General features: G+C 58.7%; 45 protein-coding genes and 1 riboswitch (1 of these 46 running past the window's edge). Of the genes, 27 read left to right on the forward strand and 18 right to left on the reverse strand.

What is annotated here, in order from left to right; translation table 11 throughout:
• Positions 1 to 7 precede the first annotated feature (7 nt).
• The 3 genes from AB5Z02_RS12625 to AB5Z02_RS12635 all read right to left on the reverse strand — a co-directional run bounded on the left by AB5Z02_RS12625 (position 8) and on the right by AB5Z02_RS12635 (position 3,312).
• On the reverse strand, positions 8 to 2,467 hold the full coding sequence (locus AB5Z02_RS12625) for a hypothetical protein (RefSeq protein WP_368216092.1): 2,460 nt from the start codon (positions 2,465 to 2,467) through the stop codon (positions 8 to 10).
• Positions 2,468 to 2,868: 401 nt separating this feature from the next.
• Positions 2,869 to 3,084 (reverse strand): hypothetical protein, encoded by a 216-nt coding sequence (locus AB5Z02_RS12630; RefSeq protein WP_368216093.1) that lies wholly within the window; start codon positions 3,082 to 3,084, stop codon positions 2,869 to 2,871.
• A 63-nt stretch (positions 3,085 to 3,147) separates the two neighbouring features.
• The gene (locus AB5Z02_RS12635; protein ID WP_368216094.1) at positions 3,148 to 3,312 is read right to left on the reverse strand and encodes a hypothetical protein; all 165 of its coding nucleotides are present in this window, start codon (positions 3,310 to 3,312) and stop codon (positions 3,148 to 3,150) included.
• A 659-nt stretch (positions 3,313 to 3,971) separates the two neighbouring features.
• On the opposite strand from AB5Z02_RS12635, the gene AB5Z02_RS12640 reads away from it, so the two are divergent.
• Complete coding sequence (locus AB5Z02_RS12640) at positions 3,972 to 5,144, forward strand: hypothetical protein (protein ID WP_368216095.1); 1,173 nt, start codon at positions 3,972 to 3,974, stop codon at positions 5,142 to 5,144.
• Positions 5,145 to 5,948: 804 nt separating this feature from the next.
• Here AB5Z02_RS12640 and AB5Z02_RS12645 read toward each other — a convergent pair.
• Positions 5,949 to 7,022: an HNH endonuclease gene (locus tag AB5Z02_RS12645; RefSeq protein ID WP_368216096.1), complete on the reverse strand. Its 1,074-nt coding sequence runs from the start codon at positions 7,020 to 7,022 to the stop codon at positions 5,949 to 5,951.
• 38 nt (positions 7,023 to 7,060) lie between these two features.
• Entirely contained in the window at positions 7,061 to 7,633 is a 573-nt protein-coding gene (locus AB5Z02_RS12650) for a class I SAM-dependent methyltransferase (protein WP_368216097.1), read from the reverse strand.
• Between the two features lie 260 nt (positions 7,634 to 7,893).
• Between AB5Z02_RS12650 and AB5Z02_RS12655 the strand changes: the two genes are divergently transcribed.
• The 9 genes from AB5Z02_RS12655 (at position 7,894) to AB5Z02_RS12695 (ending at position 23,058) form a co-directional block, all read left to right on the forward strand.
• A complete protein-coding gene (locus tag AB5Z02_RS12655; RefSeq protein ID WP_368216098.1) occupies positions 7,894 to 13,092 on the forward strand; it encodes a RecQ family ATP-dependent DNA helicase in 5,199 nt (1,732 codons plus the stop codon).
• Between the two features lie 170 nt (positions 13,093 to 13,262).
• Positions 13,263 to 13,748: a YqhA family protein gene (locus tag AB5Z02_RS12660; RefSeq protein ID WP_005333692.1), complete on the forward strand. Its 486-nt coding sequence runs from the start codon at positions 13,263 to 13,265 to the stop codon at positions 13,746 to 13,748.
• 128 nt (positions 13,749 to 13,876) lie between these two features.
• A complete protein-coding gene (locus AB5Z02_RS12665; protein ID WP_005361249.1) occupies positions 13,877 to 14,326 on the forward strand; it encodes a hypothetical protein in 450 nt (149 codons plus the stop codon).
• Between the two features lie 4 nt (positions 14,327 to 14,330).
• Positions 14,331 to 17,336 carry a YncE family protein gene (locus tag AB5Z02_RS12670; protein ID WP_368216099.1) on the forward strand — a complete coding sequence of 1,002 codons (3,006 nt, stop codon included), beginning with the start codon at positions 14,331 to 14,333 and terminating at the stop codon, positions 17,334 to 17,336.
• Positions 17,336 to 18,175 carry an FTR1 family protein gene (locus AB5Z02_RS12675; protein ID WP_139739908.1) on the forward strand — a complete coding sequence of 280 codons (840 nt, stop codon included), beginning with the start codon at positions 17,336 to 17,338 and terminating at the stop codon, positions 18,173 to 18,175. The genes AB5Z02_RS12670 and AB5Z02_RS12675 overlap by 1 nt, the downstream gene beginning before the upstream one ends.
• A gap of 102 nt (positions 18,176 to 18,277) precedes the next feature.
• Positions 18,278 to 19,702 (forward strand): NAD(P)/FAD-dependent oxidoreductase, encoded by a 1,425-nt coding sequence (locus AB5Z02_RS12680; RefSeq protein ID WP_368216100.1) that lies wholly within the window; start codon positions 18,278 to 18,280, stop codon positions 19,700 to 19,702.
• Between the two features lie 47 nt (positions 19,703 to 19,749).
• Entirely contained in the window at positions 19,750 to 20,310 is a 561-nt protein-coding gene (locus AB5Z02_RS12685; protein WP_231721529.1) for a hypothetical protein, read from the forward strand.
• Between the two features lie 200 nt (positions 20,311 to 20,510).
• A complete protein-coding gene (locus tag AB5Z02_RS12690; protein ID WP_368216321.1) occupies positions 20,511 to 21,776 on the forward strand; it encodes a hypothetical protein in 1,266 nt (421 codons plus the stop codon).
• Positions 21,777 to 21,846: 70 nt separating this feature from the next.
• The gene (locus AB5Z02_RS12695; RefSeq protein WP_005352704.1) at positions 21,847 to 23,058 is read left to right on the forward strand and encodes a Bcr/CflA family multidrug efflux MFS transporter; all 1,212 of its coding nucleotides are present in this window, start codon (positions 21,847 to 21,849) and stop codon (positions 23,056 to 23,058) included.
• 76 nt (positions 23,059 to 23,134) lie between these two features.
• Here the strand turns inward: AB5Z02_RS12695 and nhaD are convergent, their stop codons facing one another.
• Together nhaD and AB5Z02_RS12705 are read right to left on the reverse strand one after the other, a co-directional pair.
• On the reverse strand, positions 23,135 to 24,559 hold the full coding sequence (gene nhaD / locus AB5Z02_RS12700; protein WP_368216101.1) for a sodium:proton antiporter NhaD: 1,425 nt from the start codon (positions 24,557 to 24,559) through the stop codon (positions 23,135 to 23,137).
• Between the two features lie 107 nt (positions 24,560 to 24,666).
• The gene (locus AB5Z02_RS12705; protein ID WP_368216102.1) at positions 24,667 to 25,134 is read right to left on the reverse strand and encodes a DUF4357 domain-containing protein; all 468 of its coding nucleotides are present in this window, start codon (positions 25,132 to 25,134) and stop codon (positions 24,667 to 24,669) included.
• A 197-nt stretch (positions 25,135 to 25,331) separates the two neighbouring features.
• On the opposite strand from AB5Z02_RS12705, the gene AB5Z02_RS12710 reads away from it, so the two are divergent.
• The 6 genes from AB5Z02_RS12710 to dgt all read left to right on the forward strand — a co-directional run bounded on the left by AB5Z02_RS12710 (position 25,332) and on the right by dgt (position 33,251).
• Positions 25,332 to 26,012, forward strand: coding sequence for an ABC transporter ATP-binding protein (locus AB5Z02_RS12710; protein WP_124929689.1), 681 nt, complete (start codon positions 25,332 to 25,334; stop codon positions 26,010 to 26,012).
• A 30-nt stretch (positions 26,013 to 26,042) separates the two neighbouring features.
• Positions 26,043 to 28,466, forward strand: a complete 2,424-nt coding sequence (locus AB5Z02_RS12715; RefSeq protein WP_368216103.1) for an FtsX-like permease family protein — start codon at positions 26,043 to 26,045, stop codon at positions 28,464 to 28,466.
• Between the two features lie 173 nt (positions 28,467 to 28,639).
• On the forward strand, positions 28,640 to 29,680 hold the full coding sequence (locus tag AB5Z02_RS12720) for a lipocalin-like domain-containing protein (RefSeq protein ID WP_368216323.1): 1,041 nt from the start codon (positions 28,640 to 28,642) through the stop codon (positions 29,678 to 29,680).
• Between the two features lie 248 nt (positions 29,681 to 29,928).
• Positions 29,929 to 30,411, forward strand: a complete 483-nt coding sequence (locus AB5Z02_RS12725) for an MgtC/SapB family protein (protein ID WP_170872271.1) — start codon at positions 29,929 to 29,931, stop codon at positions 30,409 to 30,411.
• Between the two features lie 589 nt (positions 30,412 to 31,000).
• Positions 31,001 to 31,729, forward strand: a complete 729-nt coding sequence (locus AB5Z02_RS12730) for a hypothetical protein (protein WP_368216104.1) — start codon at positions 31,001 to 31,003, stop codon at positions 31,727 to 31,729.
• A gap of 67 nt (positions 31,730 to 31,796) precedes the next feature.
• Positions 31,797 to 33,251, forward strand: coding sequence for a dGTPase (dgt, locus tag AB5Z02_RS12735; protein WP_368216105.1), 1,455 nt, complete (start codon positions 31,797 to 31,799; stop codon positions 33,249 to 33,251).
• 185 nt (positions 33,252 to 33,436) lie between these two features.
• Here the strand turns inward: dgt and AB5Z02_RS12740 are convergent, their stop codons facing one another.
• On the reverse strand, positions 33,437 to 34,228 hold the full coding sequence (locus AB5Z02_RS12740; protein ID WP_181221961.1) for an alpha/beta fold hydrolase: 792 nt from the start codon (positions 34,226 to 34,228) through the stop codon (positions 33,437 to 33,439).
• A 118-nt stretch (positions 34,229 to 34,346) separates the two neighbouring features.
• Between AB5Z02_RS12740 and AB5Z02_RS12745 the strand changes: the two genes are divergently transcribed.
• From AB5Z02_RS12745 to AB5Z02_RS12755, 3 genes are read left to right on the forward strand one after another with little or no spacing between them, the layout of a single operon-like run.
• Positions 34,347 to 34,730, forward strand: a complete 384-nt coding sequence (locus AB5Z02_RS12745) for an MmcQ/YjbR family DNA-binding protein (protein WP_005333730.1) — start codon at positions 34,347 to 34,349, stop codon at positions 34,728 to 34,730.
• Positions 34,727 to 35,215, forward strand: coding sequence for a GNAT family N-acetyltransferase (locus AB5Z02_RS12750; protein WP_368216106.1), 489 nt, complete (start codon positions 34,727 to 34,729; stop codon positions 35,213 to 35,215). Before AB5Z02_RS12745 ends, AB5Z02_RS12750 begins: the two co-directional genes overlap by 4 nt.
• 57 nt (positions 35,216 to 35,272) lie before the next feature.
• Complete coding sequence (locus AB5Z02_RS12755) at positions 35,273 to 35,608, forward strand: DUF3802 family protein (RefSeq protein ID WP_005333735.1); 336 nt, start codon at positions 35,273 to 35,275, stop codon at positions 35,606 to 35,608.
• A 261-nt stretch (positions 35,609 to 35,869) separates the two neighbouring features.
• On the opposite strand, the gene msrA is transcribed toward AB5Z02_RS12755, so the two are convergent.
• Positions 35,870 to 36,502 carry a peptide-methionine (S)-S-oxide reductase MsrA gene (gene msrA, locus AB5Z02_RS12760; protein WP_005352745.1) on the reverse strand — a complete coding sequence of 211 codons (633 nt, stop codon included), beginning with the start codon at positions 36,500 to 36,502 and terminating at the stop codon, positions 35,870 to 35,872.
• Between the two features lie 268 nt (positions 36,503 to 36,770).
• On the opposite strand from msrA, the gene argA reads away from it, so the two are divergent.
• Together argA and lysC are read left to right on the forward strand one after the other, a co-directional pair.
• A complete protein-coding gene (argA, locus tag AB5Z02_RS12765) occupies positions 36,771 to 38,099 on the forward strand; it encodes an amino-acid N-acetyltransferase (RefSeq protein WP_005345063.1) in 1,329 nt (442 codons plus the stop codon).
• Between the two features lie 107 nt (positions 38,100 to 38,206).
• Positions 38,207 to 38,430: riboswitch (Lysine riboswitch) on the forward strand.
• A 90-nt stretch (positions 38,431 to 38,520) separates the two neighbouring features.
• A complete protein-coding gene (gene lysC, locus AB5Z02_RS12770; RefSeq protein WP_368216107.1) occupies positions 38,521 to 39,873 on the forward strand; it encodes a lysine-sensitive aspartokinase 3 in 1,353 nt (450 codons plus the stop codon).
• Positions 39,874 to 39,955: 82 nt separating this feature from the next.
• Here the strand turns inward: lysC and AB5Z02_RS12775 are convergent, their stop codons facing one another.
• On the reverse strand, positions 39,956 to 41,041 hold the full coding sequence (locus AB5Z02_RS12775; RefSeq protein WP_368216108.1) for a hypothetical protein: 1,086 nt from the start codon (positions 41,039 to 41,041) through the stop codon (positions 39,956 to 39,958).
• 255 nt (positions 41,042 to 41,296) lie between these two features.
• Here AB5Z02_RS12775 and AB5Z02_RS12780 point away from each other — a divergent pair, with 255 nt between their 5' ends.
• Positions 41,297 to 43,552: an LTA synthase family protein gene (locus AB5Z02_RS12780; RefSeq protein WP_368216109.1), complete on the forward strand. Its 2,256-nt coding sequence runs from the start codon at positions 41,297 to 41,299 to the stop codon at positions 43,550 to 43,552.
• A 64-nt stretch (positions 43,553 to 43,616) separates the two neighbouring features.
• On the opposite strand, the gene AB5Z02_RS12785 is transcribed toward AB5Z02_RS12780, so the two are convergent.
• On the reverse strand, positions 43,617 to 44,633 hold the full coding sequence (locus tag AB5Z02_RS12785) for a S66 peptidase family protein (RefSeq protein WP_368216110.1): 1,017 nt from the start codon (positions 44,631 to 44,633) through the stop codon (positions 43,617 to 43,619).
• 265 nt (positions 44,634 to 44,898) lie between these two features.
• Here AB5Z02_RS12785 and AB5Z02_RS12790 point away from each other — a divergent pair, with 265 nt between their 5' ends.
• From AB5Z02_RS12790 to cysG, 5 genes are all read left to right on the forward strand, one after another.
• Positions 44,899 to 45,741 (forward strand): patatin family protein, encoded by an 843-nt coding sequence (locus tag AB5Z02_RS12790; protein WP_005333746.1) that lies wholly within the window; start codon positions 44,899 to 44,901, stop codon positions 45,739 to 45,741.
• Positions 45,742 to 45,941: 200 nt separating this feature from the next.
• Entirely contained in the window at positions 45,942 to 47,000 is a 1,059-nt protein-coding gene (asrA, locus tag AB5Z02_RS12795) for an anaerobic sulfite reductase subunit AsrA (protein WP_368216111.1), read from the forward strand.
• A 1-nt stretch (position 47,001) separates the two neighbouring features.
• Positions 47,002 to 47,841 carry an anaerobic sulfite reductase subunit AsrB gene (gene asrB / locus AB5Z02_RS12800; RefSeq protein WP_139746646.1) on the forward strand — a complete coding sequence of 280 codons (840 nt, stop codon included), beginning with the start codon at positions 47,002 to 47,004 and terminating at the stop codon, positions 47,839 to 47,841.
• An 11-nt stretch (positions 47,842 to 47,852) separates the two neighbouring features.
• Positions 47,853 to 48,863, forward strand: a complete 1,011-nt coding sequence (gene asrC, locus AB5Z02_RS12805) for a sulfite reductase subunit C (protein ID WP_368216112.1) — start codon at positions 47,853 to 47,855, stop codon at positions 48,861 to 48,863.
• A gap of 197 nt (positions 48,864 to 49,060) precedes the next feature.
• On the forward strand, positions 49,061 to 50,452 hold the full coding sequence (gene cysG / locus AB5Z02_RS12810; protein ID WP_368216113.1) for a siroheme synthase CysG: 1,392 nt from the start codon (positions 49,061 to 49,063) through the stop codon (positions 50,450 to 50,452).
• A 100-nt stretch (positions 50,453 to 50,552) separates the two neighbouring features.
• Here cysG and AB5Z02_RS12815 read toward each other — a convergent pair whose 3' ends face one another.
• The 7 genes from AB5Z02_RS12815 to AB5Z02_RS12845 all read right to left on the reverse strand — a co-directional run.
• The gene (locus AB5Z02_RS12815) at positions 50,553 to 51,155 is read right to left on the reverse strand and encodes a hypothetical protein (protein ID WP_368216114.1); all 603 of its coding nucleotides are present in this window, start codon (positions 51,153 to 51,155) and stop codon (positions 50,553 to 50,555) included.
• 251 nt (positions 51,156 to 51,406) lie between these two features.
• Positions 51,407 to 51,724, reverse strand: coding sequence for a heavy metal-binding domain-containing protein (locus AB5Z02_RS12820; protein WP_005333757.1), 318 nt, complete (start codon positions 51,722 to 51,724; stop codon positions 51,407 to 51,409).
• A 171-nt stretch (positions 51,725 to 51,895) separates the two neighbouring features.
• Positions 51,896 to 52,696: a cell division protein DedD gene (gene dedD / locus AB5Z02_RS12825; protein ID WP_279489274.1), complete on the reverse strand. Its 801-nt coding sequence runs from the start codon at positions 52,694 to 52,696 to the stop codon at positions 51,896 to 51,898.
• A gap of 74 nt (positions 52,697 to 52,770) precedes the next feature.
• The gene (gene folC / locus AB5Z02_RS12830) at positions 52,771 to 54,030 is read right to left on the reverse strand and encodes a bifunctional tetrahydrofolate synthase/dihydrofolate synthase (RefSeq protein WP_368216115.1); all 1,260 of its coding nucleotides are present in this window, start codon (positions 54,028 to 54,030) and stop codon (positions 52,771 to 52,773) included.
• 2 nt (positions 54,031 to 54,032) lie between these two features.
• Positions 54,033 to 54,896 carry an acetyl-CoA carboxylase, carboxyltransferase subunit beta gene (gene accD / locus AB5Z02_RS12835; RefSeq protein ID WP_005333765.1) on the reverse strand — a complete coding sequence of 288 codons (864 nt, stop codon included), beginning with the start codon at positions 54,894 to 54,896 and terminating at the stop codon, positions 54,033 to 54,035.
• Between the two features lie 119 nt (positions 54,897 to 55,015).
• Positions 55,016 to 55,825 carry a tRNA pseudouridine(38-40) synthase TruA gene (truA, locus tag AB5Z02_RS12840; protein ID WP_040066446.1) on the reverse strand — a complete coding sequence of 270 codons (810 nt, stop codon included), beginning with the start codon at positions 55,823 to 55,825 and terminating at the stop codon, positions 55,016 to 55,018.
• Positions 55,826 to 56,025: 200 nt separating this feature from the next.
• Positions 56,026 to 57,671, reverse strand: partial view of a FimV/HubP family polar landmark protein gene (locus AB5Z02_RS12845; RefSeq protein WP_368216116.1) — the 3' portion only. The gene runs 559 nt beyond the window's last position; only the last 1,646 of its 2,205 coding nucleotides appear in the window; the start codon falls outside the window, past its right edge — the gene reads right to left on this strand; its stop codon occupies positions 56,026 to 56,028.

Here is a 57,671-nt window from a genome sequence, read left to right on the forward strand (position 1 = left end):
CTGCTTATCAGAACTTCAGCTCGTAGCTCAGTTGCACACTGCCATCCACGCCCTGATTGCCATATTCAGCCTGGCTAGCCTTCACATTCAGCCCTACGGTGCCAGCCTGCTCCAGCTCATAGCCAACACCCACTGCCGCGTAAGGACGCATATCATTGCGCTCAAGCTCGGCACTCACCGCAAACTCCTGCATCCCTTCACCCAAGCTGAATATGTCGCTTCTGCCCTTGAGCGTCACCGGGTTCACATCCAGGTCCATCTCGACCCCTGTATCCAGTTTCAGGGTCACTCCCTTCGCCAGTGCGGTCTCGCCTTTCACACCCACCTTGCCCACTGTGCTCTTGTCTTTCACCTTGTCGTGCTCGACATCAAACACCAGTCGCTCACCACCTTCACGGTAACCGTCTCGGCTGGTGATAAAGTGGGTCACTTCGGCATGAGGCGTCACCTTCCAGTCTGCCACCTCTACGCCATAGCCCAGGTAACCCCGCACAGCCACGCTCTTCACATCAGCCTTGCCTTTACCGTGTTGCACATTGGCAAGACCATCACCACGCACAAACTCACCACGCTGTTCGCCGTAGCCCAGCGACACGCCGGCTTGCACTCCGGTCTCGTCTGCCCCTTGCGAGAAGTGCAGGTAGCTACCTACGCCCACACCGCTGTCGAGCTCCGCACCACCGCGCTCAGTCAGCAACTGGTTATCCAGTGATGAGCCAAACATCGAGGCGGTCACCCCGGCGGTGAGTTGGTCGGTGAGGCCGTAGCCATACGCCAGCGACAGTTGCGGTGCAACCTGATAATCCAGCTCTGTCGGGGCGTCAGTCACCTTGCTCAGTTCGCCCGCCACACGCAGGCACTGCTGACCTTCGGCACCGCTGACACAGGCGTTGTCCAGCTGACGGCCCAGTGAGCGCTGCTGGGCGCGGAAGGCCTGTTCGGTCTGGGCGGCCAGAATCGGCATCGAGTCAAACAGATAGCCCAAATCCTGCATTACACCACCGCTACCCTCGCGACCCGGATCAGGTTGAGGCTCGGGCTGATTGGCCACTTCTCCACCCGGCTCGACTGGCGGAACAAGGGGGACAACCGGATCAGTGGAGGGATCGACCGGCTCAGTCGGTGTATCGATTGGATCAGTGGGTGGGTCAACCGGATCGATCGGCGGTGTCACCGGCTTAAAGGCGCGCCAGATAAACACTCGATCACCGGATGCTCCGCCGTATCCCGACCAGCCTAAAACGACAGAACCATCATAGTTGGCCTTGTAGGCACGGGAATTTGCGGTGCCGAGAGTCCCGAGGTCAGTCATTCGTGCATCACCTTCGCGATGAATGAATGCGTGAGACCTTCCAGCGACATCAATGGCGGCCTCACCAACCACCACCTTGCCATCGCCAGACACCCCGCGAGCAAAAGAGGAGCCGCTAGCGGCGTTATCACTGCGCAAGTTGCCAAGGGGGGTTAGCTGGCTATCCCCTTTATTGTGACGAAACGCTTGGTTAACGTTCATATCATTTTGAGCAACGCCTACCACCACTCGACCATCGGCCGAGACGGCAGATGCATAAGAAGCACCGAGGTTATCACTGCGCAGTGAGCCCAAGCGGACTATCCCCTCCTCGTGGGAGTGGCGAAACGCACTCTTTTCATTGGAGTTAAGTCCATAATCAGCCTGCCCTACCACCACCTTGCCATCAGCGGAAACATTCGTTGCCTCAGACTGTCCCGCATTGCCTGCCATAAAGGTGCCCAGGTCGGTCATCTGTGCGCTCGATTGCTGATAGCGATAGGCCCTTTTCTGGCCACTATCCGTCTCTGCGGAACCGACGATCACCCCACCATCTTCGCTCATGGCCAGGACCATGGAGCTGCCCAATTTGTTACTGCGCAGTGAACCGAGATCGGTCATCCGGCGAGTCGCTTGGTCATAACGAAATGCGCGGTGGGCCCCATCATCGGTAGCGGCATATCCAGCGATCACCTTGCCATCAGACGAGACCGCCATCGCTTGGGAACCACCTGAGTTGTTGCTGCGCAGAGTGCCAAGATCGGTAAGCCGGGCATCCCCTTCACCAAAACGAAAAGCCCGCCATTCGCCACTATCAGATTGTGCACTTCCAACCACAGTGTTACCGTCAGCAGAAACAGCATAAGCATATGATTGACCGCTGTTATTACTGCGTAGGGTGCCGAGATCCTGCAAGATGCCAGTGCGGGCGTCAAAGCGAAACGCCCGCTTATCATCAAGCGCGTTTGAAGACCACCCTACCACCACATTACCATCTGCAGAAAAATTGCTTGTGGTATCCCAGATGACGGTATATGGGATATTAGTGCTCAGATAACCAATGTTGCTCATCTCACCATTGGCAACCTCGATAGCCCGCGCCTGCTGGCTGGCCAGCGAAACACCGATGGCCAACGCCAAGGTGCTTAATGTCATCACAGCATTTGCTTTGTTCATAACTAACCTCTTGCAACCGGTATGCGCTATGCACACCCGTTATCACTAAAACCAGACCACCACTTGGTGGACCGACAACAAAATAGCGCCGCTGCGCATCACGATAACTTCGCTAAGCGGTCTGCATGTGTTGCATTGATATGGCGTGAACTGCCATGACTACCGAGATTGCCTGACCAAGTAATGGCTGGATGTTGTTCCCAAACGCTCTCGGGTCTCTCATCCATGAAAGGGGGTATCAAATACATCTGAGGCTATTTTTTCATCACCACCACCAGCCGTATGTAGGGCTATTCCCACTAGTGCGTAGTCATATTCCCTTTGCTATATCCCAATAAAAAAGCCGGTCTCTCTCGAGGCCGGCTTTGATATTTACTCTCGGGTTTTACTTCTTGCGCTGCTTACCAGAACTTCAGCTCGTAGCTCAGTTGCACATCGCCACGCAAGCGCCATGGGTGATCAAGGTTCTCGCGAATACGCGCCTTGGTATTGCCGCGAAACAGCATGAAGCGCAGCTGGATCATGTTCATCTGGGCCGAGGCACTGGTGGCATTGCCCATCTGCTGTACGTCAATGATCGGCTCCTTGGGGCACAGCTCGGTGGTGAAGTTGCGCATAAGATATTCGTAAGCATCATCCAACAAACCCACTGACAGATCAGCCTACTCGAAGATGACCACCTACTTGGAGAGGTAGTCGCTCATCTCCTTGCTCTTGCCGAGTTTGTCCTCGTCGTTGAAGTCGGCAATAGTGATCACCCCTTGCAGATCATTGGCAGTCGCCAGCGCAATGATGATGGTGTTGCTTCCCTTGCCTATCTGCTTGCTGTCCTTGAGTGCCACCATGTCACTCCTTCCGGTACATGACGTAAGGGTTGCCCCTGGTCTTATCGGAGACGTATTTCACACACAGTAGTGCCCGCATATTGTCCTGGTACTGGGAAGCATCAATGCCGCAGCTCAGCCAGCCCAGAGGGAGGAGTAGAGTTCGTTCTTCTTGATCGCCATGAGTCAGGTATTCCGATAGGAGTCAGTTTGCGCCAAGGGCGCATGGAACGATGTGAATGGGTGACGCAGCAATGTTGGCACCACAAAAAATTGACAAGAAGTTTAACCAGTTGAGCTCGGTGAGGCCATGCGATACATCACGACTGCCCCCTGAACTTGGCTATTTGCTTTAAAAGACACCACTCCCCCAGAAATGGACACTAGTGATACATGACTGGCCTGACATCAGTTGCCAGAACGTCGATGGCTTTCAGCTGGTATCGGGGCTGAAGACTACCCATTATGGGAGGTTATGATCCTCCTAACACTCCCCTGTGAGCCCCAAAAAATGGATTTGCGAAAATCATACCGTCTGTTGTAGGGTATTCTTGCTTCGCCAGCATGACCTTCGCACGAGTCGAAACAGGCCTGATGATTCTTAACCTTCTCGTAGTTGATATCATGACCTTGGATGGTTAAACGTGCGGCATGAAAACCCAAGGTTCGAGGATGCAACTATGAACCTAACGAATCTCGCTCGTGAAGCACGCAGTGCTCTGCAACTCTTTTCTGGTACCACCACCACTCATCAACAAACGCTGGAGTTGCTAGCTGCAGCTCTGGGTTTTGGCTCGTATGCCGCGCTGACGCACAGGTCGATCGTGCTGGTTGATGCCGACGTTCAGGAGACACCCATGTCTACCAATATCGAGCGTGTCCAGGAGCGAGCCAAAGACATTCTTGGCCAAGAGATACCAGCCCACATTATCGTTGACATCATGCGCCAGCATCGAGTCCATGTGCTGACCCTCCTCGAAGAAGATGAGGTCAACAAAGACGAAAATCCACCTTATAGACCGTCTTATATACCGGCTTATGCTCTGCACCAATTAGCACGCTTGGCCCCCCTCATCGACCACCCCAATGGGGAAAATTACGAGGTCGTTGACAGTCTGGTCAAGCAGGTCAGACGCATAGCTGAGAGAGAGCACATCCCCGCTCTTCTCGTGGCCTTGTCTGACCATTTGTCTATCCCGTTACAAGAACCCGAAGCATACCTGGATTTTGCTACGCTGGAACGTCGTGATGAGGCTTACCGGTTGTACCTTGGTGGTGCTGAGCTGCACGGCGAACAGCTGCAAATTGCAAAGTCCGAGGCGTACGCTAGATGGCGAAAAGGCATGCGCATAGATTTGCTGCTCGATGCCATTGCACTTGACGATGAAGATGCCGAAGATTTACTGGCAGATTGGATTAGGCACGACGATCAAGGCGTAAACCTCAAGTACATCAGTGGTAGGAATCTTGCGTTGGTTGCACCAATGCTGATGGAGTCCAGCTACCATGATGACGCAGTTCAGGCATGGCTGGCTGCCACCAAACATAACGGTATCAAGCACAGGCTTGTATCATCCTGTTACCAACACGATCTCCTGTATAAAGCTACCGTGAATACCTACTTCTCTCGCTTGTTTTCAGATAATAGGTGGCGCAGTTGCGAGCCGAAGATTGAGCATAAATACCACGACTATCTGCTCCTACAATGCGATACAGAAGAACAGGCGTCGTACCTCTTTCCCGATTGGAATAATCGGCAAGGACGTTCCGCTCTCAGAGCCTTGAGTCCAGCACTCGATGAACAGGCCAAGCTTGATGCAAAAAGAATCTTTGATGCCTACCATGCTCGCTGACAAATTATGGTAATAGGCAGTTGAGTCTGTAAAGACTCACCTTCCCATCTGCATCACAATAAACGGCCAGCTTGACCATCGTTTGAAGGCCAAGCTGGCTTCGTCAACTCCAGCCTCAATACAGTCAGCACTCCAGCTCGTTTGCTTACCTGATTTGCTCGATAGCTGGTCAGGATGCCACGCCGCCCTAACATCCGGTTAGTTTTCATCATCTACCCCCCCTCCATTGTCAGCAAAGCTGGCCGCCCCTGTTTGCCCAGAGCGCCTCCAAGGCCCATAGCGCAATCTATGAACAAAAGGGGCAATGACGCCCCCATATCACTTGGCCAGCAAGCGTTCAGGAGGGCTGAACTGCGCAAGAGCTGGGGGTAAGAGATGGCATACAACAAGGACCATTTGTCACCACATGACACTCTGACGGCCTCTCATTCGCGACCAGTGTCACTCGCATCACGACCCCAAACGCTAACAGCTCAACCACTAAAAAGCACTACCCTTGATAATCAACAAGTTAACCAGTAATCCGCAGCGTGGCCTACACTTCGACAACGATTTACTGGAAGGCTGTGACAGAATGACACCGTGACACAAGAAAGAGCAGCCTGAAACTTGCGGGAAACCTATTTGGGAACTGATTTGATTCCTGAAAAGTACCTAAAAGGTTGGTACCAAACACAGTACCAACAGTCAATTCCATAACAACAAATACAGTTCAATTACAATGAGTTGCATTGCAATTTCAGATGATGTCGAGGAGCCACATTCTAAAGCCCAGCCTTTTGGCTGGGCTTTTTCGTATCTGCCTCAGAAGAGTCTAGAGAAGCCTAGATTACTCATCCCCACACTTGGGGCTGTCACGTCCACAAACTGGTCAATACCACGCCACAACCGAGCATGCTCACGGAGTGCTTGCTGATAGGCCCAAGTAGCGATGGCAGTAGAACGCTCGGCATCGACGCTCACCAGAGGGGTCAGCTCGTCCGTGAGGTACGCCCCGTGAGTCAGGATATTCTGCTCGTACCAAGCATCCCTGTGCTCGGGAGCGGCAAGAAAATCCCGTTTGCTCCGGTTACAGTTGGCGTGTGCCAGTACGAAGTTGTGGCCCAAATCGATTGGATAACGACGCCAGGGGATGAAATGGTCTACCTCGCCATTCCCGTGTATCGCCTTGTTACAGTAAAAACAGGTTCCCCCCTGCAAATCCCTCAAAACCTCCCCCACTCGCCCCAGCGCCTGACGGCTTGAACCAAAGAGAAAATTCTCCAGCCCCACGCTTGGGCCAATCAGTGGCTGATTCCCCTTGATGTCGCAGATAAGCTGTAACCAATGCTGTCGTGAGAGGGAGACCACCAGATCGTAAAAACGGTGGAGACAGTAGAGAATGCCGGGGTTCAGGCAGATATGATCCGCGCCCCTTTGATGAGGATAGAGATGGCACTCCTCTCGCCCACCCAATATCTGCAGACGCCACAAGGGCCCCTCAACAAGGATGCGCCGAACTCGGGCAAGAAGAGGCCGCCAGGCGTCGTGACGACGCAGTGCAGTTACCGAGCGGACCCCCTCTGCACGCAGCCGAGACAACTCCGTCAGCATGATGACCTGACGACCGCTGCTCTGTTTGAGCAAGGTAGCCGTTTCTCCCGTCGCCGAGTAGGGCAGACTGTGCTGCCAATAAAGCTCCACAAACTTGGTGGCCAGTTCGTCCAGCGTAATGGTGCGCGCCGCGGTCAGATCATGGGTCTCGGTACTGCGCTCAATCGCGATATCTGCAATCCCGTGAAGCAAGGCGCACTTGTAAGTGGCCACAAAATCGCCTTCGGTAAAGATGCGTTGCAGATAGGCAATAAAAGCGAGTTGTTGCTCAGGGGAAGCGTGCATGTTCGCCCCCAAGGATAAGACTCTGCCAACTCAAGCCGCTACGCGCCAAGGCATCCCCCTGTGGTTCTGACACATGGAGCAGTGTCATCCCCCCCCTCCAATGCAAGCAGCTCCACTTCATCGACAGCTACCGGATACATGGCTCGCTCCCGCATCTCCTGCTCCGATACAACCAGGCGAAGACTCAGCACCAGATAACCATCTGGTGAGAGCAGCTCATGAAGACGTGCCAGCGCCAAGGGACGAGACTTCGGGGGTAGATGCATCCAGACAGCACTGAGCAAAATCAGATCAAAAGTACCGGTCACGCGAGAGAGAGCCGGCATAGCATCATTGACCCACGCCACCGCAGCCTCACGGGTATGACATTGCCCCTGCGCAGCAAGTGCCCGACAGAGCTCGACAGCGACCGCCATGTTGCCCTGATGGAGCCCCGCTAAAAACGCGGCATCACGACCACTGCCGGCCCCTACATCGAGTAACCTGCGCGGTGCAGCAAGGAGCCAAGGCTCCAGCAGTGTGAGCCAGTCGCCGTGAACGGCGCGTGCAGATACCTGTTGGTAACGAGTCGCCAATTCGGTGGCATGGCACTGGTAGTAGTCGAGGGACACAATGCGTTCCGAACGGAGAAGGAAGTAAAATATTCTCACAAGATCAGTTAGTTGGCCATGGCTAGAACGACACTTTCCCAACATGAACGATTAATCGGGCAGCGGCATTTACAAAATCGGGTGTCCGCCAAAAGAACCGCGGCCAGAGGGCTCTGAATGATGCCATCATTCAACATTTCGGGTAATATTCGGCCAACTCACTGATCTCTTGGCACTTATTATCGCCATGAGAGGTCAACGCCAGATGGAGATGGCTATTAATGAACTCGACTGATGTCGTGGCCCTGTTTGGGGAAGACAAGATTCTTGCCTTTGACCTTGAGCTGACCCGGGATGAAAAACTGCGTCATCTGGGCGCCCTCCTGGCTGAACGTGAGCTCAATCTCAAAGGCCCGCAGGATCTCTCCCTCAAGGAGTTAAATGCGCTGGCACAAGGGGCGGATGTGATCCTTGGTCACAATATTCTCGATTTTGATCTCCCCTGGTTGGCCAAACAGGCTGTACGCCCTCAGTTACTTCTCGAAAAGCCGGTAATAGATACCCTCTATCTATCTCCCCTTGCCTTTCCCAAAAACCCCTATCACCGCTTGGTCAAGGATTACAAACTGGTCCGGGACACCCTCAATGATCCGGTCGCGGATGCAAGGCTCGCCTTGCAGATCTTCTCGGAACAGTTGACGGCTCTGCAAGCCTTACCCCTGCCCCAATTGCAGCTCTATCAGTATCTGTTCAGCCAGGGAGTCACGGCGCAATTCAAGACTCAGGGCCTGTCACTGGTGTTTGCCAGACTTACAGGCCGCCCGTCAGTGCGGGTCTCCGAGCTACCCACCCTTATCAAGAGCATTGCCCATGAGAAGGCTTGCCCCAATCAGCTCAACCGGGTGATTGGCGATGCCCTGCGTCAACCTATGCTGCTGTTACCGTTGGCTTACGCATGCGCCTGGTTGCCCGTGTCCGGCGGCAACTCCGTGTTGCCTCCCTGGATTTGGCGCCGCTTCCCCCAGACCGCAGAGATCATTCACACAGTTCGTGAACGTCACTGCGGTCATGCTGACTGCAGCTATTGTCAGGAGAACCACGACGCACGCCGCCATCTGCAGCGAATCTTCGAGCTCGACAACTTCCGCAACCTGCCTGATGGGACACCATTGCAGAAGACCTTGATCGAGGAGGCCATGGCTGGCGTCGCACTGCTAGGCATACTCCCTACCAGCGGCGGCAAGTCGCTCTGCTACCAGCTCCCGGCACTGGTGCGCAACCAGCGCAGTGGTGCGCTAACTGTGGTGATCTCCCCTCTGCAGGCACTGATGAAGGATCAGGTGGACAACCTTAAACACAAGGCCGGTATTGAAGGGGTTGCCGCTATCTCGGGGCTGCTGACGCTACCAGAGCGAGGCGCGATTCTTGAACAGATCCGCATGGGGGATATCGCCTTGCTCTATATCTCCCCCGAGCAGTTGCGCAACCGCACAGTCAAACAAGCAATACGACAACGTCAAATCGGTGGCTGGGTATTTGACGAAGCGCACTGCCTGTCGAAATGGGGACATGATTTTCGCCCTGACTATCTCTACTGCGCCAAGGCCATCGCCACAATTGCCAAGGAACAGCAGGTCCCCATGCCTCCTGTCTTCTGCTATACCGCGACCGCCAAACCGGATGTGATTGAGGATATTTGCGCCCAGTTTCTCGATAAACAGCCCCAACCTCTTCTCAGACTGGAAGGCGGGGTTGAACGTACCAACCTCGAATATGCCGTCGTTGAGTGTCCCGGCCTCAATAAACAGGGCCATATCCTTAACCTGCTCGAGCAGTTCTTTGGTGAGGAAAAGCCCGGATCCTGCGTTATCTACTGCGCAACGAAGCGCAGCGTGGACGAGCTGGCCGATTTCCTCGGTCAGCAACAATCCCTCCCTGTCTCGCGCTTTTACGCCCGAATGGACAGTGCACAGAAAAAAGCGACTCTCGAACAATTTATCAATGGCGAGATCCGAGTCATCTGCGCGACTAACGCCTTCGGGATGGGGATCGACAAGGATGATGTGCGTTTGGTGATCCATGCCGATATCCCCGGCTCCCTCGAAAACTATCTACAGGAAGCGGGACGAGCGGGACGCGATACAGCACAAGCTCACTGCGTACTGCTGTTTGATGAACAGGATATCGAGAAACAGTTCCAGCTCGAGGCCATGAGTGAAGTCAGCCTGCGCGATATCAAACAGATCCTGCGCGGAATAAGACTCAGGGCCAGCAAAGGAGGCAAGCAGGATAACAACTCGCCACTGGTCGCCACCAGTGCAGAGCTCATCAACCAGCCAGAGGTAGAAACCAGCTTCGCTGCCGATGACAGCAATGCGGATACCAAAGTCAAGACAGCTATTGCCTGGCTCGAACGAGCGGGCTATCTGGAACGTAGTGACAACATCACTCAGGTATTTCAGGGTCGTCCCCTGTTTGCATCCACCGAGGAGGCGATGAAAAGGGTAGAGAGTCTGAAACTGGCCCCCAAGGCCAAAGCCATATGGCAAGCGGTTATCCAGGCGCTGATGAGTGCTGCCGACGATGATGGCCTCAGTGCCGATACCATCGCCGAAGAGGCAGGCCAATACATGGCAGACAAGGGAAGTGGTGTTCAGGCCAGCGAAGTGATGCGGGTACTCACCCAGATGGCGGATGTCGGTCTTCTCTCTCAGGGGATGTTACTGACTACCTGGCTTCGCCCCAAAGGAAGAGACAATGCACGGGTGCTCTGCGGGCAAGTACACAGCATTGAAAAGGCGATGCTGGACACCTTGCGTGAAAAAGAACCCGAACCTGATACAGGGCAAGGGCTGATCTTTAACATTCGACTGGTCAATCAGGCCATCAAAGATCTGGGGCATGAGCGGTGTAACCCTGGCTTGCTGCGCAATTTGCTGACCAGCTGGGCCCAGGATGGTCGCTCGGGGGGCGAGAAAGGCTCCATTGATGTCAAATATCTCTCTCGGGATCTTTACCAACTCACCTTCAACCGAACCTGGTCCCAGATTGAGCAGACAATTGATCAACGCCATCGCGTCACAGGCGCCACCCTCGATTTTCTCTACACCCTGTTGGCAAGCAGCGAAGAGAGTGTCCAGCGTCAAGTGATGCTGTCATTTGCCCTGGAACAACTGGTCAAATACCTGCGAGAAGACATGGATGTGGCTCAGCTAATGAACAAGCGGGAGGCAAGCAGCCAGCAGGAGTGGTTGCTCAAAGGGGCAGAGCGGGCACTGCTCTACCTGCATGAGCAACACGCCATCGTGCTGCAAAATGGTCTTGCAGTGTTCCGAAGCGCCATGACCCTCACGCTGACCGCTGAGCGGCAGCAACAATATAACAAGGCAGACTATCAGCCGCTTGAGCATCACTATCGCCAGAAGGTGATTCAGATCCATGTGATGAATGAATACGCCCGCATCAGCCTGGAACACTTCAAGAAAGCCAAAAAGCTGGTGACAGACTACTTCTCCATGGAAGCTGACAAGTTCCTCGGTCACTACTTCAAAGGGCGCAACAAGATCCTGGAGCTGGCGACCAGCGAACACTCCTGGAAGCGCATCGTCGAAGATCTTCACAACCGTTCCCAGGAACAGATCGTCCAGGCACCGCCCGAGCAAAACTTGCTGGTACTGGCAGGGCCGGGGTCAGGCAAGAGCAAGGTGATTATTCACCGCTGCGCCTATCTGATGCGGGTCAAGCAGATCTCCCCATCGCGGATCATGTTGCTCTGTTACAACCATAATGCGGCGATGTCCCTGCGCCGACGCCTGACCGAGTTGCTGGGGCGTGACGGAGCACGGGTCTCGGTATTCACCTTTCACGGTCTCGCCATGAGTCTGACGGGCAATGCGGTGCAAAATCGGACATCCGACGATATCGACTTTACCACCATCATTGATGACGCAATCAAGCTGCTCCGGGGAGAGCAGAACCAGCTAGGTCTCGAATTGGAAGAGCAGCGGGAACGACTGCTGGGAGGACTGCAATTCCTGCTCGTCGACGAGTATCAGGACATTGATGAACAACAGTACCAGCTTATCGCGGCACTGGTGGGCAAAAGCGAAGAGGATGAGGAGGCCCGACTGCATCTGATGGCTGTGGGTGATGATGACCAATCGATCTACGCCTTTCGCGACGCGAACGTCAGCTTTATTCGCCGCTTCGAGCAAGACTACAACGCCCAGACTCACTTCCTGACCTGGAACTATCGTTCCACCGCCCACATCATCGAGACCTCCAACCACCTGATTGAGCACAATCAGGATCGCATGAAGCGTACACACCCCATCGAGATTGACGACAGGCGCAAGATGGAAGTGGCTGGGGGACACTGGGAGGGGATGGAGACAGCACAGGGTCCCGTCATCATCCAGCAGTGCCAGGATGCAGCCCAACAGGCAGCCGAGGTCGTGAGACATATCGCGCTTATCCGTGAGAAGACTCCCACTTGCCCGCTGGAATCTATCGCCGTGCTGGCCCGTAATGGGCTGGAGAAGGAGGAACTGGCCTGGGTACGCTCGGCACTGGCAGATGCTGATATTCCCTGTCGTTTTACTCTGGATAAAGAGAACGGTTTTCCTGTGCATCGCTGCCGTGAAATCTTGCGCTATCAGAATTGGCTACAACAGCAAGGTCATGCCCTGCTGACAGCGGAGCAACTTGCAGCCCCTCTCCCTCCACTCTCACTGGCCAACCGTTGGGAGGAGCTACTGCACGATCTGATTGCTCAGTGGCAAGCCAGCCAGGGAGAGCATGCTCTTTCTGCCCACCACTTCCTGATGTTCCTCTACGAGTATTTGAGCGAGCAAAAGCGCCAGATCCGCTTCGGTAAAGGGGTATTGTTAAGTACGGTGCATGGGGTTAAGGGGGAGGAGTATCGCCATGTGATACTTCTCGACGGCGGCTGGCAACGCGCGGCGGAGCTATCGACCAGTAACCTGGAAGAAGATCGGCGCCTCTTCTATGTGGGGATGACACGTGCTATCGAAAGGCTGGTTCTCATGGCTCGCCACGATCAACGTAATCCCCATATTCCACTGATCGCCTCCCACTGCTACGTGCAGAGACCTAACGCAACCCGACCGGACAGACAACGTCGTTTCGCCATGATGGGTATGTCGCAACTGGTGTTGGGATATGCGGGTCACAGTGATGAAGGCCAGACTATTCACAATGAACTGAGAGCGTTGAAAGTAGGCGATGCCGTACGCATTGCCCCCGACAAACAGGACAGGCTCCATGTCTATCACCGCAGTCACAAGATCGCTCGCCTCTCCCTACAGGGAGAAGAAACCTGGAAATTCGATGTGAATACAATCCGCGAAGCCAGAGTGATCGCCTTGGTAGAGCGGCGTAAAGAGCAGGAAAAGGATGAGTATCAACCCAAGATGCGCAGCGAACGTTGGGAGATCCCCATAATCGAGCTGGAGTTATGAACCAAACTGGTAGCCCCCATGCTACCGGGATAGACCTTCACGACTTGCAGCACCAGCTGTGCCAGTACTGCAGTAGGTGATAGTGAAAGCTTGGTGACTTGACGACACGTCGCTGCCAATAGCCTCAATTCAGGTCATAATCACCCAGCTTCCCTTACCTTGGAGTTTTTATGCGTCGATTCAATTTCATGCTCAATGGCAGCAGATTGATGATGTTCCCCTTCTACATTGGCATTCTCATCTGCGTGGTATTGCTGATGGTGAAGTTTGCCATGCAGCTCTATCAGCTTTCTGTAAACATTTTCGAGATCCCCTATCTGGACCTCATTACCGGCGTGCTGACCCTGGTGGACTTTATACTGGTGGCCCAGATGCTGATCCTGGTTGCTATCTGTGGCTATGTGCAATTTATCCAGACGGAAGAGCAGCGCGCCTCCCTTAGCAGCAACTGGCTTAGCAAGATCAACTTTGCCTCCCTCAAGCTCATCGTCATCAACTCGCTGGTGACTATCGCCGGAGTGGAGGTGCTCAAGGCATTTCTCGAAGATGGCATCATCAATGAAGTCGATATGAAGTGGTCCGTGGTGGTGTTTCTCGCCTTCTCGCTGGCCGCGCTCATCTATGCGGTGACCGAGCGGATGGCGGAGCATAAATAGTCGAGTTCGATCACTGTGCTTGTTCAGCCTTGATTCACCAGCAATACAATTGATAACACTTTTCATTACTCTTACTGCGTTATAAACTTGCTCCCCCCGGGCTGCCCCGCCCGGGTGCTGGAGCCTTTATGACAAGCCTTTCTCTCTCACCCCGACAGTTCTGGCAGTGGCTGGCCTACCACCATCAGGCCGCCGAGGGCACCCTCTATCTGATGTTCTTCTCCGGCCTGCTGCTGTGGGAACCGCTGACCCCGCTCTGGTCGCTGGCACGCTGGAATCTGTTTTTCCATGTGATGCTCTCGCTCACCCTGTTTCCGCTGCTGTTTGGCGCCTTCTGGCTCTCCCATCGCAGCTTGTTGAACCGCAGCAACAAACCCTTTTTACGCACCACGGGGCGGATTATCGAAGCCCTGCTGCTGATCTGTCTGGCCAGCGGCCTGCTGCTGGTGCTGCACGGCACTCCGGGCGATGCCATGGGCAACCTCGCCAGCTGGGCCCACTGGCTGAGCGCGTTGGCGTTAACTCCTCTGGTGCTGCGCCATGCCTGGCGCTGGACCATCTTGAAATGGCGCACCTGATCCCATGTTGAAGTCATCGTTCTCTGCATATTTGTCACCCCTGCTGGCCCTCCTCCTGCTGCTGGCCAGCCCCTTCGCGTTTGCCCAGCAGATGAGTTCAGGGATGCTGGCTTATGAAGAGGGAAGCGCCCCGCGCCTCGTCACCGCCAACCTGAGCGCAGGTTCCGTCACCTTGCTGGAGCGCGATAGCGGCAAGCGGCTCAAAGAGGTGCCGCTGGGGGACGATCTGCGCCAGCTTGCCCGCGCCGATGACGGCACCCTGCTGGTCACCGACTACAGCGGCGATCGCCTGCTGCTGCTGGATGATGATCTCACCCTGGAAAAGGCGATCCCCACCGGTCATCGCCCCTATGGGGTCATCTTCGATGCCAAGCGGCAGTGGTTCTGGGTCACGTTGTTCGAATCCGCTCGCCTGCAGGCCTATGACACAGCAGGCAACCTACAGCTGGATGCAAAGACCGCCGAGACTCCCCGTGGACTGGCACTGACCGACGATGATCGCCTGCTGCTCACCCACGCCATGACAGGCCAGCTGGCCATCTATGATCTCGCCAAGCTTGGCAATGGCGCCAAGGGCACCTCTCTGTCCGAGACTGCCCTGCCCAAGCCCAAACTCATTACCTTGGCCGAGACCCATAGCGACACGCCGAGCGACTCCCAGGGCTTGCCGCGCCTGCTCGACGGCATCGCCCTCTCCCCCGATGGCAGCGAAGCCTGGCTGCCCCATGTGCTGTGGAGTTTCGACCACCCCTTCCAGTTTCAGAGCACCGTCTTTCCGGCGGTCTCCATCATCGATCTGGATGAGGAGAAAGAGCGGGTCGATGAAAGAAAACAGCTCTTTTTGCAGATCAACCTGCCAAGCGTCGGCAACCGCAGCCAGATCGTCTCCAACCCGTTCGCAGCACGCTTCGCCACCGACGGCAAGCGGGTCTATCTGACCCTGGCTGGCTCGGAAGATCTGCTGGTGTTTGACCTCTCCCGCAGCGGCAAGTCCAACAACAACCGTCACCGCCGCAAGAAGTTTCAGGGGGGCGCCAAGGCGACCCAGCTCTTGCGTCACCTGCCGGGCCAGAATCCGCGGGATCTGCTGATCGACGGTGACCATATTCTGGTGCACAACGCCATGGGGCAGGATCTCACCCGCCTCAATAGCGGCGGCAGCGGCCCGTTTTCCCGAGTCACGGTCGATGTGCCCCACTTCGCCAAGCTGGTAGAGACAGATCCGCGCCCCGAGCCGCTTCAGCGCGGCGAGCGGCTGTTCAACCTAGGTAACACAGCGTCCAACTCACGCTTCCCCATGGCGGGGGACAACTGGATGAGCTGCAACTCCTGCCATCTGGACGGGTTCAACTTCACCAACCGCTATCTGATGGCGGCCCATCGCCAGAAGAGCGGCGACAACGCCATAAACGGCCACGCCAACCTCACCAACATGGTGGCGGGGGATTTTGTCGGCGAATACCTGCGCATGACCCAGCAGACCCAGGGCGGCATGGGCCATGACACCCGCGATGGGGCCGAGGTGGTTGACCCCGCCCAGCCTCAGCCCGAGGTGAAGGTGATGATGGAAGATCTGCACGCCTTCGTCACCGCCGATGGCAACCTCCCCTATCTCGCCAACTGGCTGCGACTCGATGCCCCGCGCACGGATCCCGCCAAGGCGCCGACCACTCACCCGAAGGAGTGGCTCAACTCCGCTTCCTGCCAGAACTGCCACAGCCAAGCGTTCAAGGATTGGAGCGAGAGCAACCACCGGCTGATGGGCAACTCCCACCCCTACTACAAGGTGGTACAGGCGCTGGCCCGCGAAACCGAAGGGGAAGCGTTTGGCCAATGGTGTCAGGGCTGCCATATGCCCCAGCAGGTGATGACCGGCCAGCTGGATCTGCCCAAGAGCTCCCACATGTTCGAGCAGGGTGGCGCCTCGCTGATTGCCGCCCACAAGGCGGGCGAACCTGTGGTTGAAGAAGGGACTGGCTGCGTACTCTGTCATCGCATCACCAAGGTGGAAGATGCGGGCGGCAACAGCGCCTTTACCGTGAATTTGAAAGACCGCGAGAGCTATGTGTTCGAGGATGCCGCGGGTGGCAGCCTCCAGCACTGGCTGGCCGAGCGGCAGATCAACGCCCGTCCGGCGGCCCACAAAGCCTCCTATCAAAAGGATTTCTACCGCGACGCGGCCCTGTGCAAGTCGTGCCACAACGAGTTTGCCCCGGGCACCGGCGCCAATATCGTCAACACCTGGGACGAGTGGGAGAACTCAAGCTTCGCCAAGGCCGAGGATCCTGCCAAACGGCGTACCTGCATCGACTGCCATATGAACCCGGAGCCGGGCAATGGCGGCGCGCCGGTGGCGGGTCAGTCCACCGAAAACGGCACCATGAAAGCGCGGCTCTATCGCCACAACTTTACCGGCGCCCAGCACCAGCTGGTGGGGCTGCGCAATCCCGACCTTGAACAAGAGAGTCTGGCGCTGCTGCGCTCCAGCGCTACCCTCTCCGCCCATATCGAACAGGCTGCCGATAGTCAGCAGCTGGTGGTGCGGGTCGCCAATACCGGCGCAGGCCATGCCCTGCCCACCGGCGTAGCTGATTTTCGTGAACTCTGGCTGGAGCTGACCGTCACCGACGCCAGCGGCAAGGTGGTGCTTGCCAGCGGCCAGCCGGTGGATGGTGCCGTCCCTGAAGATGCGCGACTGTTTAGAAAAGTGTTCGGCGATGCCGAGGGCAAGCCGGTAGGGCTCAAGTTCTGGCGTTACGCCAAGCTCTTGGAAGATACCCGCATTCCGGCCGATGGCTGGCGCGATGAAGCCTGGCCGCTGCCCGCAGAAGCCCAAGGGCCCTTCAAGGTCGATATCAAACTCAATTTCCGCACCTACCCCAAGTGGGTCAATGATGCGGTGCGCGCCGCCGAGCCCAGCTTGCCGGAGCCACCCATAGTGCAGCTAAATCGGTTGCAACTTACCTTGCAGCCTCTCCCCGTCACGCCCGCTACGGAGCCTCAATCCTGATGTTTGCAAGTTTTCTCATTACTCTGCGCGAGGGGCTGGAAGCCTTCCTGCTGGTCGGCATCTGCCTCTCCTACCTCGCCAAGCTGGGGGCGAGCCGCTACAACAAATTCATCTATCTGGGGGTGGGGCTCGGCCTTGTCGCCTCCCTGATCGTCGCCTTCCTGTTCCAGGTGGTGGTGAGCCAGTTCGAGAGCGAGCGCTACAACCACCTCTTGATGGCGGGGATCCTCATCTTCGCCACCTTGGTGCTCACCTATATGGCAATCTGGATGCAAAAGCAGGCTAAATCCCAGGTGGGAGCCATGACGGCGCGTATCGATGCGGCCATTGATGGCGGCAACCTGTTTGGTCTGGTGCTGCTCGCCTTCCTGGCGGTGATGCGCGAAGGATTTGAAACCGTGCTCTTCTTCTCCGCCCTGCTCTACTCGGGCCAAGGGGTCGATCTGCAATCGGGCCTGATGGGCGCGCTGGCGGGTCTGCTGGTCTCCATCGCGCTGGTGTGGGGGCTGCTGCGCTCCACCCGCAAGGTGGCGCTGGCCCCCTTCTTCCGCTGGACTGGCCTGCTTATCATCATCATCGCCGCAGGCTTGCTCTCGTCCGCCGTCAACATGTTGCAGGCGGCGGATATCATCACCTTCTGGACCACGCCGGTGTTCGACATCAGCCACATTCTCGACGATCAGGGGGTATTTGGTACCTTCCTGCGCGCCCTGTTTGGCTACAATGCCTCACCCGCTGGCTTGCAGCTGCTGACCTGGGCCCTCTATCTGGCGATCTTCGTTACCCTCTGGCAGCGCAGCTATCGCCCGCAGGTGAGCGCCGCATCCAGCAAGGGCTAAGCCCGCACGCCCTGTGGCAAGAAAGCCACGGGGTAACAACACTATTCGGGAGCCGCGCCTTGGCGCGGTTCCCTTATCTATCAAGCAGTTTCGGAATAGGTCATGAGCGATAACAACAAGAAAAGCATTGCAGTGCTGGGTGCTGGCCCCGCCGGTTTAATGGCGGCCTGGCGCCTGCGCCGCGCCGGTTTTGCAGTCACCCTGTTCGAGCAGGAGCCGGTGGTCGGCGGCATGTGCGCCACCCAGACCTTCAAGGGGCGCGATGGGGAGTATCGCTTCGACTACGGCGGCCACCGCTTTATCACCAAGAACCCCGAATTGCTCGCCTTTATCGACGAGCTGATGGGGGACGATCTGCTCCACGCCGAGCGCAAGAGCGTGATCCGCTTTGGCGGGCGCACCTATGACTACCCCCTGAACCTGCCCAACCTGCTCAAGACGGCGCCGCTCGCCCTGATGGCCGGTGCGGTGAAAGATCTGCTGCTGTTGCCCTTTGCCAAGAAGCCGGATGATTTTGCCAAGGCGAGCTTTGCCGAGTGGATCCAGAGTCACTTCGGCCGCACCCTCTACCGCCAGTTTTTCGAGGGCTACACCGGCAAGCTGTGGGGCATCAACCCGGACAAGCTCTCCGCTGACTGGGCCGGTCAGCGCATCAGCCTGATCGATTTGAAAGACGTGGCGCGCCGCCTGCTGCCAAGACGCAACGGCAGTCTCTCGGTGCGCACCTATGCCCGCAAATACCGCTATCCCAAATATGGCTTCGGCCAGATCTTCACCACTCTGGGGGAGCGGCTGGTTGCCGAGGGAGTCGAGCTGAAAACTGGCGCTACCATCACCCGCCTTGAGCAGGCCGATGGCCGCATCGAACGGGTGTATTGGAAACAAGATGACATTGAACAGAGCGAACGCTTTGATCAGGTGATCTCCACCCTGCCGCTGCCGCTCACCTGCCAGCATCTGGGCTTGCCGTGCGACCTCCAATACCGGTCGCTTCGCTTCGTCAATATGCCCCTCAAGCAGGAGAACCTGTCGGACAACACCTGGCAGTACCTCTCCGACCCCCATATTCTGGCGACCCGTTTGCAGGAGCCGCGCCGCCGCAGCCCCTTTATGGCACCCCAGGGCCAGACATCAGTGATGCTGGAGATCCCCTGCAATCCCGGGGATGCCACCTGGCAGGCGCCGCTCTCTGATCTGCGCGGTCGGGTTACCGCCGATCTCGCGAGCCTCGGTGTCGATACCGCCAAGCTTGGCGATGAAACTTTTGAAGCGCGTAGCGAATACGCCTATCCGCTGATGGATCTCGGCTATCAGGCCCGTCGTAACGAAGCCATCAAGGCGCTGATGCCGATCACAAACCTCATCATGACCGGCCGTCAGGGGACATTCCGCTACATCTTCACCGACACCGCCATGGAGATGGGGATGATGGCCGCCGACATGGTGATCGACGGGGTGGACAGACGCCACGCCATCTTCAACCATCGCAACGAAAACACCGTGATTGAAACCCAGAGCGTGGCCTGAGTGCCGCGCCATTGGCATAACCTATTGGCATAAGTAAGGAGAACAGGATGACCATCCGCCCGGGTTTACTCGCCCTCACCCTGCTGCTGACCCTGAGCGGCCAGGCGCAAGCTTACTCCTACGCCGCCGCCGGCAAGGAGCCACTGATCGACGCACGTGAATCGCTGCTTGGCGCCGCCACTGACGGCAAGGATGCCAGCGCCACCTTGAGCGAGATTGCCGACGAGCTGACCTATCTGGAACAGCACCACAAGGTGGAACTGCAAGGGCCACTGGCCGCCGCCATCAAGGCCCAAGATGCCGCAGCCACCGCCGCCCTGCTCAACCGCGCCTACAAGGCGGAGATCGAGCGCCGCCTCGAAGGGGCCAGCCAGAATCTTGGCGACTACCAGACCGCCAAGGTGCTGGTGGTCAAGAGCAAGCGCTTCCTCGATTTGATCCTCCCCTCCCTTAGCGAGGGGGATCGCAAGGCAGCCGAACAGGCGCTGGCCAAGGTGCTGGATGCCATCGGTAACCCGGGGGTATTCGGGGTGGGCGCCAAGCCCGCCGATGCCGCCGCCTTTAGCGATGCAGAAAAAGCGCTGATGGCCGTGCTGGCGCCGCTGTGATAGCCACCCGCCAAGCATTGCGCCATCTCGCTGTGACAAACGGTGGGTTTCGCTGCGCTCTACCCACCCTACGCACGGCCTGCCGATAAATGCACCCGGACGCCGGTTTGCCCCCTTCTCCCCTGGCGGGAGAAGGGCTGGGGATGAGGGGTAAGGTAACGGCCCGGCGTTGGCCTTCCCCCTGTTCCACCACCATTTGGCTGCTTGCCCTGCTGCAACTGGCCTGGCTTGGCTGGCTGCTGGCCTTTCCGGTGGCCCTCGATTCCGACGATGCCCTCAATTTCGCCCACGGGGTAACGCGCTTTAGCGTGCTGGAGTTCTCCCCCCACTTTCCGGGCTACCCCGCCTTTATCTGGCTGGCGCGGTTGATCAATCTGGCGGTGGACGATCCGGCCCGCGCGGTGCAGTGGGCAAGCCTGCTCGGGAGCAGTTTGCTGGCGCCGCTTGCCGCCTTGTTGGCGGTGAAGCTGTGGCAACGGCCAAGCCTGCTCGCCCCCGTCTGGCTGCTGGTGCTGGCCCTGCCGCTCACACCGACGCTCGCTCTTTCCGGCCTCTCGGACGGGCCGGCTCTGGCCGCCTGGCTCGGGTCTCTCTTGGCCTTGCAACAGCGCAGATTCGCGCTGGCGGGTCTGCTGCTCGGCCTGATGCTGGCGCTGCGCCCCTCCTATTTTGTGCTGGCCCTGCAGCCCCTGTGGCTCGGGCTGGCGCAGCAGGGCAACCGCGTCAGGTTCGTGCTTCCTATCGCGCTGGTTGGGCTCACCAGTCTGCTCTTTGTCTGGCAGGCCGATGGCTGGGCCTATTTCAGCGAGGGGCGCCGCTTTACCGATGGCCACTTTACCCTCTGGGGCAACACGGCAGCAGCCCATGGCGATCGACTGCTGAGCTGGGCGAGCACTTTCAACGATCAGCTCACCCCGCTCTGGCCCCTGTTGATGGTGGCGCTGCTGGTGCAGCCACTTTGGCAACGCTCAAAAGGCCACCCTGCCGCCCTCTCCCCGCACTGGACGGTCTACTGGCTCGCCCTGCTGCTCTGGACCCTGTTTGGCCAGAATCCCGACAATCCCCGCCATCTGGCCCCCATCACCCTGCTCGGTCTCGTGCTGCTGGCAGGCTGGCTGCCGCGCCGTGGCGAGGGGGTGGTCGCGGTCGCCGGATTGCTGCTCCTCGGTACGACCTTCACCCTGCCCCGTCCGCCCGCCATGGTGCAGGCGGCAAGGCTCGCAGAGAAAAGCTGCCCGGCGCTGGTGACCCAGTGGGGGGTAAGATTGCTGCGGGAAACCACGGCACTGCCGGTGACGGACGGCTGGTACAAGGGGGATGCGGCGCTGGCGCTCTCTCGGGGAGCCTGCCGCCTCAGTCGCCGCCCCATTGCCGCAAGCGAAATGCCCACTGCGGTGCGCCAGCACTGGTTTGCCCCGCGCTTTGCCGCCGAGCCCGGACTCTGGCTCGCCATACCGGATCCATAGCTGCGACAAAACTGATAGACTGCTTTTTTCGCGCTTTTCAACCCGACGTTTCGCATCAACTGGACACCCTATGCCCCAATCGCCAACAGCTCAGGCTGCCGCCCTCTCCCCCCGTTTCCTATTTATCCTGCTCGGCGCTCTGGCGGGTCTGACCCCGCTGGCGGTGGATATGTATCTGCCCGCTATTCCGGCCATCGCCCGGGATCTGGCCACCAGCATCGACGGCGCCCAGCTCACCATCAGCGCCTTTTTGGGCGGCTTTGCCATCGGCCAGCTCTTCTACGGCCCGCTGGCCGACAGCTATGGCCGCAAGCCGGTGATCTTGGCGGGGCTCATCATGTTTGCCATCGCCTCGGTGGGCTGCGCCATGGCGGACTCCCTGCCCGAATTGCTGGCCTATCGGATGTTGCAGGCAGCGGGCGGTGCGGCGGGCTCTGTGGTGGTCAATGCCCTGCTGCGCGATCTGTTCGAGAAGGATGCGTTTTCTCGCGCCATGTCGTTCGTCATTCTGGTGATGACCCTGGCGCCGCTGGTGGCGCCTGTGGTGGGCGGCTATATCAGTGCCCACGCCGACTGGCGGGTGATCTTCTGGCTGCTGGTGGGGATCAGCCTGCTGATCTGTCTGGTGATGCAGTGGAAAATTCAGGAGACCCTGAAACCGGAGCACCGCCAACCTCTTAATCTGGGCCAGATCCTCAAGAACTACTGGGGGGTGCTCTCCCATCGCGGCGCCATGGGTTATGTGCTGTGCGGCTCCCTCTCCAGCTCCGGCATGTTCGCTTTCTTAAGCGGCTCCCCTTACGTCTATATCGAGTATTTCAAGGTACCGACCGAGCACTACGGCTGGCTGTTTGGCCTCAATATCCTGCTGATGATGGTGGTCACCTTCGTCAACAGCCGACTGGTGAAAGGGGTGGGCGCCGAGCGGATGCTGCAATACGGCCTGCTGGTGCTGCCCTGCGCGGGCGCCCTGCTGGTCTACAACGCCTGGAGCCAGACCGGCGGTCTGTGGGGCATCGTCATTCCGGTGGTGCTGTTTGTCGGCCATATCAGTCTGGTGGGCGCCAACGCCATGACCGGCCTGATGGGCCACTTCCCGCAATCTGCGGGCACCGCCTCGGCACTGGCGGGCACCCTGCGCTTTGGCATCGGCGCCCTGGTCGGCATTCTGGTCAACCTCAATCCGCCCCACTCGCCGCTGCCGATGGCCATCGCCATCGCCTGCTGCGGCGTGGGCTCCACCCTGAGTTACTGGCTGCTGACCGGCAAGCGAGGCGATTGATCCCCCTCCCCCCTGTCAGGAAAACGAAAGAGGCTTCCGTCAACGGAAGCCTCTTTTCATACTGGCGGCCAGACGTTCAGAACTGGGCACTGTTGAGCCAGAGGTGCGCCCCTATGCTCACCAGATAACCGAGCAAGATGGCAGGCAGCCACTTCAGGTGGCCAAAAAAGGTATACATGCCGTGGGCCTGTCCCATCAGGGCCACCCCGGCCGCAGAGCCGATGGAGAGCAGGCTGCCGCCCACTCCGGCGGTCAGGGTCACCAGCAGCCACTGCCCCAGCGCCATATCCGGGTTCATCGACAACACGGCAAACATCACGGGAATGTTGTCGATGACGGAGGACAAGACCCCGATGAAGATGTTGGCCATGGTGGGATCCCCAGCGTCATACAACCAGTGTGACACCAGCTCCAGATACCCCATAAAGCCCAGCCCACCGACACACATCACCACCCCGTAGAAGAACAGCAGGGTATCCCACTCCGCCTTGGCCACCTTGTTGAACACGTCAAATGGCACCACAGAACCCAGACTGCGCAACCGTACCTCATCTCCATTGCGTTCATAGAGTGCACGCTTGCGGGCAAGGGATCGCGGCAGCGACTTGCGCAAATAGAAGCCGAAAAACTGCAGATAACCGAGCCCCAGCATCATGCCCAGTACGGGTGGCAGATGGAGAAAACTGTGGCATAGCACCGCCGTGATGATGGTCAGCAAGAACAGCGCGACGATGCGGCGGGCACCCCGCTTGAGATCGACCACCTCGTTATCAGCCTCCGGCACATGACGCGGCACCATCAGGCTCATCAGGATGGCCGGCACCAGAAAATTGAGCAGAGAGGGGATCAGCAGGGTGAAGAACTGGCCAAATTGCACCTTGCCCGCCTGCCACACCATCAGGGTGGTGATATCGCCAAAGGGACTGAACGCCCCTCCGGCGTTGGCGGCGATCACTATGTTGATGCAGGCAAGATTGACAAAACGCCGATCACCGTTGGCCACCTTCAACACCACGGCGCACATCAAGAGCGCAGTGGTCAGGTTGTCAGCCACCGGCGAAATACAAAAAGCAATCCCGCCGGTCAACCAGAACAGGGTTCGCAGGTGAAAGCCGGATCGCACCAGCCAGGCGCGCAGGGCATCGAACAGCCGCCGGTCCTCCATGGCGTTGATATAGGTCATCGCCACCAGCAGGAACAGCATCAGCTCGGCATATTCCAGCAGGGTATGGCGAAATGCCTGCTCGGCGACAGGGCTCATCCCCTGTTGTGCATAGGCGATACCGATCAGGATCCAGATCACCCCGGCGGCCACCAGCACGGGTTTGGACTTGCGCAGTTGCAGATACTCTTCAGCCATCACCAGGGCGTAGGCCAACACAAACAATCCGACACAAAAAAGTCCGATTGAGGAGGATGTCAACAGAACTGGGCCACTACTGGCATGGGCGGGAGGGATAAACAGGGACAGCAGCAAAATAACAGGGGTGAGCGCAGACATGGTCTCTTCCTTTTAGAACCATCTGGCAATGATGCTAGCACCTGGATGAAAAGAAAAATTCATCCAGGTCAATTAACGCTTAATTGGTTTGCTGTCGAAACGCGGGATTATCTCTTGCCGAAACCCGACTGCTTGAGGGTATAGCCTGCGCTGTTTTGCCAGGCATCCAGACCGCTGCGGTTATTGCCCGCCACCAGACTGGCGGCCAGACTCGGGCTGTTGAACAGTTGATCGGCGGTAAAGACAAAGCCGCCCTGACTGCGGGGCACTATGACCCCCTTCTCCAGCAGTTCGTGACGCAGCTCGATCACCGCTTCACGCAAAGAGGCGGCATCCTCGCCATTGGCAGTGGAACCGGCCAGCACCATAAAGCCCGGATTTTGCCGCTTACCCACCGGATAACCGTGGGCCTCGGCCCCCTTACCATTGAAGTGGTAGAGCTCGCGCTCCCCCGGCCGGTTGTCGGAGAGTGCCTTTTGCAGGGTCATCAGCTCGTTGTAGATCTCGATGGGGACGACGGCAGCCTGCTTGTTGCCCTTGCTATCGATGATAAAACTGACTTGCTTGTGTAACATCCTTGCTCATCCTGTGACCCATGGAAGCCCCTATTCTAACCACCTCGGGCAAGCGGGATCCAGCGAGGATCCACTGCTCTTTTGCCGCCTTGATCACTAACTGGCACTCTTGATCAACCGTAAGGGGTGTTGATCAATGCTGGCCGTGCTAGCGTACCAAGCATGATGAAAGCCATTGACCATCAAACGGTTATCCCATGCTGACCCTGCGCAACCTCTGCAAGAGCTTCGATAACGGCAGTGAGCGACTGCCGCTGTTCCACCATCTCGATCTCGCCCTCCCCGCAGGCGAGATCACCCTGCTGCTGGGCCAAAGCGGCTGTGGCAAGTCGACCCTGCTCAATCTGATCGCTGGGCTGATTGCACCGGATGAAGGGGAGATCTGGCTGGGGGAGACCCGGATCGACACCCGATCCCCCGACGAGCGGGCGCGCCTGCGGGGTCGCCATTTCGGTATCGTCTATCAGGATTTCAACCTGCTGCCGACCCTGAACGTGGCCGAGAATCTGGCCCTGCCGCTCGCCATCAACGGGCTGCCACCGGATGAGACAAGGATTGACCAGTTGCTGCAACGGCTCGATATGAGCCACAAGCGCCATGCCTGGCCGGAGCAGCTCTCCGGCGGCCAGCGACAGCGGGTGGCGCTGGCCCGCGCCCTTATCCATCAGCCCAGTTGGCTGCTCGCCGATGAACCCACCGGCAGCCTCGATGAGCACAATGCCGAACAGGTGATGGCGCTGATGGTGGCGGCGGTGCGCGATACCGGCGCAGGCTTGCTGCTGGTGAGCCACAACCCCGCCTATGCGGCCCTGGCCGACAGAGTGCTTCGCCTCGAAGGGGGCCAACTTATCGAGCTCAAGGGGCCCCATCATGACTAAACAGCGACTGCGTCTGTCGGGGGCTCGCTGATGCTGCCACTCAAAGCGCTGCTGCGCCTCTATCGCAGTCACCCCTGGTTGCTGCTGATGAGTCTGGCCGGGCTGGTGTTGGGGGTGTCGCTGGTGGTGGCCATCGAGCTGCTCAATCACAGTGCCCGCACCAACTTCGTCGCCGCCCGCAGCCAGCTGGCAGGGGAAGCCAACTACCGACTGGCCCCCGCTGGCGGGCTGGATGAACAGCTCTACGTGCAGCTGGTGACCAGCCAGCCCGCCCTCGATGCCATGCCCCAGCTCCATGGCTGGCTCAAGGATGAAGAGGGGCGCAGCTTTCAACTGCTGGGAATGGATCTCTTCAACCCCGGCCCCCTGCGCCAACTGTTTGGCGCCCAACCCGCGAGCGAGCCCGCATTTTCCCTCAACCGTGCAGACAGCATCTGGCTGGCGGCCCCCGAAGCGGAGCGCCTTGGCTGGCAATCGGGCCAGAGCCGCCGCTTTGTATTTGGCGGCAGCGATGGCGCCCGAACCCTGACCCTGACGCTGGCGGGCACGTTTGAACCGGGCGCCGTGCCCATGGAGCGACTGCTGATAACCGACATCGGCCTCGCCCAGCCGCTGCTGGGCAAAGCGGGTCGGCTCGATCGCATCGTCTTCAAGCTAAGCGACGCCGAGGCTCGCACCCTGCAGGCCACCCTGCATACCCGTTACCCTAACCAGCCCTTGTGGCTTGAGCCCATCAGCCCGGCGCTCGATGCCAGCCAGCTTGGCGATGCGCTGGCCCTTAACCTGACGGCGCTGTCACTGCTCGCCATGGCGGTGGGACTGTTTCTGGTGTTCAACGCCCAGCGATTCGTGCAGAGCGTGCGCCGCCCCCAGCTGGCCCAGTTGATCATTCTGGGAATGGGGCCAAGCCGGGTGCTCCGCTGGCTCATTCTGGAGCTGCTTATTCTTGCCACCCTCGGCACCCTGCTAGGGGTGCTGCTCGGCAGCCTGTTGGCGCTGGCGCTGATGGGGCAACTGACCCAGGCGCTGGCCGATCTCTATGGGCCCAACCCCATCGATCTGTTGCGCCTCTCCCCCGTGAGCCTGCTCAAGGCGCTGTTGATCGGGCTGCTCGGCACGATGGCCGCCAACCTGCCCGGCTGGTGGCAACTGCTGCGCCAATCCCCCCTCGAACTGCGAGCAGGAAACAGCCGCCCCCCCGCTCACCCGTGGCGACGGCGCGTGCTGGCCATCGCCATCCTGCTGCTGTGCGCTCTGTGCCTGTGGCTGCAGCAAACCGGTCTGAGTGGCGCCCTCTTTATCGCCGGCGGCTGGCTGCTGGCCATGGCGCTCTGGCTGCCCGATGCCCTGCGCGGCCTGCTTGGCTGGTTGCGACGGCGCGAGGGCGGCCCCCTCACCGCCCGGCTCGGGGTGGCCGAGACCCTCTATCACCTCGATCGCACCGCCATCGCGGTGATGGCGTTGCAGCTGGCCATCGCGGCGGCCATCGGCATCGGGGTCATGGTGTCGAGTTTTCGCTCCAGCGTGGAGATCTGGCTCGGCCAGCGTCTGGCCGCCGATCTCTATGTCACCGCCCCCAAGGGGGTGGCGGGCAGCAAGGGCACCTTGAGCGACACAACCCTCGAGACCCTGCTCGCCAACCCGCTGGTGAGCGCCGCCTCGCGCCGCTCGGTTCACCCTGCCCGCTGGCAGGGGCAGCCCATCGAGTGGGCGCAGATGGACTTTATCCCCCAGCTTAAAGCGGCCTATCCGCTGCTGGCCGGACGCTGGCCGACCCGCCCCGACGAAGTGCTGGCGAGCGAACCCCTGACGGTGCGCCTCGGGGTCAAGGTGGGCCAGATATTGGCGATCAGCGGCGAGCAGGGGCCAAGGCAGTTCACCGTCACCGGCGTCTATCAGGACTACGGCAGCGACAAGGGGCAGATCCTGCACGCCTTCGAGGTGGGAGCGGTGCAATCCCTCGCCCTCTTTAGCGACGACCCCGAGCAGCTGGCCGATCGCCTGCGCGAGCGCTTTGGCGAGCAGCTCAATCTGCTCTCCGCCCCCGCCATTCACAGCGCGGCGCTCAAGGTGTTTGACCAGACCTTTGTGGTAACCGAGCTATTGAAACTGCTGATCCTCGGCATCGCCTTTGTCGGCATTGGCTCGGCCTTTATGGTGCTGGGGCTGGCACGCCGTGGCGAGCTGCAGACCTTGCAGAGTCTGGGCTTGAGCCCCCGCCACTGCCGCCAGCTGCTGGTGTGGCAAGGGGCGGGATTGGGGCTGCTCACCGCCCTGCTGGCCCTGCCGGTGGGGTATGGCCTTGCCTGGGTGCTGATCGAGGTGGTTAACCCCCGCGCCTTTGGCTGGCGCCTCGCCTTCGAGGCCGCCCCCCTTCATGCGGTCACCGCCCTGTTGCTGGCACCGGTATGTGGGGCATTGGCATCCTGGTATGCGGCAAGGAAAGTGGTATGACATATCGGTTAGCGCACTGGCTCAGCCATAGCTTGAAGCTCCCATTAACCACGTCCCTCTCTCCGCCCCTTCTTCAGCGTAGAGAAGATCACAGTGCGGCATTGAACCATCCCCTCTCCCTTCGGGAGAGGGGAAGCTTGTCCTCTTTACGGTTCCTGTGGCTCGCCACCCTCTTGATCCCGCTGATTGCCATGATTGGCAACTCGCAGGCCAGCGATCTGGGCGCCCTGCTCGGCGGTGGCAACGACAGCTTTAAAAAGGTGCTGCCGGGGCAAACAATCCAATTGCCGGAGGATCACGCCGCCCACCCCGATTACCGCTCCGAGTGGTGGTATCTCACCGGCAACCTCAAGGATGAACAGGGACGCGAATATGGCATGCAGTGGACCCTGTTTCGGCAGGGTATCGAGCAAGCACTTCGCACCGGCAACCCCTGGCTCACCCCCCAGCTCTGGCTGGCCCAGTTTGCCATCACGGATCTCGACCGTGGCAGCCACCAGCAAGATGAACGGGCCAGTCGGCAGGGGCCGGGGCTGGCGGGGGCCAGCGGCGGCCAATATTGGCTCAGGGAGTGGCGGCTTGCCTCGCAAGGGGCTGCGCTCTTCCCCGCCACCCTCAAGGTGCAGAGCAAGATTGGTGAACTGAACCTCACCGTCACTGCCGCCAAGCCGCTGGTGCTGCAAGGCAAGGCCGGTTACAGCGAGAAGAGCCCGGGCAACGCCTCCTTTTACTACTCCTACCCGCGCCTCACTCTTCGCGGCACCCTGACTCGCGATGGCGAGACCCGCACCGTCACCGGACAAGGCTGGTTTGATCACGAGTGGAGCAGCTCGGTATTGGCCGAGTGGCAATCGGGCTGGGACTGGTTTTCACTGCAACTGGCCGATGGCCGCGAGCTGATGCTGTTTCGCCTGCGCACCAAATCGGGCCGCACCGAGCCGGAGAACCGCTACGGCATCTTGATTGAGCGCGACGGCAGCAGTCAGGTGCTGAACCCGGAGCAGATCCGCTTTATGCCGGGCAAGAGCTGGCTCGGTCCCAAAGGCCAACCCTACCCCGTCGAGTGGCAGCTAAACGCCGCCGGTATGAGCCTCACCATCACAGCCCGTCAGCCCAATCAGGCCATGACCGGCCGCTTTGGCTACTGGGAGGGTGCGGTCTCTGTCTCGGGGGATGCCAAGGGGGTCGGCTATCTGGAGATGACCGGCTATTAAGCCTGCGACCATCGCCGGTTATCCCTTATTCTGACGCTTGATTCAAAAGCAGGGCGCTATCAGGAACTCATTAAAATCCGACAACCTGGACAGCTTTTTACTCAACACTTTTTACTCAACAAGGGAAGTCAGCGTTTGATACCCTGCGGATGAGGTCTCATGGCGTATTTTCGTACAGCACCCATGGCGACAGCATTAACCGGTTTGATTCGTTCAATTCATATGCAGCATGCACAAGGATGGCATTTATGTGGCAAGAGATCTGGCAGACCATCGTCTCCGAGTTCACCGATATTCAAGATATCAAGCAGATGACCCAGATTGTATTGCGCCTGCTGGTGGCTGGTCTGCTCGGCGGTCTATTAGGCTACGAGCGTGAACAGAAAGGGAAAAGTGCCGGGATCCGCACCCATATGCTGGTCAGTATTGGCGCCGCCCTGTTCGTGTTGATCCCCCAGCAAGCTGGCGCATCAACTGCCGATCTGACCCGGGTGTTGCAGGGGCTCACTGCCGGGGTGGGATTTCTGGGGGCTGGCACCATCATTCTGGGCACCCGACAAACAGAAACCAAAGGACTGACCACGGCCGCCGGTATCTGGGTCACCGCCGCCATCGGTATTGCCGCGGGTATGGGCCGAGAGTCCACCGCGGTGCTCGCCACCCTGATCGCGCTGTTTATTCTGACCATCGTGCCTTGGCTGCTGGGGATCAAAAAAGAGGGCCGTGAGTAATCCTCACTGCCCCCCACTGACTGCGGCCCCTGCAGATACCGGCCACCCAAGTGGCCGGTCTGCTCGATGACCCGAAACCCATAGCCCTGATAACAGGGCATCACAGTGATATCGCCCAGCCACTTCTGTCACTTGGCGCCAGTAGCCAAGGATGCCTTATCTGTTTATTTATCAAACACCCTCACCCACTCAACCTGCAGCCAACTTGGCTCAAGGCTGATCCCAGTCAAAAAACCTTTCAAAATCCGAGCGATAACTAACTTTTCACTCACTTAAATTGGTCGGCGTTTGATATCTTGCCCATGCGGCACCCGCAGCCCCAAAAGCAGCCGAGGTAAGCCCATGATTTACCCATTTTCATTCTGGTTAAAGGTCGCACTCGGGGAGCTGTAACCCCGTGCGGTAGCTATCTTCTCTGCTGATGGGTAAATTCAACGTTATTAGTAATAATATTAGTGTTCAAAAAATATCAAGTATTTCCATATATCAACCACAAGTGAACAAATCATTATTATTTAGCGTTTACATATCAGCAATATCGCCAATACGATTATTATCGTATTAAATACATTAAGTAATGAGGATGACAGTGAAGAGCCTTGTAATCCGTTATTCTTTACATATTTGCTTTGCTTTTTTGGGATTTTATGCTTCTGCGGTTGTTTTAGCATATTCAGATAGTGAATCTCGTGACTTTATATCAATACTAAATTCACTTGGTGTTTTTCTTGCGTCAGCAGGTGCTATCGCAGCATTACTTACTCTTTTTCATGTTGTTTATTCCAGAGCGGAAGACAAAGAAGAATGTGAGATTAACTACCTGAGATATATAATGTTTATCCTAGAACGCCAAGCAATGTTTATATCAATGTTTGAGAAAAGAATAGCAATATTCCAGAGTTTGGATGAAACCACTAGAGCCTTACAACTAGAATCACTAAAATTTGACGATTCTCTGTGCGATGCAATAAATATTGAAAGGAGTCTTTTTTTGTTATCGTCATCAAACTCAGACTTATTATCAGAGTTAGACCGTAGCCAAAGAGACTTCAAATCTCTTTCTTATACAATTATGAGAAGAAATAATCTATATATAAACGACTACCAACGAAAAGTTCAGCATCATTTATATCCAGGTGGATATTATAGCCTAGCAGAGCTAGAAAAAATTGTAGGAAATGCTTTATTGCCTTCTCTCATTGAATTTACCAATGAAATTTTCATGCAATTACCAAGGGTTAGAAGCCATATAATAGATGTTCACTCTCAATTAAAAATAGAGTTTAAAAGGAAATATCCACACCGACTATACTCTTAAAAACCAAAAAACAGATATAGTTCAACATAAGCTCAAGATAGTTTAAATATTTACCCAAGAGGCAAGAATGGATTATTCAATTAAGTTAAAAACAGACCGTTATAGAATATCAACAGTAAATGGCCGAGACTTCAATGAAGAAATGGAGAGTGATAGAGGGCGTGCCCTGACATCTGCCGCTCTGCGACGTCTTCAACAAAAAACCCAAGTCTTTCCACTAGAAAAAAATGCTGCTGTTCGAAGTAGGCTTACTCACTCCCTTGAAGTTCAACAGGTAGGGAGATATATCAGCAAGCTAGTATTATCGGCACTACCATTAAATGACTGTGGATTAGATGATAAACTTGATGGTTTTATTAGCGCCGTTGAAATTGCATGTCTACTGCACGATATAGGAAACCCACCTTTCGGTCATTTTGGTGAAATGGCCATAAATATATGGTCTAAAGAAAAAGTCTCTCCGATATTTAATGACTTATATAATAGCGTAGAGGATTGTAAGAAAGTAATTCAAGACATTATTAATTTCGAAGGCAATGCGCAAGGCATTAGGATTTTACATAGCCTTCACTCATTAAATTTAACATATACACAGTTAGCATGCTTAATAAAATATACTCGCCCAGCATATCAACCAAAGCCAGGTGGGAGTTCAACACATAAATATCGTTGTAAAAAACCAGGCTTCTTCCTCTCTGAAGAGGATCTAATTAATAACATCCAAAAAGCTCTATCAATAACAGCTGGTTGTAGATTCCCCCTTACTTATATAATGGAGGCTGCTGATGATATTTCATATTGCATAGCCGATCTTGACGATGCTGTGGACAAAGGGATTTTGTCTATTGAAAAACTACATAGCGAAATAACTAAAATATGGGATGATTTAAAAATTAAGATTACTAATGCGGATGAGAGAAACTATCTTAATGAAATAATTAACAAAGCATATGGTGCCTACCAGAACACCCCAACAAATAAAAATCATGCATACATACTCACCCTTAGAACAATTTTAGTAAATGATCTGGCAAGGTATGCAGCAGAAAGATTTGTCAATAATCACCAATCTATTTTTGATGGTCACTTTGATGAATCACTACTTGATGGCAATGATAAATATCATTTTGCTACCGAGACTTTACGTTTAGTTGCAATTAACAATGTTTTTAATTCTAAAGAAGTTGAAAAATTAGAACTGAAGGGATATTCCGTGATCTCTGGATTATTAGACCTTTATACTCCATTGATTAAACTTAGCTTTGAGGATATCAAAGCCCTCACTCAAAATAACCACCTTAAGAGTCATCCCATAGAAACAAGACTATTCCATAATTTGTCAGAGAAGTATAGAACCACATACTCTCTATCAACTAAAGAAATTTTTGAAACAACAGAAGTAACTAGCAATCAAAAATTATACGAACATTATTATAGAGTGAGGTTAATAATAGATTACATCAGTGGTATGACAGACCATTTCGCATTGAAAGAGTACCAAGACCTCAGTGCTTCAACATAAACTATAACTTTACGTTATCCTCCATGAATTTAACTTAAACCTAGATCTGAAACGTAAAAAAACTACGGTAAATTGCCAAAAAGTAGCCCCGGTAAATTCACTTTACTGGAGCTACTTTTATCTATCCGTGCACTAAAACTAGATGAACGTTTGGTGATAATGAAGTCAGATATATTGGCGAAAATTCATTTCATCCCTACCCCCAGCGATTGAATAAACGCCAGGGTACGACGATTAAACTGCTCCGGCTGCTCCACATTGCAGACATGGCCGCACTGTTCAATGACCGCCAGCGAAGAGCTGGCATCGCGGGCCACCTGTTCGCGCACCGGCGCCAGAAACATATGATCCTCCTCCCCCATCACATAAAGAGTGGGAATTGGCAGGGAGCGTTCGCGAAAATAACGCATCAGCGGGTTAACCTCGGTGGCAAGACGGAACCAGCGTTTGAACTCTTTCTGGCAGAGCTTGCGGGCTTCGCGCACAAAGAGGTTGCGCGACTCCTGATGGTGCTGGCGCGGCATGATGATGAAAGCAAACAGCCGGTAGAGCCACATATAGGGCAGGAAGTGCTGGCCGAGCCGGCCCAGTTGCACCAGCACCCGCGAGCGGATATCGAGCCGCAAAATGGCGCCCCCCAGTACCATGCTTTTCACCCGCTCCGGGCAGAGTTCGGCCAGATGGCGAATAAGGATGGTGCCAAGGGAGATGCCGACAAAGTGGGCGCGGCGGATATCGAGATGATCGAGCAGCCGAACGATATCTTCGGTCACTTCCCGAAAGCTGTAGTGGCCCTTGACCACCTGTTGCAGCTGGTGAGACTGGCCGTGGCCGCGCAAGTCCAGCAGCAGCACGTTGAAGTGCTCGCGATAGGCGCGCAGCTGCTTGAACCAGATGGAGGAGCTGCCACCGGCGCCGTGGACAAACACCACCCAATCCCGCTCGGGACCCAGTTCGAAAGTCTTGTGATACAACATCCAATAGGCTCCCTTGGTGATGGGGGGTATACTCGGCTGCGCGCATATTAACAGAACAGGCCCGCCGATAGATATGCGCCTGACATGACCCGGATCACCCCTTGCGCGAGAACTTTCCATGGATTTGACCCGTTTGCGCCACTTTCTGCTGACCCTGCCGGGCGCTACCGAAGATACCCCGTTTGGCCCGGAGATCCTGGTCTACCGCATCGCGGGCAAGATGTTCGCGCTGGTGGATTGGCAGGCCGAGCCGCTCACTATCAACCTCAAATGCGAGCCAGAACTGGCGTTGCTGCTGCGCGAGATCCACCCCGAGGTCAAACCGGGCTGGCATATGAACAAGCAACACTGGAACACAGTGACCCTGAACAGCACCTTGCCGGATGATCTGTGGCAGGGCTGGGTGCACCACTCCTATGAGCGGGTTGTCGCGGGTCTGCCCAAAGCCAAACGGCCACAGGCGCCGCGCCCCCTCTCCCCCACTGACGACCCAACCTTATGACCCCAGCACTTAGTCCAGCACTGCGTATTGTCCCCCTTGGTGAGGCACATATCCCCGCCCTCGTGACCCTGTTTGAGCAGGCGGTGCGACGCAACGGCCCCGAGCACTACAACGCCGAACAGGTGGAGCAGTGGGCCCTCGGTGCACAACATCCGGGTTTTGTCAGTCAGCTGCGCGAGCACCACGGCTGGGTGGCGGAGCAGGCAAATGTGCCCCTCGGGTTTGTCACCCTGAGCCCCGATGGCCACCTCAGTCTGCTCTATGTGAGCGCCGACCATCAGCGCCAGGGGCTGGGCAATCTGCTGCTCACCACGGCGCTCGCGGGGGCCCGAGGGCTCGGTATGACCCTCATCACCACCGAGGCCAGCGCCTTCAGTTATGAGCTATTTTTACGACATGGCTTTACGTTGACCGGGCTGGAGTGCGTGGAGCGGGGCGGAGTCAGTTTTACTCGCCATCGCCTGCACTGCTGCTTGCCAAGCTAGGGCAAGCCACTAAAATACGCTTAATTTTCGTATTGTTACTGTATTGAGGCAGCAACCATGGTGGTAGAAAGTGAAGGCTATATCTCGCTGATCGAGTATCTGGTGGAGAGTTTGGGATTGTTTGAATCCCAACAGCAGAACGATGGTGAAGAGACCATCGAAGATCTGGTCAGTGGCCGTGTTGCCAGCAACCTGATGGCCATTTGCGAGCAAAACCCCCAGCTCGATCCCAAGGTGCGTTTCGCCATCATGCAGGAGGCCGACGCCGTGGTCGCCGATCTGGAAGAGGTGCTCTCTGCCGTCTGGCTGCGCGCCCCGACCCCGGAACAGAAAACCTTCCTCATCGAATTTATCGATCTCATCAAGAACCTGTTCGACAGCGCCATCGGCTGATCTGCCGTCCGGCTCTCCCGCCCAACGCAAGATTTCAAAGCAGCAGATAAGGAAAAGGGCCGCCTTGGTGGGCAGCCCTGCTTGCTATCATTTTCAACCCGCCAGTGCGTTCATTCATCAGGCGGTTATCAAGGCAAGAAATGTGTCTGGACTTTGCATCCGATCCCTGGACGCTACCTAGTTAGTCCCGACTGGTCGCAATAAGTTCCCTCCTCCGACCATTTATTTTCACTTTTATTAAGAAATCGACTACAAACCTGTTCAGCGGTTAAGGCTGGGCGGCAAACAGACTCCAATGCCACCCAATCCGCAGTAGCCATCCGGATTTTTCTCCAGATATTGCTGATGGTAATCCTCGGCGTAGTAGAAGGGCGCCAGCGGCAGAATGCGGGTGGTAATGGCACGACTGTCGCCGCTTGCCGCCATCGCCTGCTGATAGGCCGCCATGCTCTGCTGGGCAATGATCTGCTGGCTCTCGTCGCCATAGAAGATCACCGAGCGATACTGGGTACCAATGTCCCCGCCCTGACGCATCCCCTGCGCCGGATCGTGCTGCTCCCAGAACAGTCTGAGCAGATCGCCGTAGCTGATCACCGCCGGATCAAACACCACCTGCACCGTCTCGGCATGACCGGTCAGGCCGCTGCACACCTCTTTGTAGGTGGGATTCTGGGTCACACCGCCCTGATAACCGGCCGCGGTGGAATAGACGCCCGGCTGCTGCCAGAACAGGCGCTCCACGCCCCAGAAACAGCCCATGCCAAACCACGCGATCTCCATGTTCTCGGGCCAGGGACCCTGGGTCGGGTTGCCATTCACCGCATGCTGCTGACCAATCACCATCGCTTCGCGTCGTCCCGGCAGGGCATCTGCCGGTGAAATAATCTGTTCCATGAATTCTGTCCTTGTATAAAACCCTGTGAAATCACACAGCTGACGAAAAGGAGCATCGAAGATAGCAGTTTATCGCGCTGGATCAACCGGCGGGCCCCTCCCCGCTCGCCCCAACAGCCATCTGCACTTCGAACCATCCTTTCCCGATCAGCACGGCCAAGCCGCCCCTCGTAGACCAGAAACGGCCAAAATCAATATTTAGTCTTGATTTGTGAATTAATTTTCATATATTGAGCCAATCGCTGTTTTTTTATGGAAGAAATATCAAGTGCGTGAACGCGAACCCAGTCTGGTCAATGCCTTCCGGCAATCCACCCCCTATGTCAATGTGCATCGGGGTGCCACCTTTGTGCTGATGATGGGGGGAGAAGCCATCTGCCACCCCAACTTCGCCAATATCGTCAGCGATATCGCCCTGCTGCAGACACTGGGCATACGCCTGGTGCTGGTGTTTGGTTCACGTCCGCAAAACGATGAGGCGCTGGCCCGCGCCGGTATCGAGGCCCAGTATCACAAGCGGATCCGGGTCACCGATGACGAGAGTTTCACCATCATCAAACAGGTGTGTGGCGGCCTGCAATATGACATCACCGCCCAGCTCTCCATGGGGCTCGCGAACACCCCCATGCAGGGGGCGCGGATCAGTGTGGTGAGCGGCAACTTCGTCACTGCCCAGCCGCTGGGGGTGGATGATGGCATCGACTTTTGCCACAGCGGCCGGGTGCGCCGCATCGACGTGGAGGGGATCACCCGCCAGCTCGACCAGAAGAGTCTGGTGCTCATCTCCCCCATCGGCTGCTCGGTCACCGGCGAGAGCTTTAACCTGAGCTCGGAAGAGGTGGCCCGCCGGGTGGCGGTCGACCTCAAGGCGGACAAACTCATCTGCTTTAGCAGCACCCAGGGGGTAATGGACAGACGCGGCGAGGCCATCTCCGAGCTCTTCCCCGAGCAGGCCGAAGAGCTGCTGGTGGAGCTGGAGCAGGCTGGCGAAGAGATGTCCGGCACCGCCCGCTATCTGCGCGCGGCCATTGCCTCCTGCCGTGGCGGCGTGCCCCGCTCCCATCTGGTGAGCTATCAGGATGATGGCGCCATGCTGCAGGAGCTGTTCAGCCGCGACGGCCTCGGCACCCAGATCGTGCGGGAAAGTGCCGAGCAGGCCCGCGCCGCTACCATCGAGGATATCGGCGGCATTCTGGATCTGATCCGCCCGCTGGAGGAGGAAGGCATTCTGGTGCGCCGCTCCCGCGAGCAGCTGGAGATGGAGATCGACAAGTTCACCATCATCGAGCGCGATGGTCTCATCATCGGCTGCGCGGCCCTCTACTGCTTTATGGAAGAGGCGATGGCTGAGATGGCCTGCGTCGCCATTCACCCCGACTATCGCAACTCCAACCGGGGGGATCAGCTGGTGGCCAAGGTGGCCGAGCGGGCCAAGCGGCTCGGCATTCGCCGCCTGTTCGTGCTTACCACCCGCTCCATCCACTGGTTCCGGGAGCGGGGCTTTGATCCGCTGGAAGTGGAAGATCTGCCGGTGGCGCGCCAGCGTCTCTACAACTGGCAGCGCCGTTCCAAGGTTTTGTCAAAGACCATTGCCTAAGTCATTGATCCTGCGTTGAGTTAGCTGACAATTTGAACTTTTTCACAAACTCGATTGACAGTGCAATCCAACGCAGGGTATTTCTAAATGCACTCCACCACCCTGGTGGAGCCAGAAGAGGAGCGCTGCCCAGGCAGCCCAAGGGAGGACGCCAGCGTCCGGTGAACTTGGGTCAGGGGGAGCAGCGCCGAGACGAGTGAGGAGACTGGTAACCTCAACGTCGGCTGCGGGGGCTGAATCCCCCGGGTTGTCATCGGTAGTGATCATCCCCCACCGCGCCCTGTCAGGGGCGGTACGGGATGGGCTCTGCAGGTGGAGTGCTTCTGGCCGGGATAGCTTCGTTCATTCCTGCCATTTTCAGCCTCCTCCTCTCTTTTTTGCCCGATGGAACCGGAATCTTAAAATAAGACAGGAGTAAGCAATGAGCCCGATCAATGTCGCCAAGTTTGGCGGAACCAGTGTCGCCAACTTCCCGGCCATGAATCACTGCGCCGATATCGTGCTGGCCAATCCCGCCACGCGGGTGGTGGTACTGAGCGCCAGCGCCGGTGTCACCAACCTGCTGGTCGCTCTGGCACAAGGGGAGCTGGACGAAGCGGGCCGCGACGAGCAACTGGCCAAACTGGCCGGGATCCAGCAGGCCATTCTGGCCGATCTCGGCAACCCCGATGATGTGAGCGCCCTCATTCATGGCCAGCTGGACGAAATTCGCCTCATGGCCCAGCAAGCCCACCAGCATACCGATGCGGAGCTGGCCGATCGCCTCATCGCCTGCGGCGAACTGATGTCTACCCGCCTCTTTACCGAACTGCTGCGCCAGCGCGGCGTCAAGGCCCACTGGCAGGATGTGCGCCAGCTGATGCGCACCGACAGCCGCTTTGGCAAGGCCACCGTCGATCTGGCCACCACCCGCACTCTCTGCCAGCAGACGCTGGGCCCGCAGCTTGGCGACAGCCTCATCATCACCCAGGGCTTTATCGGTGCCGATGGCGATGGCCGCACCACCACGCTGGGTCGCGGTGGCTCTGACTACAGCGCAGCCCTCTTGGCCGAAGCGCTCGATGCCGCCAGTATCGAGATTTGGACCGATGTGCCCGGCATCTACACCACGGATCCGCGCCTCGTCACCCGCGCCCGCCCGATCCCCGAAATCAGCTTTGTCGAAGCGGCCGAGATGGCCACCTTCGGCGCCAAGGTGCTGCACCCCGCCACCCTGCAACCGGCGGTGCGCCAGAATATTCCGGTGTTTGTCGGCTCCGCCAAGGACCCCGCCGCCGGTGGTACCTGGATCCGTGCCAGCACAGATTCAAGCCCGCTGTTTCGCGCCGTCGCCCTGCGCCGCCAGCAGGTGCTGGTGACCCTGCACAGCCTCAACATGTTCCACGCCTACGGCTTCCTGGCCGAAGTGTTCGGCATTCTGGCCCGTCACCGCATCTCGGTCGACCTCATCACTACGTCGGAGGTGAGCGTGTCATTGACCCTGGATCACACCGGCAGCCAGAGCAACGGCGAGCCGATCCTGAGCGACAAGGTACTGACCGAGCTGGGGCAGCTCTGCAAGGTGGAGGTGGAAACCGGTCTGGCACTGGTGGCGCTCATCGGCAACCGGATGAGCGAAGTGAACGGGGTGGGCAGTCAGGTCTTTGACGCCCTGCGCGAGCACAACATCCGGATGATCTGCTATGGCGCCAGCGCCCACAACCTCTGCTTCCTGGTCAAGGAGAGCGAGGCGGGCAATATCGTCAACCGCCTCCATCAGGAGCTGCTGGACTGACCCTCACCGCGAGGCGAACCAGACCATGCAACAGGGCGCCAACACGGCGCCCTGTTCATTTGTATTCCGCAGGTGTGTTGGCTCAGGCAAGGCTGGTGGCAGGCAACTGACAGGCCAAGGCTTCCCGGCGCAGTTGCTGCAAGCGGGCCAGCAGCCCGGTCTGGCCGAGCTCCGTCTCCTGAGGCGAGAGATTGTCCACCAGCAGCGGATAGTGATCCGTCACCGCCAGCATCAACCAGTCGAGGCGACGCAGGGTGAGCGGGCCGCAGCTCTGGCCGCTCAGATCATCGGCCACATCGAGCCGGTGGCTGCGATACATGTCCCGCCACCAGTTGGCGACCAGCGCCTCGTCGCTCGCCAGCGCAGCGCTCCACTCCCCTTGCAGGGCGTGCAGGCGGGCCAGCACGGGGGCACTGGCCCCTTCGCGGATCAGGTGGTGGATCTCCCGTTTCACCCATTTCAGGCAGAGTTCACGCCAGTAGCGAAATTGCGGCAGAGGATCGGCCTCATCGAGCCAGAGTCCGGAGAGGGTGCGGGTCTCCAGTCGCTCCGGCACATGGAACTGCGGGTCGACCAGACCGTTGGAGTTGTATTCAAAGCGGGGATCGAAGGTCCACATATAGCCAAAGTCGAACACGCAGATCTGCTCGCCGTCATCGAGCAGGTTGCCCGGGCTCGGGTCCCAGTCAAACCAGCCCCAGCGGGCCAGCTCACCCTGCACCTCCAGCATCTGGGCCAGATTGCGTTCGTTGAGCTGATGGACCGGCACACCCCGCAACCAGGGGGAGACCAGCACCCCGGCGCGCGCCGAGCCAAAGCTGGTGCAGACCACGTGGGAGAGGACAGTAGGATGCAGCTCCCGCAGCGCCTCGATTTCACGCCGCCGCTCCAGCTCGGTCAGAAAGGCGGTCTTGCCATCGAGGTTGGCCACCAGTGAATCCTGACGGCGCCGCTTGAGACACCAGTGATGCCCCTCCACCTTGAGGTGAAACACCTCGGCGGTGAGACCGTGGCGATAGACCTTGACCACAGCCGGATGGCTATCCTTCAGCTTGACCAGTTGGGCCAGCGGCAGCGGGCAGTCGCGCTCGCGTCCGATCCGGATCTCTTCCTTGCTCTCCAGCATGCGCAGCAATCTGGCCTGACGTGCCATCACTTTGGGATTCATACATGTACCTCCAGTCGCTATCGAGAGACTAAACAGCAGACCCCTCCCAAGCCAGTGGCAAAACCCCATGATGACGCTTTCATCACATATTCCGAACAACCCCTCGATCGGGATCACAATTTGCAAGGTTGAGCTGTAACCAAATATTCATTAAGTGGTCATTAAATTGACAAGCTGAAACAAGGCCCGCACCATCGGGTCAAACTCTATGCGGATGAACGATCTCTCCCTCACTCGCTCAAAGGATGAGCTTATATGAATCGCCCCTCCTCAGGCCGCCCCCGCGTCCTGAGTCTGCCCTCTCTGCTGCTTGCCCTGCTGGGCGGATTGCTGCTGCTGACCCTGTTGTTGCCGCTGATCAATCCCGGTAGCTGGCTGGGCCGTGCCCAGCCGCTGGTGCTGGGCCCCGCCGACAACCCGCTGGCCACCCTCACCCGCCACGCACTGCTCTATAAAAGCGACAGCCGCGGCCTCTATCTGGTGGTGCGCAGCCAGTGGCAGTTGCGAGGGCCGCTGCAAGCGGGGGACAAGGTGCGGGTGGAGCTGCTCAACGACAAGGGGGAGCGGATCGACCAGCTGAGTCAAGCGGTGGATAAGCGTCAGGTGTGCCGCAATAACCGCTGCACCCTGGATCTCAACAGCACCCTGCGCGCCCCGGATGACGCGCTAGCCAGCCGCTATCAGTTGCGCATCGGTCTGCTGCTCAAGGATCGCCCCGAGAGCGGCGATTTCAGCCAGATCCTGCAAACCCTGCCGGAGCAGGGCTTCAACCTCACCTATCTGGTGGTGAGCCTGACGCTGGTGCTGGCCCTGAGCGCCGCCGTGCTCAAGACGGTGCTGCCAACGCTGCGCCGCAGCCTGCGCTGGCGGATCATCGGTAGCCTGCTGCTCGGCAACCTCACCTTCGTGTTGCTGCACGGCTTCGTGGTGTTCAAGCTGGGGGAGTTTCTGCTCTGGTCAGGCTTTCGCCCAGAGCACTACTATCTGGCCTGGGGCAGCATGGTGCTGGGCTGGAGCCTCTGCGCGCTGGCGGGCTTCAACCTCTATATGGGGCTGGTCTTTACCGCGCTTTCCGGTATAGGTCTGCTGGCCAACTTTATGAAGATCGCCATCTACGGCGTGCCGCTCGGCGGGGACGATTTTGGCAACCTGCTGGCGCTGCTGCGGATCCTGCTCGACCAGCACCCCATCCTGCCCATCTTCACCGTGTTGCTGGCACTGTTTCTCTGCTGGCGCTTTGCCCTGTCACGCTGGGTGCTGCGCACAGCCGCCGCCACCGTCGCGTTCTTTGCCCTGTGCGTCTTTGCCACCCAGACCGGCAACAAGCTGCTGGGAGCCAACATTCGCTACGTGGATCGCGCGGTCAACTACCACAGAGACATCATCCGCTCCGGCCCCGGCCTCTATCTGTTCAATCTGGTGGACGAGATGTTGCAAAGCGGCAGCGTGTTTCGCTACCCCTTGCAGATCAACGAGCTGGCCCCGCAGCTGAGCTATCCGCCCCAGGGCATAGCGCCGCGCTGGGATCTGGTGATCGTGCTGCAATATGAGTCGCTCTGGCTCGACTGGAAGGGGCGGATCTGCGCCCCGGCTCCCACCCTCGCCCTGCCCGCCAGCGTGCAGCAGTGGCAAAAGACCATCCACTCCCCCACCACCGGCGGCATGACGGTGCTGGCGGAGTTCGAGATGAACACCGGCCTGCCGGTGGGCTTGCTCAAGCAGGGGGTTGTGCCCTACTACTACCTCTCGCAGCAGGTGCCGGGGTTGGCCCAGAGCGCCAGACAGAGCGGCTACCAGACCCTGTTCGCCCACCCCTATGTGGAAAAATTCTGGGGCCGCGCCAAGGCGATCCCGGCGCTCGGCTATGAGGAGCGCTGGTTCGACACCCGCTTCACCACCCTCGAGCACAAGGGGCTCTATATCTCCGATGATGCCCTCATCGACCACCTGCTCAAGCGCAGCGAACAGGATGACAAACCGCTGTTCGCTTATGCGGTCACCATGCAGGGACACGGCCCCTTCGATGGCCCCCGCTATCAGGGGCAGGAGCGCAGCGGCGCCTGCCCGAACCAGAGCGAGAGTGACACCCAGCTGCTCAACACCTACTACACCGGGGTGGTGGATGCCATGGCCTCGCTGGAGCGACTGCTCAAGACCCTAGACCAGTCAGGCAAGCGCTATCTGGTGGTGGCCTTTGGCGATCACCAGCCATTTTTGATGTCCGCCGGCAAGGGCATTCACGGTGACAAGCCTGCGCGCGATGCCACCTACCAGATCCCCATGATGGCCTTCACCCGCGCAGATGATCCCCTCAATCTGGCGACCCAGTTTGCGCCGGTGCGCCAGCTCTACCAGATGGGTCAGGCCACCCGCCAGCTGCTGGCGGGGGATATCACCCCCATCGAAGAGAAGCCCCTGCTCCATCCGGTGCTAGGCGAGGAGAAAGGCTTCGACCCATCAAGCCTGGTGCCGCAGATCCGCGCCAGCTTCCGGCCCGATGCCCTGCCCTGATCACGCCCCCCAAAAACAGACAAGGCCGCATCCGCGGCCTTGTTGTTGGACATACATTTCGCCCTCATTCTGCTCGCCACCAGGGCTGCAGCAAGGTGAGCTGCTGGCGGTCGAGGTCGAGCGCCACCTCGATACCCAGCGGCAGCGTCAACATGGGGTGGGTATGGGCGCAGTCAAACTCCGCCAGAATGGGGAAGTTCGGCTCCCCCACCACCTCCAGCAGGATATCGAGTGGGCGCTTACCGCTACCCTGATCGTTGAACAGCTCGTGCTTGCCGAGGATAAGCGCGCCGATCCGCTCAAACACCCCGCACAGCTTGAGATGGGCAAAGGAGCGCTCCACCGTCTCGGCAGATTTCAGGCTGTCTTCCAGCAGCAGAATGTCACCAGACTCGATGGCTGGCATATAGGGGGAGCCCCAGATCCCCGCCATGGTGTTGAGGTTGCCGCCAATCAGTCGTCCCTCAACCCGACCTGAACCCACCGAGATCAGCCAATTGGGCTGGCACTGCTTGGCCCGGGTCTGATTCTCCCAGTCCAGCCGTTCATCACTCCATTGCACCGGGGTGGGCAGCGTGCAGGGGACGCCAGCTTCGTCGGCCAACGCAATCTGTAAAAAACTGGCCAGCGTCTCATCCGCCAGCGGCGGCAACTCGCCAAAGGAGGCCACCAGCGCCGGGCCATAAAAGGTAACCAGGCCAGTTTGGGCATGGATGCCGAGCAGCAGCGCCGTCACATCGGAGTAGCCAACGATGATCTTGGGATCGCGCCTCAGCGCCTCAAAATCGAGGTAGGGCAGCAGGGAGTTGGAGTTGCTGCCACCAATCACCGACATGATGCAGCGTACTTCTGGGTCGCGAATAAGGGCATTGAGCTCCTCGGCCCGCGCGGCGATGGAGCCGGAACGCCAGTGATCCTGCTGGCCGGTGAGGCTGCCCGCCTTGAGCCTAAAGCCCTGCCCCTCAAGAAAGGCTTTTGCGCGGGCAAAACGGTTGGGTGCCCAGGCGGTCGCCGCGCTGGAGGGGGAGAAAAAAGCGATGGTATCGCCACGTTGGAGCAGCGGGGGAACCAATAACGTCATGACACACTCATCCTTGCCAATATCCAGCCATCGCAGAGTCGTTGAGACTCCTACACAACCCCGTTGATCACAACGGGTTTATCACTATCGTTTAGAAATACCAAACACTTTATTCATTATTAACAGATATTCTAAACACTATCCCCTTCCTAGAATGACCTCATTGCGATGGCCAACCCCGGTTGGTTGTCAGAACGGTCGGCCTGACAGCCCGGACGTTCTCTTTCCCACTTTTTCTCTCTGACTTATCAATGAGGTGCCTGTCATGAACAAAAACGCATCCCCCAGCGCATTGGTTGTAGAAGGCGGCGCCATGCGCGGCATATTTGCCAGCGGCGTGCTGGATGCGTTTATCGAGCATGACTATCGCCCCTTCGACTTCGCCATCGGCGTCTCGGCGGGGGCCACCAACTTGCTGGCTTATCTCGCCAGCCAGCATGGCCGCAGCCACGAGATCCTGACCAAACTGGCATGCAGCCAGCAGTTTATGGATCCCCTGCGTTTTGCCAAGGGGGGCAATCTGGTGGATATCCACTGGCTGTGGAACACCAGCTGCCGCAAGTATCCCCTCGACATTCACGCCTACCGGGAGACCGGCATCCCCTTCTATGCGGTGGTGACCAATACCCTGACCGGCAAGGCGGAGTACATCCGGGTCAAGCCGGAGAACATGAACGAGGTGCTGCCCGCCAGCTGCGCCATTCCCCTCGCCTCCCACGAATACCCGGAAGTGCACGGGGTACCGATGACAGATGGCGGGGTGGCCGACTCCATCCCGGTGATCGAGGCCTACCGCCGCGGTGCCCGTCACCTGACGGTGATCCTCTCCGAGCCCCTTGGCTACCGGCTCAAGCCGATGCCCTTCCCCTGGATGATCCGTACCCTGCTCAAGACCCGCCCCGCGCTGGCACAGGCGCTGGAGCAGCGGGATCGCAGCTACAACGAGGCGCTCGATTTTATCGCCAATCCGCCGGAGGACTGCCAGATCGAGGTGATCGCCCCGGCCGACTACTTCCCCGTTTCCCGTTTCACCCGCGATATCAACAAGCTGGAGATGGGATACGTGATGGGCAAGTGCGCAGGCTATCAGGCCGCCCTGCTCAATTGATAAGGATTTTACAGGCATGACCCGACCTGTCGCGACGCTCGCGCCGCCAACACAATAACAATCGGGTCAGTTGAGCAACATGAGTCATAAAAACAGACCGCGGCGAGGCAAGCGCGGCCAGAACCGATGCCAGACATCCTGACCGGCCCGCTCCTCATCCCTATGCCAGGGCATCTCACCCTCATACAAGGTGTTTATTTATGTCGTTTCTTCTCACCCATCCCGCGCTGGCGCAGCTGTTCGAGCGGCTGCTGCCCGATTACCGGATCATGGCGCCCGCGGCCGAATATCGGGGCGGCCGCTTCTCCGACACCGACAACGTCACCTATCACAGCATCCGTCATCTGGCCGATCTGGTGTGGCAGGAGAAGTCCCACTTCTCCCCGAAAGAGGTGGTGCTCCCCATCACCCAGACCCTGTTCCACTTCGACAATCTGGAGCTGCGCGAATCCAAGGTGGAGGCCAAGCCCACCCTGCTGTTCTTGCGCAGCTGCGATATCCACGCCCTGCGCAGGCTGGATCAGGTCTACCTGAAAAACGGCCAGAACAGCGACGTCTACTACGCCCGGCTGCGCAGCAAGCTCAAGCTGGTACTGCTGGAGTGCCGCGAGAGCTTCGAGAACTGCTTCTGCGTCTCCATGGGCAGCAACGAGACCCAGGACTACGCCGCCGCCATTCGTCTGAGCGATGAGGGTGCCCGTATTGAGGTGAAGGATCCCGAGCTGCTCGGCTACTTTACCGAACTGGGTGAATCCAACGACTTCACCCCGGAATTTGTCCAGAGCAACCCGGTCAAGGTACGCACCCCGGACAGCGTCTGTGACGACCCCCAGCGGATCCGCCAGATCCTCACCGCCCATCCGGTCTGGGCCGAGTACGACAGCCGCTGCATCGGTTGCGGCCGCTGTACCACCTCCTGCCCGACCTGCAGCTGCTACAGCGTGCACGACCTCACCTATGCGGAGAACCCCCAGCAGGGCGAGCGCCGTCGCCAGTGGGCCAGCTGCATGGTGGATGGCTTTAGCGACATGGCCGGTGGCCACGGTTTTCGCGCCAAGCATGGCGAGCGCCTGCGTTATCGCGCCCTGCACAAGGTCAACGACTACAAGGCCCGTCAGGGGGAGGAGCACATGTGCGTCGGCTGCGGCCGCTGCGACGATCGCTGCCCTCACTACATCTCCTTTAGCAACATCATCAACAAGATGACCGATGTGGTCGAACAGACCATCGCAGCCGACAACGCGCAGGGGGCGAACTGATATGTGCCAGTGCCAGCAAACCGCAACAGCAGAACCGCAGCAGGTAGCAATCGAGAACCGCCTGCTGCCCAAGGCCTACACCATTCTGGCCATCGAGCGCCACACCGAGCTGGAGTGGAACTTTCGGGTCTCCCGCGACTTTGATGTCCACTACGGCCAGTTTGTGGAGATCTCCCTGCCCACCGTCGGCGAGGCGCCCATCTCGGTCTCCGACTATGGCGATGGATATGTGGACCTGTTGATCCGCAAGGTCGGCAAGGTGACCGATGCGCTGTTTGCCCTCGATGTGGGCGACAAGGTGTGGATGCGCGGCGTCCACGGCAACGGCTATCCGCTGGAGACCTACCGCAACCAGCACCTCATCGTGGTGGCGGGCGGTACCGGCGTCGCGCCGGTCAAGGGGCTGCTGCGCCGCTTCAGCAAACATCCGGAAGAGGTGAAATCCCTCGACATGATCCTCGGCTTCAAGAACGAGCAGGCGGTGCTCTATCGCCACGAGATGCCGCTCTGGGCCGAGCAGCAGAACCTCATCGTCACCCTGGATGAGGGTAAGGAGAGCGAGCAGTTTCGCATCGGCCGGGTCACCGACTACATCGACCAGCTGGATCTCGCTGACAAGGAGGATATCCAGGTGATCGTGGTCGGCCCCCCCATCATGATTCGCTTCGTGGTGCTCGCCTTCCTCGAACGGGGCATCCCCAAGGATCGCATCTGGGTCGACTACGAACGCCGCATGGCCTGCGCCGTGGGCAAGTGTGGCCACTGCCGGATGGGCGACACCTATATCTGCGTGGATGGACCGGTCTTTCGTTTTGACCAGGCCCAGCATCTGATCGACTGAGGGAGAACACCATGAGTCTCGATATCGACATCATCAAGGCCCGCGCCAAGAACGAATACCGCCTCTCAAAGGTGCGCGGCGAAGCGATGATCAGCGTACGCATTCCCGGCGGGATCATGCCCGCCCACCTGCTGGCAGTGGCCCAGCAGATCGCCGAACAGTATGGCAACGGCCTGATCCACCTCACCACCCGCCAGAAGCTGGCGATGCCCGGCATCAAGTATCAGGACATGGACAAGGTCAACGCCGCCCTCGAACCCTTTATCAAGGAGATCGAGGTGGAGACCTGCGGCATCGAGGTAGAGGACACCACAGCCGGTTACCAGACCATCGGCGGGCGCAACATCGTCGCCTGTCAGGGCAACAGCATCTGCCAGAAGGGCAATATCGACTGCACCGGGCTGGCCCAGCGGATGGAGAAGCACCTCTACCCCACCCCCTATCACCTCAAGATGGTGATCGCCGGCTGCCCCAACGACTGCGCCAAGGCCAACATGGCCGACTTCGGCATCCTCGGCATCGCCAAGATCCACTTCAATGCCGAGCGCTGCATCGGCTGCGGCGCCTGCGTCAAGGCATGCAGCCACCACGCGGTGGATTGCCTCGCCATCAAGCATGGCAAGGCGGTCAAAGAGGAGAGCAAGTGCATCGGCTGTGGCGAGTGCGTGCTGGCCTGCCCGACCCTGGCCTGGCAACGGGATCCCAAGCAGCTCTACATGGTCAAGCTGGGGGGACGCACCAGCAAGAAGACCCCTCGTACCGGCAAGCTGTTCCTCAACTGGGTGACCGAAGAGGTGCTGCATGCGGTGATCAAGAACCTGTTCGAGTTCGAGGCCGAGATGCTGGATGGCAAACCCATCTACCTGCACATGGGTCACCTTATCGACCGGGCCGGTTATCACAAGTTCAAGGAGCGGGTGCTGCGCGGCGTCACCCTCAACCCGGAAGCCATGGTCGCTGACCGCATCTTCTGGGCCGAAGATCAGTACGTCGCCAACATGCACGTCAAAGCGGTGCAATAGGAAAAACCTCGTTTGGGGAAGCGTGATCAAGTGGCCGACACCGGTGGGGATCTGTCGTTGGCCCGGGCGTAGATCACCCTTCCCCTTTTTTATTCCCGTCGGGGGATCTTTCCCCCGACCATCCGGGGTGCGTCACGGCGCGCCCTGCTATCTCGCCCGGCGCGGCATTGCGAGCGGGCCTGCATCCGGAGCCTGTTATGGACTTTCTCCCTCTCTTCTGTCAGTTGCAAAACAAGCCGGTCCTGATCGTCGGCGGCGGTGAGGTGGCGGTGCGCAAGGCGCGCCTGCTGCTCGATGCCAAGGCGAAGATCACCATCAATGCCCCGCACCTGGAACCCCAGCTGATGAGCTGGGCCGAACAGGGTCGCCTGACCGTCTGCGCCGCCGACTTTCATCCCGAACTGCTCGATGGCAAGTGGCTGGTGATCGCCGCCACCAATAATCCAGAGGTCAATCATCAGGTCTTTCACGAGGCGAACCTGCGCCAGATCTTCTGCAATGTGGTGGACTCTCCTGCCCACTGCAGCGCCATCATGCCCGCGATCATCGACCGCTCGCCGCTGATGGTGGCTATCTCCAGCGCAGGGGCTGCGCCGGTGCTGAGCCGCCAGCTGCGGGAAAAGATCGAAGCCATGTTGCCGCAACACCTCGGCCAGCTCGCGGCGCTAGCGGGCAAGCTGCGCGAGCGGGTCAAACTCATTCCGGACAAGCTGGCCCGCCGCCGCTTCTGGGAGCGACTCTTTAGCCATGAGCGACTGGCATGCCAACTGGCCCGCGGCCAGCAGCAGGCCGCCGAGCAGAGCGTCGCTGAGCTATTGAATGAGCCGGTGCTGAGCAAGGGAAGCGTCACCCTGGTGGGCGCAGGCCCCGGCGATGCGGGGCTGCTCACCCTGAACGGCTTGCAGCAGCTGCAGCAGGCGGATGTGGTGGTCTATGACCGACTGGTCTCGCAGGAGGTATTGGCGCTTGTTCGCCGGGATGCCGAGCGGATCTTTGTTGGCAAGGAGGCGGGCCGCCACTGTGTGCCCCAGCAGGCGATCAACCAGCTGTTGCTGGAACAAGCGCAGCTGGGCAAACAGGTGGTACGGCTCAAGGGGGGCGATCCCTTTATCTTTGGCCGGGGCGGCGAGGAGCTGGAAACCCTGGCCGAGGCGGGCATCCCCTTCTCAGTGGTACCGGGCATTACGGCAGCCTCAGGCTGCGCCGCCTACAGCGGCATTCCCCTCACCCACCGCGATCACGCCCAGCGGGTGCAGTTCATCACCGGGCATGACAAGGAGGGCAATATCGCCCAGGAGTGGTCGGCGCTGGCGGCCCCCCGCCAGACTCTAGTGTTCTACATGGGGCTGGCCCACGCCGCCCGCATTCAGGATGAGCTGCAAACCCACGGCATGCCCGGTCATACCCCGGTGGCGCTGGTGGAGCAAGGCACCCAGCTCAGTCAGCGGGTGGTGCGCGGCGAGCTGCAACAGTTGGCCGAACTGGCTCGTCAGGTGAAGAGCCCGAGTCTCATCATCATCGGCTCGGTGGTCACTCTGGCCGACAAGCTGGACTGGTATGGGGAAGCCAACGCCATCCACGGCATCTAACCCCGCACGGCGATCAACCAATAGAGACAACAAAGCAGAGAGCGGCCATGCCGCTCTCTGCTTTTTGCATCAATGACCCAGCCGTGGCACGGCGCGTCTGTTACTCGAGCGTGATGGGGCCGGTATTCTGAACATCGCTGTCATTCCAGTCGCTCTCATCGCGAATACGCGGATCCCCCTGCAAGGTGTAGAGGATAGTGCCCTGACGAAACTGCAGCGCGCCATCGGCCCGTTTCGCCTTCACCTTGACTCCGTTGACCCACACCTGCTCCTTGCCATCCACCTGAATATTGGCCACCGTGGCGCCGGTCTCGCGGTTTTTGGCGATCCACTTGCCCTGATAGGGCGAGTCCCCCTTGGCCATCGGCAGTGCGGCGGCCTTGCCCGCCGACCAGGCGTGCACGGTGCAAAAGCCGTGGGCCCGGCGATCATGCTTGATGACGTAATCCAGGGTGGGTTCGCTGGCGGGCAGATCGAAGCTGATCCCGATGACCACCTTGCCGCTTGTGGCCGAATAGGCGGCGGGCGCCTGCGTTTTCAGGGTAGCCTTCTTGCCATTGATAAAGACATTGCCCCCTTGCGACTTGACCCGGATATCGGTGGGACAGGTGGCGCTGAAGTTGGGCAGCGCCGCGAGGGCACTGCCGGCATGGGCGGTCATGGCCAAGATGACAAGGGTCAGCAGAGCAGGTTTTTGATTCATAGTGATACGCCTTCAAGAGAAGAGAACCTCGTCCGTGAGCGGTGTCGTTCCTGATGGCGGCACTCTAGCTTGACCCTCTCGGGCTACCCAGTTAAAAAAAATAAAACCGGTCAGTGGAATTATTAATAAATATAAATATTTAGAATCAATGCGTTGAGAAAAAATCTTACAAACAACACGTATCTGCCAAGCAATAAAAAAGCCGATAACCCGGTTATCGGCTCATTGCCAATGCAAAAGTGGATGCCCGATCAGACCACCACGGCGGTACCACTGATGCTGACCATCAGCATGCTGCCGTTTTGCCCCACCACCTCGTAGTCGATATCGATGCCGACCACCGCATTGGCGCCAAGGGCGGCGGCACGCTCTTTCAGCTCATCGAAGGCGATCTCGCGGGCACGGGCCAGCTCTTTTTCATAGGCGCCAGAGCGGCCGCCGATGATGTCGCGGATCCCGGCGAAGAGATCCTTGAAAATGTTGGCGCCGAGAATGGCTTCGCCAACCACGATGCCGCGGTATTCACGAATGGTTTTGCCTTCCAGCGTGGGGGTCGTCGAGAGGATCATCTTGAACTCCTGTGAGTAGCAGAAGGGCTCAGACTACCCCAACTGCCCGAAAATCCCAACCGGGGGGTGACCTGTACGACGTCGACCTTAAAAATCACGGCAGCCAGATAAAAAAACACCGCGCACGGAGCGCGGTGTTTGTTTCAAAGGGCCATTGCCAACGGCAAGCCGTCACGGATTGTAAGAGACCACCGAGCCACTGAGGCCGGTCATCTGGGAGATCCGCCCCTGCATCCCCTGCAGTTTGGCCTTGGAGACATCCGGCCCGATAAAGACCCGGTTGAGCTGACCCTGAACCGGTGTGCGCGGCGAGGTGTGGGCAGAGTAGCCCGCCGCCCGCAGCTTGCTCACCAGCGCGTTGACGCTGTCGACGTTCTTGAAGGCGCCAAGCTGAAGGATCCAGCTGCCCTGCGCCGGTGCCGCAGCAGGCGCGGGAGTGGTCGGCTGGGTCATCTTGCTTTCAATCAGATCGTCGAGGGACTTGATCTGACCCGCCTGCGGCTTGGTCGGTGTGGGTGCCTTGGCCACTTCAACCGGTTTGGCTGGCGTCGGCTTGGGTGCTGGCTTTGGCGGTTCGACCGGTTTTTTGGCCACCACTTCCGGCTTGGGCTGTGGCTTGGGTTGAGCATTCTGTTGCGGCTGAACCGGTGCCGGTGCGGCAGGGGTTGTCGCCGGCTGCCCGCCGTTGCCCTGACCGGCGAGGGTCATAGGGTCAGCCACCTCTTCCACTTGCCACTGCTGGGCCGCAGAGGCCTGTTGCTGGCTGGCCAGATGATCGGCTGGCAGGCTGCTGGCCGCCGAGACCTGCAGCGCAGGCTTGGCAGGCTCCAGCTCGGGGCGCAGCGGGATCTTGGCAAAGGCCTCCTCCTTTTGTGCCAGCTTGTGACCATCCAGCAAGTCCGGCAGGAAAATAACAACCAGGGCCACCAGGATGACGGTGCCCACCAGACGGTTTTGAAACTTCGAGGCCAAGTTGAATCCTACCTTTACGTAACTCAATATGCGATTTGGCTCCCCGCCCGAGGGCCGGGGAGCCGGGGTGTGGCCTAGACGGCGACACCCGCCAGAATGTCGGCGACAGTGTAAAACGAACCAAACACAATGACCATATCGTCCGGACTCGATGCGGCCAACGCTGCCTGATAAGCGGCGCTGACATCATCAAACTCCCTGGCAGGCCCCTTGCCCTCTCCCAACGCCGCAGCCAGTTGCGCAGAGGTGGCGGCGCGCGGGCCGGTGAGGCTGGCCAGATACCACTCGCCAATCAAGCCATCGAGTTCGGCAAGGGAGCCCGCCATGTCCTTGTCTTTGAGCATGCCGACCACGGCGCGGCGTACACCCGAGCAGGGCATCTTGCGCAATTGCGCGGCCAGATAGGCTGCCGAATGGGGGTTGTGGGCCACATCGACGATCACCAGCGGCGCACTTTGCAGCTGCTGCATCCGGCCAGCCAGTCGGGCATTGGCCAGCCCGTCACGAATGGCGGACTCCGGCAGAGGCAAGCCGAGGGATTCCAGCGCCGCCAGCACGGTCACCGCGTTCATCAGCGGCAGCCCCGGTTTTGGCAGATCCCGCCACTGGTTGAGGCCGTGATAATCCCAACCGCTCTCGTGCTCATCGCCACGAAAATCGATACCGACCTGACGCAGGTTGGCGCCAAGACGCTGTGCTTCGCTGGCAATAGTCGCAGGCGGATTGGGCTCGCCACTGATAGCTGGTTTACCGGCGCGATAGACCCCAGCCTTCTCCACCGCCACAGCTTCGCGGGTATCACCCAGCCAGTCGCAGTGATCGAGGGCAATGGAGGTGATCATCGCCACATCGGACTCAACCACGTTGGTGGCGTCGAGCCGACCGCCCAGCCCCACTTCCAGCAGCAGCACATCGGGGGCGGCGCGGCAGAAGAGCCACAAGCCAGCCAGGGTGGCGAACTCGAAGACGGTAAGGGCAATCTCGCCACGAGCCGCTTCCACCTCGGCAAAGGCGGCGCAGTGATCGCTGTCGGCCAGCTCTTGCCCGTTGACCCGCACCCGCTCGGTAAAGCGCAGCAGATGGGGCGAGGAGTAGACGCCGACCTTATAGCCTGCGGCCATCAGAATGCTGGCCGCCATGGCACAGCTGGAGCCCTTGCCGTTGGTGCCCGCCACCGTGATCACCTTGAACGGCAGCTGGGTAAGCCCCATGCGCCGGGCGACAGCACCGACCCGATCCAGCCCCATGTCGATATTGACCGGATGGATCTGCTCCAAATAAGAAAGCCAGTCGACAAGCGACCGGCTTTGGGATTGTTGCATGTTTGAACTCATCTTCACTCTTCGATGACGTGAGTATTCAGCATTTTGGCGAGCAGGCTGGCCAGACGGTTACGCATTTCACGGCGATCGATGATGATATCGATGGCACCCTTTTCCAGCAGGAACTCGGAGCGCTGGAAGCCTTCCGGCAGTTTCTCGCGCACGGTCTGCTCGATAACGCGCGGGCCGGCAAAGCCGATCAGCGCCTTGGGTTCGCCCACGTTGATGTCACCCAACATCGCCAGACTGGCAGAGACGCCACCCATGGTGGGGTCGGTCAGCACGGAGATATAGGGCAGGCCCGCCTTGGTGAGTCGGTCCAGCGCAGCACTGGTCTTGGCCATCTGCATCAGGGAGAAGAGGGCTTCCTGCATGCGAGCACCACCAGAGGCGGAGAAGCAGACCAAGCCACGGCCTTCCTTGATGCACTCCTCGACGGCGCGCACAAAGCGGGCACCGACCACGGAGGCCATGGAGCCACCCATGAAGGAGAATTCGAACGAACAGGCGACAACCGGTACCCCTTTGAGGGTCCCTTTCATCACCACCAGCGCATCTTTCTCCGCCGTCTCTTTCTGAGCGGCAGACAAACGATCCTTGTAGCGCTTGGAATCCTTGAATTTCAGTACATCCTGCGGCTCCAGCTCGGCACCGATCTCGGTACGACCCTGCTCATCGAGGAAGCTCTCGAGACGGGCGCGGGCGCTGATGCGCATATGATGATCACACTTGGGGCACACTTCGAGGTTGCGCTCCAACTCTGCCCGGTAGAGCACCTGTTCACAAGCACTGCACTTGGTCCACACCCCTTCCGGAATGTTGTGACGACGGGGCGCAGTGATCTTGCTCTTGGGAAGAATCTTCTCAAGCCAGCTCATGGAATTCCTTAATGCTTTTGTGCCTGACAAAACGCATCGAGCCTAGATTGTTCAATGACTTAATAGCTCGATGGCAACAAATGACGGGTCATTAAACCACAATTTTTAGGGCGCAGTTACTAAAAACTGGTCGTACCCGGTGCCGAGTCCGGCAGCCACAGCGGGCCGAGCGGCAACTGCGGCAGAGCAAACTCGGCCGGGTAATCCACGTCGACCAAATAGAGGCCACCGGCCTTGGCGGTCGGCCCGGCCAGATTGCGATCCTTGGCAGCCAGCACCTCGGCAATCCACTCCACCGGTTTGAGCCCCTGCCCCACCAGCAGCAGGGAGCCGGTGATGTTGCGCACCATATGGTGCAGGAAGGCGTTGGCCTTGATGTCGAGCACGATGTAGGGGCCGGAGCGGCTGACACACAGATGGGTCACATTGCGCCACGGGGTGTTGGATTGGCAGGCGACGGCACGGAAGGTGCTGAAGTCGTGCTCCCCCAGCAGGCTCTGGCCCGCCTGGTGCATCAACTCCGCATCGATGGTCTCGTGGTAGTGGCTGACGCCACTGCCGAGGATCGCCGGCCGGTAGTTGTGGTTGTAGATGACATAGCGGTAGCGACGGGCGGTGGCGCTGAAGCGGGCATGGAAGCTCTCGTCCACCTGCTTGACCCAGCGCACGGCGATATCCGGCGGCAGGTTGGAATTGAGCCCCAGGGTCCAGGCCCCTTCGGCGCGGTTCGCCTCGGTATCGAAGTGGATCACCTGACCGGTCGCATGGACACCGGCATCGGTGCGTCCGGCACACTGGATGGAGACAGGGTGGTTGGCAATCCGGCTCAGCGCCGTCTCCAGTTCAGCCTGCACGCTGATCACTTCACGCTGACGCTGCCAGCCAAAATACCGGCTGCCGTCATATTCAATACCTAGGGCAATTCGCATGGATAAACTTGTCTTGTTGTGAAAACGCAGTGAAAGAAACGGGGCGGATTATACGCGCTCAGCCCGAAAAGTCCCACCACGCGCGCAATTGGCCTGGATTGCGAATCTGCGCGGCCATGCTCACGCCATTGCAACTCGCCAAAAGAAGAGGGCAGCCTGCTGGCTGCCCCCGTTTTGCTGATCCCGTGATGGGAGATGCTTTAGCCCAACCGCTTGAGCAACTTCTCGGCTTCGGCGCGCTGGTGATCACTACCCTGCTCCGCTGCCTCTTGCAGCAGCTCGCGGGCGCTATCCTTGTCATCAATCTCGAGGTAGGCACGGGCCAGATCCAGCTTGGCACCCACACCGCCGTCGTCGGCATCCACGTCAAATCCGGTGGATTCCGGCAGCACCTCGGGGAAGCCATCGAGCCCCACATCCAGCGAGAAGCCCTGATACGGCTCCTGCTCCGGCGCGGTGGCATCCGCTTCGGCCAGCAGCTTGTCGATCTCGACGTAGCCGCTCTCCTGTGCCTGCTCACGGGGCTGGAGATCTGCCGGATGAGATTCCACCTCTGCGAACGCGTCTTCGAAATCGGAGAGCGCCAGCTCGTTGGGATCCCACTCCAGCTCCAGCTCGGCTTCCTTCGCTTTGACAGGCTCAAGACCCAGCTCGGCCAGCATGGCATCCGCACTCTCGTCGGCGTCTTCTGCGGCACTGAGATCAATGGCGTTGTCATCTTTGCCAGCAGCAGACTCGTCGAGGGCACTGTCGAAATCGCCGAGATCGAAGCTCGCCAGCTCGTCGTCAGCGGCGCCGACTTCGTCGATGGAGCTCAAATCGGGCTCGAGGTCGGCGGAGAGATCCGCATCCAGCTCGGCAAACAGGGCTGCCTGCAGCTCCTCTTCGCTCATGATCTCGTCAGCGGCCTTGGGCTTGGGATTGAACTCGCTGGCCAGATCCATGGCGGGCTCGTTGGCCAGCGCGATGGGCTCATCCAGCGAGAGATCGAGATCCGGCACCAGATCCGGGTCACGACTGGCTGGCTGGGCCGCCATCCGCTCGGGCTCGAAGCCCTGCAGCTCCATCTCGCCCTCGTCGCTGAACACCAGATCGACATCCGGCTTGGCGGCCGGCTCGTCAGGCTCCATCGGCATAAAGCCATCGGGGGTGTTGAGATCCGGCACCGGGCGCACCGGCTCGTTGTCGGTCACATCGACGCTCAGCAGATCATCAAACTCGCTCTGCTCCTGATCCATCATCATGGCGGTGGATTCGGAGAGGCTCTTCTCCTGCTCTTCCAGTTCGCGGCGGGCCCGGGCACGCAGCCACAGGGTCACCAGCGCCAATACCAGCAGCACCGGCAGCAGAATGATCATGGCGAGGTTGAGCGGTGAGGAGAGCAGATCCATCAACCAGTTTTTCTCAGGCTCAGGCTCGGCTGCCACCGGCGGGACCGGTTGGGCCTTGAGCTCGGCAATCTCTTTTTGCAGCGCCGTCTGATCCTGCAGCTGGGCCTTGAGGGTCTCCACCTCTTCGGTCAGGGATTGCAGACGCAGCTTGAGCCTGTGGTTCATCTCGGTCACCTGGCCGAGCTGGGCATTGGCATCTTCCAGTGCCAGCGCCATCTCGGTAGCCGGTTTGCCCACCGGTTTATCCAGATCGGAAGGCAGAGGCGCCGGGGTGGTGCCTTCTGCAGCGCTAGGAGCAGGTGCTACCGCCTCTTTCGGCGCAGGCTCGCTCACCTTGGCCACTTCTTTGGTTTCAGCCGCCGGTTGCGGTGCCACCACCGGGGCTGGAATGGGGGCGGCTTTCGCCACTGGCAGCGGCGCAGGCGCAGCCTTCACCGGCTCGGTCTTGGCGGCTT

The sequence above is a fragment of the Aeromonas sp. R2-3 genome (assembly GCF_040908375.1).
In the GTDB taxonomy this organism is placed as follows: domain Bacteria; phylum Pseudomonadota; class Gammaproteobacteria; order Enterobacterales; family Aeromonadaceae; genus Aeromonas; species Aeromonas veronii.

Coding starts and splice junctions, on each gene's coding strand:
- AB5Z02_RS12625 (WP_368216092.1), bottom strand. CDS start 2,467: ATGAACAAAGCAAATGCTGTGATGACATTAAGCACCTTGGCGTTGGCC.
- AB5Z02_RS12630 (WP_368216093.1), bottom strand. CDS start 3,084: ATGCGCAACTTCACCACCGAGCTGTGCCCCAAGGAGCCGATCATTGAC.
- AB5Z02_RS12635 (WP_368216094.1), bottom strand. CDS start 3,312: ATGGTGGCACTCAAGGACAGCAAGCAGATAGGCAAGGGAAGCAACACC.
- AB5Z02_RS12640 (WP_368216095.1), top strand. CDS start 3,972: ATGAACCTAACGAATCTCGCTCGTGAAGCACGCAGTGCTCTGCAACTC.
- AB5Z02_RS12645 (WP_368216096.1), bottom strand. CDS start 7,022: ATGCACGCTTCCCCTGAGCAACAACTCGCTTTTATTGCCTATCTGCAA.
- AB5Z02_RS12655 (WP_368216098.1), top strand. CDS start 7,894: ATGAACTCGACTGATGTCGTGGCCCTGTTTGGGGAAGACAAGATTCTT.
- AB5Z02_RS12660 (WP_005333692.1), top strand. CDS start 13,263: ATGCGTCGATTCAATTTCATGCTCAATGGCAGCAGATTGATGATGTTC.
- AB5Z02_RS12665 (WP_005361249.1), top strand. CDS start 13,877: ATGACAAGCCTTTCTCTCTCACCCCGACAGTTCTGGCAGTGGCTGGCC.
- AB5Z02_RS12670 (WP_368216099.1), top strand. CDS start 14,331: ATGTTGAAGTCATCGTTCTCTGCATATTTGTCACCCCTGCTGGCCCTC.
- AB5Z02_RS12675 (WP_139739908.1), top strand. CDS start 17,336: ATGTTTGCAAGTTTTCTCATTACTCTGCGCGAGGGGCTGGAAGCCTTC.
- AB5Z02_RS12680 (WP_368216100.1), top strand. CDS start 18,278: ATGAGCGATAACAACAAGAAAAGCATTGCAGTGCTGGGTGCTGGCCCC.
- AB5Z02_RS12685 (WP_231721529.1), top strand. CDS start 19,750: ATGACCATCCGCCCGGGTTTACTCGCCCTCACCCTGCTGCTGACCCTG.
- AB5Z02_RS12695 (WP_005352704.1), top strand. CDS start 21,847: ATGCCCCAATCGCCAACAGCTCAGGCTGCCGCCCTCTCCCCCCGTTTC.
- nhaD (WP_368216101.1), bottom strand. CDS start 24,559: ATGTCTGCGCTCACCCCTGTTATTTTGCTGCTGTCCCTGTTTATCCCT.
- AB5Z02_RS12705 (WP_368216102.1), bottom strand. CDS start 25,134: ATGTTACACAAGCAAGTCAGTTTTATCATCGATAGCAAGGGCAACAAG.
- AB5Z02_RS12710 (WP_124929689.1), top strand. CDS start 25,332: ATGCTGACCCTGCGCAACCTCTGCAAGAGCTTCGATAACGGCAGTGAG.
- AB5Z02_RS12715 (WP_368216103.1), top strand. CDS start 26,043: ATGCTGCCACTCAAAGCGCTGCTGCGCCTCTATCGCAGTCACCCCTGG.
- AB5Z02_RS12725 (WP_170872271.1), top strand. CDS start 29,929: ATGTGGCAAGAGATCTGGCAGACCATCGTCTCCGAGTTCACCGATATT.
- dgt (WP_368216105.1), top strand. CDS start 31,797: ATGGATTATTCAATTAAGTTAAAAACAGACCGTTATAGAATATCAACA.
- AB5Z02_RS12740 (WP_181221961.1), bottom strand. CDS start 34,228: ATGTTGTATCACAAGACTTTCGAACTGGGTCCCGAGCGGGATTGGGTG.
- AB5Z02_RS12745 (WP_005333730.1), top strand. CDS start 34,347: ATGGATTTGACCCGTTTGCGCCACTTTCTGCTGACCCTGCCGGGCGCT.
- AB5Z02_RS12750 (WP_368216106.1), top strand. CDS start 34,727: ATGACCCCAGCACTTAGTCCAGCACTGCGTATTGTCCCCCTTGGTGAG.
- AB5Z02_RS12755 (WP_005333735.1), top strand. CDS start 35,273: ATGGTGGTAGAAAGTGAAGGCTATATCTCGCTGATCGAGTATCTGGTG.
- msrA (WP_005352745.1), bottom strand. CDS start 36,502: ATGGAACAGATTATTTCACCGGCAGATGCCCTGCCGGGACGACGCGAA.
- lysC (WP_368216107.1), top strand. CDS start 38,521: ATGAGCCCGATCAATGTCGCCAAGTTTGGCGGAACCAGTGTCGCCAAC.
- AB5Z02_RS12775 (WP_368216108.1), bottom strand. CDS start 41,041: ATGAATCCCAAAGTGATGGCACGTCAGGCCAGATTGCTGCGCATGCTG.
- AB5Z02_RS12780 (WP_368216109.1), top strand. CDS start 41,297: ATGAATCGCCCCTCCTCAGGCCGCCCCCGCGTCCTGAGTCTGCCCTCT.
- AB5Z02_RS12785 (WP_368216110.1), bottom strand. CDS start 44,633: ATGACGTTATTGGTTCCCCCGCTGCTCCAACGTGGCGATACCATCGCT.
- AB5Z02_RS12790 (WP_005333746.1), top strand. CDS start 44,899: ATGAACAAAAACGCATCCCCCAGCGCATTGGTTGTAGAAGGCGGCGCC.
- asrA (WP_368216111.1), top strand. CDS start 45,942: ATGTCGTTTCTTCTCACCCATCCCGCGCTGGCGCAGCTGTTCGAGCGG.
- asrB (WP_139746646.1), top strand. CDS start 47,002: ATGTGCCAGTGCCAGCAAACCGCAACAGCAGAACCGCAGCAGGTAGCA.
- asrC (WP_368216112.1), top strand. CDS start 47,853: ATGAGTCTCGATATCGACATCATCAAGGCCCGCGCCAAGAACGAATAC.
- cysG (WP_368216113.1), top strand. CDS start 49,061: ATGGACTTTCTCCCTCTCTTCTGTCAGTTGCAAAACAAGCCGGTCCTG.
- AB5Z02_RS12815 (WP_368216114.1), bottom strand. CDS start 51,155: ATGAATCAAAAACCTGCTCTGCTGACCCTTGTCATCTTGGCCATGACC.
- AB5Z02_RS12820 (WP_005333757.1), bottom strand. CDS start 51,724: ATGATCCTCTCGACGACCCCCACGCTGGAAGGCAAAACCATTCGTGAA.
- folC (WP_368216115.1), bottom strand. CDS start 54,030: ATGAGTTCAAACATGCAACAATCCCAAAGCCGGTCGCTTGTCGACTGG.
- accD (WP_005333765.1), bottom strand. CDS start 54,896: ATGAGCTGGCTTGAGAAGATTCTTCCCAAGAGCAAGATCACTGCGCCC.
- truA (WP_040066446.1), bottom strand. CDS start 55,825: ATGCGAATTGCCCTAGGTATTGAATATGACGGCAGCCGGTATTTTGGC.